Below are 55,951 nucleotides of genomic sequence, written 5' to 3'. Positions count from 1 at the left end.
ACGGACCGGCACGGCAGCCTGTGGCGCCAGGACACCGAGGGCGCCGAGGCCACCCGTTGCGGCTCGGAGGACGCCCCCCGCTGCTGGGGCGTCCAGGCCGGTCCGCTGTCGTACTGGGAGGAGACCGGCGAGGTCTGGTCCCAGTCGGGCCGCGCACTGTTCGCCATGCCGCTGTCGTCGGTCGACAGCGCGCTGGGGTAGCGGACCGGCCCCGGGCGGCCCCTGGGGATCGCGATCGACAGATCGACCACTCGGGTGGTTCCCTGGCCGTCATGACCAACATCCCCGTGACCACCTGGTCCCTGGAGCAGACCTCTCCGACCGACCTCCTCCGGGCCGCCGGCCCGGAGGGCGACGTCCGGATCGTCCGCTCCGAGGTTCCCTCCCCCGAGTTCAGCCGGTTTCTGTACGCGTCCGTGGGCGGGGACATCCTCTGGGTGGACCGGCTGGGCTGGACGTACGCACAGTGGCGGGCGCACCTGGAGCGTCCGGGTATCGAGACGTGGGTCGCCTACGAGCAGGGGACGCCCGCGGGGTACGTGGAGCTGGGCGCCCAGGACGACGGGGTCGTGGAGATCGAGTACTTCGGGCTGATTCCCGCCTTCCGCGGACGCCGCATCGGCGGACACCTGCTCTCGTACGGCGCCGCCCGCGCCTGGGACCTCGCGGACCGGTGGCCGGGGCTGGCGCAGACGAAGCGGGTCTGGCTGCATACGTGCAGCAAGGACGGGGAGCACGCCATGGACAACTATCTGCGTCGCGGCTTCAAGCTCTTCGACACCAAGGTCGAGGAGGAGGCCGTGGTGACCGCGCCCGGTCCGTGGCCCGGGGCTTACCCTGGCTGAGCTGGGGAGAAACGGTCCATTACGGGCCATGTGACCAACACCACCCTTGTCTTGCTCTTCGAGACAAGGGTGTCCGAATATTGGACGAAGCTGGACTGTGTCCAGATCGCCGTGACACGCTTCCGTCATGTCTGGAACTGGAATTGCCTTGGTGAGTCGGCGGCACGTCGACCTCGGCCGCATGTCCAGCGCCATCTGTCCGGTGCGCTGACAGCCCCGCAGCGCCCGACATCTCTCTCCTTTCAGCTTTCACTCCCGCGCAATGACGCGCACATCTACCCATGCGCCCGTATGCGCAGGTCAGAGCCGCATTCCCGCCTGTCCCGAAGGACGTATCAACCATGGCCGCCACCCCGCAGAAACCTGCTGCCGCGACTCCCCGCCGCAAGGTGAGCCGTCACCGCGGTGAGGGTCAGTGGGCGATGGGGCACCACACCCCGCTCAACGGCAACGAACAGTTCAAGAAGGACGACGACGGTCTCAATGTGCGGACACGCATTGAGACGATCTACTCCAAGCGGGGCTTCGACTCGATCGACCCCAACGACCTGCGGGGTCGTATGCGCTGGTGGGGCCTGTACACCCAGCGCAAGCCCGGGATCGACGGCGGCAAGACCGCGATCCTGGAGCCGGAGGAGCTGGACGACAAGTACTTCATGCTGCGGGTGCGGATCGACGGCGGACGCCTCACCACCCAGCAGCTGCGGGTGATCGGCGAGATCTCGCAGGAGTTCGCGCGCGGCAGCGCGGACATCACCGACCGGCAGAACATCCAGCTGCACTGGATCCGCATCGAGGACGTGCCGGAGATCTGGAACCGGCTGGAGGCCGTCGGGCTGTCCACCACCGAGGCCTGCGGCGACTGCCCGCGTGTCGTCATCGGCTCGCCGGTCGCCGGCATCGCCGAGGACGAGATCATCGACGGCACCTGGGCGATCGACGAGATCCACGAGCGGTACATCGGCAGCAAGGAGTTCTCCAACCTGCCGCGCAAGTTCAAGACGGCGATCTCCGGCTCCCCGCTCCTGGACGTGGTCCACGAGATCAACGACGTCGCGTTCGTCGGTGTCGACCACCCCGAGCACGGCCCCGGCTTCGACCTGTGGGTCGGCGGCGGCCTGTCCACCAACCCGAAGATCGGCGTGCGGCTCGGCGCGTGGGTGCCGCTGGAAGAGGTCCCGGACGCCTGGGCGGGCGTGATCGGCATCTTCCGCGACTACGGCTACCGGCGGCTGCGCACGCGGGCCCGCCTGAAGTTCCTGGTCGCGGACTGGGGCCCGGAGAAGTTCCGCCAGATCCTCGAGGACGAGTACCTCAAGCGGAAGCTGGTCGACGGTCCCGCGCCCGCCGAGCCCACCGAGCGCTGGCGCGACCACGTCGGGGTGCACCGGCAGCAGGACGGCCGCTACTACGTCGGTTTCGCGCCGCGTGTCGGCCGGGTCGACGGCGCCACCCTGACGAAGATCGCCGAGGTGGCCGAGGCCCACGGTTCGGGCCGGGTACGGACCACCGTCGAGCAGAAGATGATCGTCCTCGACGTCGAGGAAGCGCAGGTCGAGCCGCTGGTCGAGGCCCTGGAGGCACTGGACCTGACGGCCAAGCCCTCCCCCTTCCGGCGCGGCACCATGGCCTGCACCGGCATCGAGTACTGCAAGCTCGCCATCGTCGAGACGAAGGCGCGCGGCTCCCAGCTGATCGACGAACTCGAGCGCCGCATCCCGGACTTCGACGAGCCGCTGACCATCAACCTCAACGGCTGCCCGAACGCCTGCGCCCGTATCCAGGTGGCGGACATCGGTCTCAAGGGCCAGCTGGTCCTCAACGACCAGGGCGAGCAGGTCGAGGGCTACCAGGTGCACCTCGGTGGCGCGCTCGGCCTGGAGGCCGGCTTCGGCCGCAAGGTGCGTGGCCTGAAGGTCACCTCCGACGAGCTGCCCGACTACGTCGAGCGGGTCCTCAAGCGCTTCCAGGCGGAGCGCGAGGACGGCGAGCGGTTCGCCACCTGGGCCGCGCGCGCCTCCGAGGAGGCACTGTCGTGAGCGTCAGCGAACGACAGCGAAAGGAGGGGCCATGAGCGAGCGGGCCGCCCCCTTCTACTGCCCCTACTGCGGCGACGAGGACCTCCGCCCCAGCGAGCAGGGTCACGGCGCGTGGGAATGCGCGGCGTGCAACCGCGCATTCCAGTTGAAGTTCCTCGGGCTGCTCGCCCAGGGCCTTCGGCACAACGACGCAGGGGGAAAACAGATATGACGACGCTTCAGGAAGAGCGCACGACAGACGATCTGAAGGCGCTCGCCGAGCAGGCGGGCCGTGATCTGGAGGACGCCTCCGCGCTGGAGATCCTCCAGTGGGCGGTCGACACCTTCGGAGAGCGCTTCTGCGTGACCTCGTCGATGGAGGACGCGGTGGTCGCGCACCTCGCGTCCCGCGCGAGGCCCGGCGTGGACGTCGTGTTCCTCGACACCGGCTACCACTTCGAGGAGACCATCGGCACCCGCGACGCGGTCGAGGCCGTGATGGACGTCAACGTCATCACCCTCACCCCGCGCCAGACGGTCGCCGAGCAGGACGCCGAGTACGGCCCCAAGCTGCACGACCGCGACCCCGACCTGTGCTGCAAGCTGCGCAAGGTCGAGCCGCTGGAGCGGGGTCTGAAGGGCTATGTGGCCTGGGCGACCGGACTGCGCCGCGACGAGTCGCCGACCCGGGCGAACACCCCGGTCGTCGGCTGGGACGACAAGCGCCAGAAGGTGAAGATCTCCCCGATCGCCCGCTGGACCCAGGACGACGTGGACGCCTACGTCGCCGAACACGGTGTCCTCACCAACCCGCTGCTGATGGACGGCTACGCCTCCGTCGGCTGCGCCCCCTGCACCCGCCGGGTCCTTCAGGGCGAGGACGCGCGCGCCGGCCGCTGGGCGGGCAGCGCCAAGACCGAGTGCGGGCTGCACGGCTGACCCATGACTGAGCTTTCTACGTTTCCTGCGAATGGGGAGAACCACGTGACGAGCGGAGCCACCGTCTGGCTCACGGGTCTGCCGAGCGCCGGCAAGACCACCATCGCCTACGAACTGGCCGCCCGGCTCCGCGAGGAGGGCCGCCGCGTCGAGGTGCTCGACGGCGACGAGATCCGCGAGTTCATCTCGGCGGGCCTCGGCTTCAGCCGCGAGGACCGGCACACCAACGTGCAGCGCATCGGCTTCCTCGCCGAACTGCTCGCCCGTAACGGCGTGACGGCCCTCGTCCCGGTGATCGCACCCTACGCCGACAGCCGCGACGCGGTGCGCAAGCGCCACCAGGAGAGCGGGGCCCCCTACGTCGAGGTGCACGTGGCCACTCCGGTCGAGGTGTGCTCCGTACGCGATGTGAAGGGGCTCTACGCCAAGCAGGCCGCGGGCGAGCTGAGCGGCCTGACCGGGGTCGACGACCCGTACGAGGCGCCCGAGTCGCCCGACCTGCGTATCGAGTCCCAGAACCAGACCGTCCAGGAATCCGCGGGCGCGGTCCACGCGCTGCTCACCGAGAGGGGACTGGCATGACGACGACCGTAGCCACGGTCAAGGGGGGCGAGGACGGTACGGACTCCCCGTACGCCCTCTCCCATCTGGACTCGCTGGAGTCCGAGGCCGTCCACATCTTCCGTGAGGTGGCGGGCGAGTTCGAGCGGCCGGTGATCCTGTTCTCCGGCGGCAAGGACTCCATCGTCATGCTGCACCTAGCGCTGAAGGCCTTCGCGCCGGCGCCGGTGCCCTTCACGCTGCTGCACGTCGACACCGGGCACAACTTCCCCGAGGTCATCGAGTACCGCGACCGTACGGTCGAGAAGCACAACCTGCGGCTGCACGTCGCCTCGGTGCAGGACTACATCGACCGGGGTGTCCTCAAGGAGCGCCCGGACGGTACGCGCAACCCGCTGCAGACGGTGCCGCTGACGGAGAAGATCCAGAGCGAGAAGTTCGACGCGGTGTTCGGCGGCGGGCGGCGCGACGAGGAGAAGGCGCGGGCCAAGGAGCGCGTCTTCTCGCTGCGGGACGAGTTCTCGCAGTGGGACCCGCGCCGCCAGCGGCCCGAGCTGTGGAACCTGTACAACGGCCGCCACGCGCCCGGCGAGCACGTCCGGGTGTTCCCGCTGTCCAACTGGACCGAGCTGGACGTCTGGCAGTACATCGCCCGCGAGGGCATCGAGCTCCCGCAGATCTACTTCGCGCACGAGCGTGACGTGTTCGCCCGCAGCGGCATGTGGCTGACCGCGGGCGAGTGGGGCGGGCCCAAGGACGGCGAGACCGTGGAGAAGCGGCTCATCCGCTACCGGACCGTCGGCGACATGTCCTGCACCGGTGCCGTCGACTCCGACGCGGTGACCCTGGAGCAGGTGATCGCCGAGATCGCCGCCTCCCGGCTCACCGAGCGCGGCGCCACCCGCGCCGACGACAAGCTCTCCGAGGCCGCGATGGAAGACCGTAAGCGCGAGGGGTACTTCTAAGCATGAGCACGATCACGACCGAGGAGCTCTCGGCCACCACCCTGCTGCGGTTCGCCACCGCGGGCTCCGTCGACGACGGCAAGTCCACCCTGGTCGGCCGGCTGCTGCACGACTCCAAGTCGGTCCTCGCCGACCAGCTGGAGGCCGTGGAGCACGCCTCCCGCAACCGCGGCCAGGAGGCGCCCGACCTGGCGCTGCTGACCGACGGTCTGCGGGCCGAGCGCGAGCAGGGCATCACCATCGACGTGGCGTACCGCTACTTCGCCACGCCCCGGCGCCGGTTCATCCTCGCCGACACCCCCGGCCATGTGCAGTACACCCGCAACATGGTCACCGGCGCGTCGACGGCCGAACTGACGGTGATCCTGGTCGACGCCCGCAACGGCGTCGTCGAGCAGACCCGCCGGCACGCCGCCATCGCGGCCCTGCTGCGGGTGCCGCACGTCGTGCTCGCCGTGAACAAGATGGACCTGGTCGACTACCAGGAGCCCGTCTTCGCCGCGATCGCCGAGGAGTTCACGGCGTACGCGCTCGAACTGGGCGTCCCGGAGATCACCGCGATCCCGATCTCCGCGCTGGCCGGCGACAACGTGGTGGACCCGTCCGCGAACATGGACTGGTACGGCGGGCCGACCTTCCTGGAGCACCTGGAGACGGTCCCGGTCACCCACGACCTGAGCCACTGCCACGCCCGGCTGCCCGTGCAGGTCGTGATCCGGCCGCAGAGCGCCGAACTCCCCGACTACCGGGGCTACGCCGGTCAGATCGCCGCCGGTTCCTTCCGGGTCGGCGAATCGGTGACCGTGCTGCCGTCGGGCCGTACGTCGAAGATCACCGGCATCGACCTGCTGGGCGAGCCGGTCGACATCGCGTGGACCACCCAGTCGGTGACCCTCCTGCTGGAGGACGACATCGACATCTCGCGCGGCGACCTGATCGTGCCCACCAAGGACGCGCCCGCGACCACCCAGGACATCGAGGCCACCGTCTGCCATGTCGCCGACGCCCCGCTGACGGTCGGGCACCGGGTGCTGCTCAAGCACGGCACCCGCACGGTCAAGGCGATCGTCAAGGACATCCCGTCGCGGCTCACGCTCGACGACCTGTCCCTGCACCCGCACCCCGGACAGCTCGTCGCCAACGACATCGGCCGGGTCAAGGTCCGCACCGCCGAGCCGCTGCCGGTCGACTCCTACGCCGACTCGCGCCGGACAGGATCGTTCATCCTGATCGACCCGAACGACGGCACCACGCTCACCGCGGGCATGGTCGGCGAGTCCTTCGCCTCGCCGGAGCCGGTCAAGGACGAGGCCGAGGACGACGGGTGGGACTTCTGAGCGCGAGGTGTGCGCCGACCCGCGCGCACCGTCCGCGCACCGCCCCGCACGAACCTGCCGACCACCCGGCCACGACCTGACACGGGCGTAGCGCCGGGCCACCGAGAGGAACACCTCCCGTGCCTGCCACCCCCGCCCTGCGACGGACGTTCGCCGTCCTGGCCGCGCTGCCGCTGCTGGCCCTCGCGGCCTGCGGCTACGGCTCGCAGGCCAAGGAGAACACGGAGCACGCCGTTGCCGGGGCGGCCAAGGTCGACGGCCTGGACTCGGTGAAGATCGGCTACTTCGGGAACCTCACCCACGCCACGGCGCTGGTCGGCCGGCACGAGGGACTGTTCCAGAAGGAGCTGGGCGGCACGACGGCGCAGTACGCCACGTTCAACGCCGGTCCCTCGGAGATCGAGGCGCTGAACTCCGAGTCCATCGACATCGGCTGGATCGGCCCCTCCCCCGCCATCAACGGCTACCTCAAGTCGGACGGCACGAACCTGCGGATCATCTCCGGTTCGGCCTCGGGTGGAGTGAAGCTCGTCGTCGATCCGGAGAAGATCAAGTCCCTGAAGGACGTCAGGGGCAAGAAGATCGCCACGCCGCAGCTCGGCAACACCCAGGACGTGGCGTTCCTCAACTGGATCTCCGAGCAGGGCTGGAAGGTCGACGCGGAGAGCGGCAAGGGTGACGTCTCCGTGGTCCGTACCGACAACAAGATCACGCCGGACGCCTACAAGTCCGGTTCGATCGACGGCGCGTGGGTGCCCGAGCCGACCGCCTCCAAGCTGGTCGCGGAGGGCGGCAAGGTGCTGCTGGACGAGGCGGACCTGTGGCCGGACAAGAAGTTCGTGATCACGAACGTCATCGTGCGGCAGGACTTCCTCAAGAAGCACCCCGAGGCCGTCGAGGCCGTACTGCGTGCCTCGGTGCGGACCAACCGGTGGATCGACGCCAACCCTGAGAAGGCGAAGGCCGCGGCGAACGCGCAGCTGAAGACCGACACCGGGAAGGCGCTGCCGGCCGACGTGCTCGCCCCGGCATGGCGGTCCATCCGCGTCACCGACGACCCGCTGGCAGCCACGCTGAACACCGAGGCCGAGCACGCGGTCGAGGCGGGGTTGCTGCAGAAGCCCGACCTGACCGGCATCTATGACCTGACGCCGCTGAACAAGGTGCTCAAGGCCGAGGGCGAACCCGAGGTCGACGACGCCGGGCTCGGCGTCGAGTAAGCCCCGTTTTCCGCCAGCCCGTTTTCCGGATTCCGCGAGTTCCCAGGAGGTGACGACCATGGCAACCGCCCTCGCCAAGGCCGCCGACACGGCTGCGTCCGTGGAGCACGCCGCGCGCATCGACCATGTCTCGAAGTCGTTCGCCGGCCCGGCCGGGCAGCAGCTCGTCCTCGACGACATCACGCTCGATGTCGCTCCCGGCGAGTTCGTCACCCTCCTCGGAGCGTCCGGCTGCGGCAAGTCGACGCTGCTGAACCTGGTGGCCGGGCTGGACAGGCCCAGCGCGGGCAGCATCACGACCGACGGCCGCCCGGCGCTGATGTTCCAGGAGCACGCCCTGTTTCCGTGGCTGACCGCGGGCAAGAACATCGAGCTCGCCCTGAAGCTCAGGGGCGTTCCCAAGACCGAACGGCGCGAGCGGGCCGATGAGCTCCTCGAACTGGTCCGGCTGAAGGGCGCGTACGGCAAGCGGGTGCACGAGCTGTCCGGCGGGATGCGGCAGCGGGTCGCCATGGCCCGGGCGCTCGCCCAGGACAGCCGGCTGCTGCTGATGGACGAGCCGTTCGCGGCGCTGGACGCGATCACGCGGGACGTGCTGCACGACGAACTGACCCGGATCTGGCGGGAGACGGGGCTGTCGGTGCTGTTCGTGACGCACAACGTGCGCGAGGCGGTCCGGCTGGCCCAGCGCGTCGTGCTGCTGTCCTCCCGCCCGGGCCGGGTCGCCCGCCAGTGGACGGTCGGCATCCCGCAGCCGCGCCGCATCGAGGACGCCGAGGTGGCGGAGCTGTCCCGGGAGATCACCGAAGAACTGCGTGGGGAGATCCGCCGCCATGGCCAGCACTGAGACGACCTCCGCGACCGCCGCCAAGGACGGCGGCGATCTCGCCGGACTCGAAGCGGGCCTGGACGCTTTGGACACGGTCCAGACGGGCCGTACGCCGTTTCGGCGGACCCTGACCCAGAAGGTCCTGCCGCCGGTGGTCGCGGTCGCGCTGGTGCTGGCGGTCTGGCAGGTCCTGGTGTGGGCCGAGGTCGCGCCCGACTACAAGCTGCCGTCGCCGTCCGACGTGTGGGGCGAGGTGCGCCAGTCCTGGCTGCAGGGCACGCTCCTCGACTACATCTGGACGTCCGTCTCGCGCGGTCTGATGGGCTTCCTGCTGGCGCTGGCGATCGGTACGCCGCTGGGCCTGCTGGTGGCGCGGGTGAGGTTCGTGCGGGCGGCGATCGGGCCGATCCTGTCGGGTCTGCAGTCGCTGCCGTCGGTGGCCTGGGTGCCGCCCGCCGTGATCTGGCTGGGCCTCAACGACTCGATGATGTACGCGGTGATCCTGCTCGGCGCGGTCCCCTCCATCGCCAACGGCCTCGTGTCGGGCGTCGACCAGGTGCCGCCGCTGTTCCTGCGGGCGGGCCGCACGCTGGGCGCGACGGGCCTGAAGGGCACCTGGCACATCGTGATGCCGGCCGCGCTGCCCGGCTATCTGGCGGGCCTGAAGCAGGGCTGGGCCTTCTCCTGGCGCTCGCTGATGGCCGCCGAGATCATCGCCACCTCGCCCGATCTGGGCATCGGGCTGGGTCAGCTGCTGGAGCAGGGCCGCACCAACAGCAGCATGTCCCAGGTGTTCCTGGCCATCTTCCTGATCCTCATCGTCGGCATCGCCATCGACCTGCTGATCTTCAGCCCGCTGGAGCGGTGGGTGCTGCGCAGCCGCGGTCTGCTGGCAAGGAGCTGAGGTCCCGTGTTCCAGAAGCCGGTTCTTCTCGTCATCGCCCACGGCAGCCGCGACCCGCGCCATGCCGCGACCGTGCATGCCCTGGTCCGCCGGGTGCGCTCGCTGCGCCCTGACGTACGGGTGGAGACCGGCTTCCTGGAGTTCAACATCCCGTCGGTGCAGGGGGTGCTGGAGTCGCTGGCCGCGGAGGGCGTCCGTGACGTGGTGGCCCTCCCCCTGCTGCTGACGCGCGCGTTCCACGCGAAGGCGGACATCCCGGCGGTCCTGCGGGACGCGCCGCCGCAGCTCCGCATCCGCCAGGCGGAGGTGCTGGGCCCGTCGCCGCTGCTCCTCGCCGCCCTGGAACGGCGTCTGTACGAGGCGGGTCTGACCCCCGCCGACAAGTCCTCGACCGGGGTCGTGCTGGCCTCGGCGGGGTCCTCCGACCCGGAGGCGATCGCAGTGATCGCAGAAATCGCGCGGGAGTGGCGGCACACCGGTTGGTGCGCCGTGCGGCCTGCGTTCGCCTCCGCATCCCTTCCCCGCACCGAGGACGCGGTGCGCGAGCTGCGGGCCCTCGGCTGCGAGCGCGTGGCCGTCGCCCCTTACGTCCTCGCCCCCGGCTTCCTTCCGGACCGCATCGCGCGGGGCGCGGCCGGGGCGGACGTCCTGGCGGACGTGCTCGGCGCCGCGCCGGAGGTGGCGCGGGTGTTGGTGGAGCGGTACGAGGCGGCGCGGGTGCCGTTGCTGGCGGCGGTCGGGGCCTGAGCCTGCGGCGGCCGTTGCGGTGGGTGGGGGTTCGCGCCTGTGCGGCTTCGGTGGGGGCTCGTGTAGCGCGGGGGCGTGAGGTTGTGGGTCGGGGCCGCGCGAAGCTCTGAAGATGCTCAATCCTCCAGGCCGACGCGCACCGGAAGGTGATGTTCGTGTTTTGATCCTCGCACCACGTGGATCCAGGGGGACTCCACGGTTCGACGCGAGTCCGATGCCGTGCGGCTGGCCGGCTCGCCAGAAAGGTGCGGACATGATTCGACGCATCGCCGTAACTGCCTTGCTTCTGCTGTCTGTCACAGCCTGTTCGACGGCTGAGTCCGGGAGGAGTACGGGGACTCCCGCACCGTCCTCCACTCCGGATTGGATTCAAGAGCAGATCAAGGGCCAGGAGAGGGACCTGCTGGGGCCTGTCGCTTCCGGCACCGGAGAACGGACGTTGCCTCCCTTCTCTCCGACCGCGGCCGCGTACACGGTGTTCGCGCAGTGTGAGGGCAAGGGGTCGGTGTACGTCGCGACAGAGGCGGCGGAGAGGGGGCAGAAGGTCCGGTGCGGGGTGCCCACGAGCGGTCTGGTCTACAGCGGCACGGATGAGGCCCAATCCGTCACGATCACGCCGTCTGACGACGTCAAGGAGTGGACGATCGCCATCCTCGACGGCGATCACAACGCCTGATTGCCTCTCGCGGGGCTTCAGGGCTGCCAGGCCGGAGCACGGCCCCGTGGCCGTGAAGAGGGGGACTCCGGCCCGCTCGGTACCGGCAGAATCCGCCCGCCGACCCGCACCGCAAAGGCGTGCAAGCGCTCCGCGAAGCCCGATACCGGACCACTGAGAGCGGAGAGGCCCATGAAAGATGGGTTCTGACTGTCAGTGCGCGGCCCGCGTCTCCTCCTCGGCCAGTCGCACCAGCTCCCCCACCGGCATCGATCCCGCCGCCCGTCGTTCGCGCGCGAAGGTGTTGGCCAGGCGCTGGAGGAGGTCGTTCAGCGGGGTCGGCACGCCGTGCAGGCGGCCCAGGAGGGCGATCTCGCCGTTGAGGTAGTCGGCCTCGATGGTGCCGGTGCCGCGGGTGAGGGACTGCCAGGAGGAGCCGCCGCCGCGCGGGGTGCCGTCGAGGGGGACGAGGGTGACCTTGTCGCCGCGTACCGCCTGCTGTTCCTCGGTGCCGGCGTACGCGATCCCGGCGGCGTCCAGCACGGCGGCGCCCTCGGCCCGCACGCGCCGGAGCAGCGCCGCGGCCTCCTCGCTGTCGACGGGACCGGTCACCGCCTCCAGGGCGTTGCCGAGGTTGGCCAGCAGCTTGGCGTACTGCCAGCGCGCCACGTCGGGCACGACCGGCGCCTCGAAGTGCGACTTCTCCAGGTCGGCGGCGATGAGACGGGCGGTCTCGTCGGTGCCGTGCGGGTGGCGGCCGAGGTGGAGGATGCCGGTGAGGGGGCTGCCGGCCGCGGAGACGACGCCGGGTTCGACGAAGGTCGACGGAAGCCAGACGCAGACGCCGTACACCCGGCGGAACAGCCGCAGGGCGAGGCGCTGGCTCTCGACGCCGTTCTGCGCGCAGAGCAGCGGCAGGCGCTCGGCGGCCGTTCCGCCGCCCGTGACCGGGGCTGTGGCCCACGTCTGCAGGGCGGCCTCGCTGTCCTGCGTCTTCACGGCGAGGACGAGGACGTCGTCGGGGCGGAGCTCCCCGAGCGCGGCCGGCCCGTCGACGGCCGGCAGCCGGTGGGTCAGCTCGCCCTCCGGCACCCTGAGCCGCAGCCCGCCATCCCGTAGGGCCTCGACGTGCGCGCCCCGCGCGACCAGAACGACCTCGTGCCCCGAGCCCGCGAGTCGTCCGCCGATGACACCGCCGACCGCCCCTGCCCCGATGATGATGTAGCGCATACGACGAGCCTCGCACACCCGTCCACCGGGTTGACCTTGCCCCTGGGTCAGGCTTCAGGGTCCCCGGCATGGACGACTTCTCTCTGAGGCAGACGCCGTACAGCGATCCGGGGAGCCTGGACATCAGCCGGCTGCCGCGTGATCCGGGCGAACTCGCCCGTGTCGTACGTGATGTGATGATTCATCAGGGAGAAGGGGAGCGCCTGGGCTACGCCATTCCCATGCCCCGCCTGCACGAGGACGCCGAGTCGCGCTACGTCAGCGAGATCCTGCGGATCCTGCGCGAGCGCGGGGGCACCGCGCTGACCGAGGCACGGGAGCCGCAGGCCCGGTTCGTGGGCACGTGCCGGGACTTCGCCCTGCTGCACGTGTCCCTGCTGCGCGCGACGGGTACGCCGGCCCGGGTCCGCGGCGGCTTCGGCACCTACTTCGTCGACGGGTTCCACGAGGACCACTGGATCACCGAGTACCGCCTGCCGGACGGGAGTTGGCGGCTGGCGGACCCGCAGGTGCTGCATCCGTCGTACGACCGCCTGGACTTCGATCCGCTGGACGTGCCGCGCGACCGGTTCCTGGTGGCGGGCGAGGCATGGCGGGCGTGCCGGGCCGGGGAGGCGGATCCGGGGACGTTCGGGCTCTGGACCGACGAGGCCCTGCGCGGGATGTGGTTCGTCCGGGGCAGCCTCGTCCTCGACCTCGCCTGCCGGGGCGGCGTCGAGACACTGCCCTGGGACGGCTGGGAGCCCCTGGCGGGCTTCGGCGACGTGTCGCTCCGCGCCGCCGACCTCGCTCTCCTGGACGCCGTGGCCGCCGCGCACACCGACGACGACGTCCGGCGCCTTCGCGCCGAGCCGCGGCTGGCGCCACCCCGCGAGATCCTGTCCTTGTCGCCCCACTTCGGGCTGCGCGGCGTCACGCTCGCTCAGGGCTGAACGGCGTCCCCTGGTGGAAGTACATCTGCCAGCCGTTGTCGGTCCGCCGCCACAAGGAGCTGCGATGGGCCCGGCGGCCGTTGTTCTCCGTGTCGAAGGTGAGGTGGACGACATCGGGCGCGAGCTGGACGGCCTCCATCCGCGAGACGACGACGGGCCGGGGGCCGGGGTCCTCGCCCGCTACCAGGGACTCGATGATCGACGTTCGGTCCCAGTACCGCCCTGACGCGCCGAACTCCCGGAACCCGGGATGCAACAGCTCTCCGAGCAGTTCCGGCGACGACCGTACATCCGGCTCCAGAAGGCGCAGCTCGCCGTCGAGGGCGGCTTGCACGGCCGGGGTGCGGGGGTCAGTCACCTGTCATCTCCACGAGCTTCACGACGGTGTTCCAGTTGCGGCTGGTGGCGATCAAACCCTTGTTGAGCCGGGGCCGCGACAGAATTTCGCCGAGCTTGGAGCGTCCCAGGCCGTTCGGGGCGTACAGGTACAGCGCGCGGTCGCCGAGGCGGAACTCCTCGGGGAGGTGGGCGGCCTGGTCGATCTCCGCGAAGCGGTCGGCGTCGACCGGGGCGGAGAAGTAGGTGACGTGCAGCTGCTTCGCCTCCAACTCGGCAGCCGGGAACGGGCAGTTGTCGGCGATAGCCCTGAGATAGGCGTGGTCGCGCACGATCACGTCCACGGCGAAACCGAACCGCTTCTCGATCGCCGACGTGAGCTCCGCGGCCAGGGACTCCTCGTCGCCGTGGTCGGCGACGAACACGGCCTGGCCGCTCTGGAGGTAGGTGCGTACGCCCTCGTGGCCGAGGCCGGTCAGCAGGGTGCGCAGGTCGGCCATCGGGACTTTTCTGCTGCCGCCCACGTTGATCCCGCGTAGCAGCGCCGCATACGTCGTCGTCATCCGGCCACCTTAAGGCGACCCTCTGACACCGGGCGCGGCCTGTCACCGGTGCGGCCGTCGTGCCCCGTGGGGGTGGGCACGACGGCCTGGAGCCGTAAGTTACTTACCGGTCAGCTTGAAGCACAACCCGATCGCCATGATCCTTTGCCCTCGCCCCGGTCCACACCCCTGATCTTCGGCCCCGACACGGCCGGATAGATGTAAGGGACCCTCATCCTCCCCAGTGGGGAGGCCCCGGTGGCCGAGGGGATGAGTTCCGGCCGCCGTACTTCACCGGGCAGCACGACGAGATGGCTTTATCCGGCCCATACCTTCGAAACGAAAGGGGGCGGCAGGGGGCCGCCACCGTTATCAAGGGGGCAAGCCCGTCATGGGGAACGGAGACACGCGAGTGCGGGGGCTCGCCGCCCGCGCAGGTGGCTGGAGCGCCCGCCACCGATGGGCCGCCGTCGGCATCTGGGTGCTGTTCGTCGTCCTGGCGATGGGGCTCGGTTCGGCGGCGGGCCGGGTCGACGTCAAGGACAGCGACCAGCTGAAGGGCGAGACGCACACCGCCGCCAAGATCGTCGAGGACGCCGGGATCGACGAGCCGGCCGGTGAGACCGTCCTGATCCAGGCGAAGGACGGCGGCCTCAAGGCCACGGACGCCGAGTTCAGGTCGGCGGTCAGCGCGGTCGTGAAGGCGGTCGAGGGCACCGGCGAGGTCACGGACGTGACGTCGCCGTACGACACGCGGACGATCTCGAAGGACGGCCGCAGCGCGCTCGTGCAGTTCGACATGCGCGGCGAGGCCGACACCGCGGGTGAGCGCGTGGAGCCCGTGCTGAAGGCCGTCGAGGACGTCCAGAAGGACCACGGGTCGCTGCGGATCGAGGAGATCGGCGGCGCGAGCATGATGAAGACGTTCGACGACGCGTTCGGGGACGACTTCCAGAAGGCCGAGTACTCCGCGGTGCCGGTGGCCCTCGGCATTCTGCTCATCGCCTTCGGCGCGCTGGTGGCGGCCCTGCTGCCGGTGCTGCTCGCGGTCACCGCGATCATGGCGACGATGGGCCTGATGGGCATCGTCAGCCATGTCATGCCGATGAGCGACACCGCCAACTCCGTGATGCTGCTGGTCGGCCTGGCCGTGGGCGTCGACTACTGCCTGTTCTATCTGCGCCGTGAGCGTGAGGAGCGCGAGGCCGGGCGGGACGCGCAGACCGCCCTGAAGGTCGCCGCCGCCACCAGCGGCCGCGCGATCATCGTCTCCGGTGTCACGGTGTGCGTGGCGATGGCGGGCATGCTGTTCACCGGGCTCGCCGAGTTCGAGGCGATGGGCCTGGCCTCGCTGATGGTCGTGGCGGTCGCCATGGTCGGGTCGGTGACGGTGCTGCCGGCGCTGCTGTCGCTGCTGGGCGAGCGGGTCGAGAAGGGCAAGATCCCCTTCCTGCACCCGCAGAGCAGGCGGAGTCGGGGCCGGGGGCGCGGCAACCGCGAGAGCCGGTTCTGGACGGCCGTACTGAAAGGCGTGCTCGCCCGGCCGGTCATCTCGGTCGCCGTCGCGGCCGGTGCGCTGCTGGCCATCGCGGCTCCCGCGCTCGGGATGAAGACCGAACAGCTCACCCTGGACAAGGAGTTCGGCGACTCGCTGCCCATCGTGCAGACGTACAACCGGCTCAACGAAGCATTCCCGGGCGGTTCCGAGCCGGCCGAGGTGGTCGTCAGGGCGGACGACATCAACGCCCCCGAGGTGAAGTCCGCGCTCGCCGACTTCCGTGAGCGGGCGATCAGTTCGGGTGCCTCGCGCGGCCCGGTGGAGATCAAGCTGCACGACGAGCAGAACATCGCCTTCGTGTACGTCCCGCTGGTCGGCGGCTCCGACCTGGACAAGGCGGGCGCGAGCCTGGACAAGCTGCGCGACGACGTGCGTCCGGCCACGCTCGGCAAGGTGGACGGTGTCGAGGCGCCGATCACCGGGCAGGTCGCCGGGTCGAAGGACTTCAACGACCAGCTGGCCGGAGCGGTCGTCCCGGTCTTCGCGTTCGTCGTGGTCTTCGCCTTCGGGCTGATGCTGCTGTCGTTCCGCTCGCTGACGATCGCCGTCACGTCGATCGTGCTGAACCTGCTGTCGGTGGGCGCCGCGTACGGCATCCTCGTCGCCGTCTTCCAGCACGGCTGGGGCGCGTCCCTGGTGGGCGCGGAGGGCGTCGGCGCCATCATCACCTGGCTGCCGCTGTTCCTGTTCGTGATCCTGTTCGGCCTGTCGATGGACTACCACGTGTTCGTGGTCTCGCGGATCCGTGAGGCGCGCCTGCGGGGCCGGACGACGAAGGACGCGATCCAGCACGGTGTGGTCACCACGGCCGGTGTCGTCACCAGCGCCGCGGTCATCATGGTCGCCGTGTTCGCGATCTTCGGCACGCTGTCCATGCAGTCCATGAAGCAGATGGGTGTCGGCCTCGCGGCCGCGGTCCTCATCGACGCGACGATCATCCGGGGTGTGCTGCTCCCGGCGGTCATGGCACTGCTGGGCGAGCGCAACTGGTATCTGCCGAAGTGGCTGAACCGGCTGCCGGACCTGACGCACGACGAGGCGCCCGAGGCCGTGACGCGCAAGGCGGCCCGGGACGACGAGGGCGAGCGGGTGCCTGTCTGACCCGGCCGGCCCGCGGCGAAGGGCCCGTCGACTCCGGGGGAGTCGACGGGCCCTTCGCGTGTGCCCTCAGCTGGTGAGACGCCGCACCTCCAGCACGCCCTCGTCGCAGCGCACGATCTCCAACTCCCGGTCCGGACGCGCTCCTTCGAAGGTGAGCGAGACCCGGCCGTCCGGCCCTAGGCGCCAGCGACCGGGTACGGCGTCGGGAGCGTCCCCGCGTCCCAGGGGGTGGTCGACGAACGCGCCGTCGGGTGCGAACTCCATGCCGCGACGCCCTCGGGCCGGCGGGAAGGGGTAGTCGTCGGGCCGGTACACCCGCACGTCGCCGTGGTCCTCCTCGTAGGAGTGGAACCAGGAACGGAACAGGCCCGGCGGAGGCTCGCTCATGACCCCGGCCACCTCGCTCACCGCATCCGTGGAAATTGCCGGTCTTCGACAAAAACTGCCGCTCTTCCCAAATTGCCGCTCTTCTCCAGGAATGTCTACGATTATCAGTGTATGGGTCGAGGGGCAGCGGGCAACCGACCCTTCCGTCCGGCATCGCCCGCCCCCGCAGCGCGTGTCCGACGCGCAGTTCCGCAGCCGTGTGCGCGGCAAGTCCAACACCTTCAGAGGGGCGCAGCCATGTCCGATGCGCAGTCCTATCTCCGCGCGGCTTCAGCCGACTACAGCCGCTGGTGCGGTGCCATGGAAGTGCACCGCCGGCTTCTGACGCTCAATCCCGAGTACGCCGGCAACCGTGCGCAGATCGAGAACACCGCGTTCAGCTACGAGTCACAGCGGCGCGAAGCCACCCGGCAGGGCGTCGTCGATCTTCCCGTCGTCGTGCACGTGGTGCACAACACCCCCGAGCAGAATGTCGACGACGCCCAGATCCACAGTCAGATCGCCGTACTGAACCAGGACTTCCGCGCGGCCAACCCCGACGTCAGCAAGGTGCCGGCGGTGTGGCAGGACCTGGTGGCCGACGCGCGCATCCAGTTCCATCTCGCCCAGACCGACCCGCTGGGGCGGCCGACCGACGGCATCACACGGACCCAGACCCCGAACAGGGACTGGGACACGGACGACCTGGTCAAGTTCAGCCTGAGCGGAGGCCGGGACTCCTGGCCCGCGGACGTCTACCTGAACGTCTGGGTCTGCCAACTACGACGTGGCCTGCTCGGCTACGCCCAGTTCCCGGGCGGCGCCGCCTCCACGGACGGCGTGGTCATCACGCACACCGCCTTCGGTACGACCGGCACCGCCGGCGCGCCGTTCAACGGCGGCCGTACGGCCGTGCACGAGATCGGGCACTGGCTCAACCTGCGGCACATCTGGGGTGACGACGACGAGGGGTGCAGCGGCAGCGACTTCGTGGCCGACACCCCCAACCAGGCGGGGCCCAACCTCGGCGCACCGCGCTTCCCCAGTACGACGTGCGGCAACGCCCCGGACGGGGACATGTTCATGAACTACATGGACTACACGGACGACGCCGCGATGTTCATGTTCACCAAGGGGCAGGCGGCGCGCATGGACGCCACCCTGGACAACGCGCGCCTGTCCCTCAGCCGCCAGGCCGTCACGGTGTGACGGCCCCGGCTATCCGCGCCGAGCCGGCAGCGCGGCCTCGATGAGATCGGCGGCCCGGCGCGTCCCGCCCTCCCGGCCCATCTCCGCCTGAATGTCCTTCAGGCGCCCGGCGACCTCGGGGTCGTCCACCAGGGCGAGGGCCGTCTCCCGCAGCGTCTCGGCGGTGGCTTCCTCCGTCGGGACGTGGCGGGCGACGCCGAGCGCCTGGAGCATGTCGGCGTTGCCGAACTGGTCCACGGCCTGCGGCACGGCGATCATCGGGGTGGCCGTGGCCAGACCCTCCTGGCTGCCGCCGGCGCCGGCGTGCGTGACGAACAGGTCGGCCTGCTTCAGAATCGCCAACTGCGGTACCCAGGAGCGCACTTCGACGTTCGGCGGTACGTCCCCCAGGTCGGCCGGGTCGACGTGCCGGCCGACCTGCAGCACCAGGTGCCAGCCCGGCAGGTCACCGAAGGCCCGCACACACTCCCGATAGAAGGCCGGCTGCTTGGTGAAGGCCGACCCGAGGGAGACGAGCACGACCTTCTCGGCGCCGGCCGGCCGCCGCCAGTCGCCCTCGGCGGTGCGGTCGGCCTGGCAGGCGCCGACGAAGGAGTAGACGGCTTCGTCGACCCGGTCGGCGTTCGGCTGCAGCGCCTTCGGGATGAGGACCAGGGAACGGTCGGGCCGGCCCGCGAACGGATCGGGGTGCCGGTCGATGCCGTTCTCCTCCAACCACGCCTGGAAGCGCTCGTAGTAGGCGCGGCCGCGTTCGGTCTTCTTCGGCTCCTCCCACATCGGCTCGGAGACCTCCTGCTCGTACCCCTCCCAGGCGACGAGGCACGGCGACAGCGAGATCGCGGGCACGCCCCAGCGGTGGGCGAGGACACGGGCCGGGTACGAGGCGATGTCGTGCAGGACGAGATCGGGCGCGTCCCCCTCGTACGCCTCGACCAGCTGCGGGAGCGCCTGGATCGCGTCGGTCAGGAACGGCTCGACGTTGTCCAGCAGGGTGCTCCCCCAGGCCTCCGGGTCGGCGTCCGGACCGGGCAGCGTGGAGTTCCACGGCTTGGGCTCGGCGCCGGTGCCGGCGACCTTCTCGGCGAAGGCCGGGGGAATCGCGTACGTGACCCGGTGCCCGCGCGCCACGAGCTCGCGGATCACCTCAAGGCTGGGGTTCACGTGACCGTGGGCGGCGATGGAGAACATGGCGATGTGAGCGGGACTGGTCATGGGCCCGACCTTAAGCGAGACGATACGTCTCGTGCAACCCGGTTTCATGAGGCCCCTGCCGCCAGCGCGTGGTGCAGCCTCAGCCACGTCTCCGGCGGCACCTCTCCGACGAGGACCCTCGCGTCGAGACTTGCCGCGCGGAACGCCGCGTCGACCCGTCGCCTCGGGTGGGCCCGGCACAACGACGCGTGCAGCGAGCCGCCCACCCCGGAGAAGCCCAGTTCGACCAGGTGCCGCCAGCCCGCGTGGGCGGCGGCGTCGAGCAGCGGGGTGCGGCGCCGCTCGATCCGTACGATCCCCGCGTCCACCCGGGGCACGGGACGGAAGCTGTGCCGCCCGACGCGGCCGCACAGTCGCCATTCGTAGCGGGGCCAGGTCAGGACCGTCAGACGGCTCCAGCTGCCGTAGTCACCCGTGCGTTTGCGGGCGTATTCAAGCTGGGTGAGGAGGGTGGCCTCGGTGAGGGCGGGCGCCCGCAGACACCAGTCGACGATGGCGGCCGTGCGGGAGAAGGGCACGTTCCCGGCGACGGAGAACGGCGTGCGCGGGGGCCGTGCGGCGAGGAAGTCCTCGCCGATTACACGGACTTGGGGTGTGTGCGAGAAGCGTGTGCGCAGCGCGGGAACGAGCCGCGGGTCGATCTCGTAGGCGAAAAGGCGCCGACAGCGCGGGGCGAGAAGTTCGGTCAACGCGCCTTTGCCCGCGCCGACTTCGAGCAGCAGGCATGCCTGGCGCCCGTGCGGTACGGCGTGTCGGGCGAGCTGTCCGGCGGCTGCGCGGTCGGCGAGGAAGTTCTGGGAGAGCGCGCGGGATACGCGGGTGGGGCGGGCCATGGCCTGCGGTCCTTGTCTTCCGTGGAGAGGGAAAGGGCAGACGAAGGCCCTGACCGGAAGACAGGAGGAAGAACGAGGAGCAGCGGACCGCGACGGATCAGCGGATCAACGCATCAGCGGGCGTGGCTCCCCGGGCCGGTCAGGGCTCCGGGGCCGCGGCGCATCCGTACGGAGTGCGCGTAGCCCCGGCCGAGACCGGTGATGGTGATCGAGTTGTTCGCTGCCACGGACGGCACGTTAGGCGTGCCGGGGTGACGCGGACAACCGAATTACGTCGGCGCTGGTGGCGGCCGGGTGGTGCCGGTGGCGGAGGGCGTCAGCGCTGGTAGCGCGCCAGTACCAGGTTCCCTTCGTCCTCCAGGCGCTCACGCAGTTCGCCGAGTCCGATGGCTCCGCTGTAGTACTCCTGGAAGGCGGGCGTGGCGACCTTGTCCTTCCACTCGGGATAGCCCCGCACCGACTGCGCGGGCGCCGGCCGCAGGTGTGCGGCGAGGGCCGTGCCGGTGGCCCAGTCGTTCTCGGTCGTGTGCAGGGCCGGGTCCTTCAGCGCCTGGGTCCCGGTCGGCAGCATCCAGTCGCCCAGCGCCAGCCGGACCATGTTCGCGGGCCGCAGCAGGAAGTCGACGAACGCGGCGGCCTCCCGCTGGTGCGGACTGTCCGCGGCGATGGACAGGGTCTGCGGACTGACGCCCTGGGCGAGCCCGTCGGCGCCCGCCGGGGCGGGCAGCACCTGCCAGTCGAAGCCCTTCGGCGCCTGCTGCACGATCTGCTGGCGGTACGAGAAGCCGAGCGGGACCATCGCGTAACGGCCGCCGAAGAAGCCGGGCAGCGTGTCCGAGCCGCCGCTGCCCAGGGTCGTGGGCGACGCGCTGCGGTCGGTGTTGACCTGGTCGTGGACGGTGCTCGGCATCACCGCGTCGGCCGTCCCGAAGCGGACGGTGACCTTGCCGTCGGCGCCGCGGTGGAAGAGCTGTCCGCCCGCCGAGAGCGACAGGTTGAGGGAGGCGGAGACGGGCTCCTTGAGCGGCCAGGCGACGCCGTACCTGCCGTCCCCGCTCAGCTGCTCGGTGACCTTCCGGAACTCCGCCCAGCTCCAGGGCTGTTCGGGGGTGGGGACGCGTACGCCCGCCTGCTTCAGCCACTTCGCGTTGGCGATGAGCACCCGTGGCTCCTGGAGGAACGGCACACCGTAGATCCGGCCGTCGAAGGTCGCCGTGTCCCAACTGTGCCGCGGGATGTCGGACTTGAGCCGCCGGGGCAGCAGGTCGGTCAGATCGGCGAGGTAGCCGCCGTACGCGAAGTCGGCGAGGTCGTCCGAGGCGTCGTGGATGATGTCGGGGGCCTCACCGCCCTCGAAGGAGGTGAGCAGCTGGTCGTGGACGCTGTCCCAGCTTCCCTGGACGTACTCGACCTTGACGTCCGGATGGGCCGCGTTCCACTCCTTCACCAGCTCCTTGTTGACCTCGACGGACTCCTCCTGCCAGGCCAGGGACTGGAAGCGCAGGGTGATCGGACCGCCGGACCCGCCGCCGTCGTCGCCGCTGCATCCGGCGAGCAGCAGGGCCATCGGCAGGACCAGGGCCCAGAGCAGTCTCGTACGCATCAGTTCTTCACCGCCCCGGCGAGCATGCCGCCTGTGATCCGCCGCTGGATGACCGCGAACACCACCAGCGAGGGCAGCGTCGCGAGGAACGCGGCGGCGGCCAGCGGGCCGAGGTCCGCGACCCCTTCCGCGCCGATGAAGTGGGTGAGGACGACCGGCAGGGTCTGCTTCTCCGGTGTCTTCAGCAGTACGAGCGCGAAGAAGAACTCGTTCCACGCCGTGACGAACGCGAACAGCGCCGTCGCGACGATCCCCGGCACCAGCAGGGGCGCGGTCACCGACACCAGCGTCCGGACCCGCCCCGCCCCGTCGACCGCCGCCGCCTCCTCCAGCTCGGGCGGCACGGCACGGACGTACCCGACGAGCATCCACAGCGCGAACGGCAGCGCCCACACGACGTACACCATGATCAGCCCCGGCACCGAGTTGATCAGCCGCAGGTTCTTCAGGACCAGGAACAGCGGGATGATCACCAGCACCAGCGGGAACGCCTGGCTGACGACCACCCAGCCGGTCGCCGCGCGGGCGAGCAGGGTGCGGCGGCGGGCCATGACGTAGGCCATCGGGGTCGCGAGCAGTACGGCGATCAGGGCGGCGCCGAGCGCGGCGATCAGCGAGTTGAGGGCCGCGTGCAGCAGGGGCTGTTCGTCGAAGGCCTGGCGGAAGTTGGCGAGGGTGGGGTCCTTCGGGATCCAGGTGGGATGCAGACTGCCCAGCTCGCGCGGGGGTTTGAAGGCGGTGGAGACCAGCCAGAGGAAGGGGAGGGCGAGGAAGAGGAGGTAGGCGAGCAGGGCGATGTACTGGCCGATACGGCCGGTTCGGCTCGTCCTCATGGCGCCGCTCGCCCTGGTGGCTCCGCTCATGCGTCGTCACCTCCCCTGAGCCGTCCGACAAGGAGGACGGCGAGGCAGACCGAGATGACCGCGACCATCACGCATCCCATCGCCGCCGCGTAGCCGAACTGCCCGTAGCGGAAGGCCTCTTCGTAGGCGAAGAGCATGGGCAGCCGGGTGCGGCCGCCGGGGCCGCCGCTGGTCAGCACGTAGACCAGGGCGAAGGAGTTGAAGTTCCAGATCAGGTTGAGTGCCGTGATGGCGAGGGCGACCGGCCTGAGGGCGGGCCAGGTGACCGTGCGGAAGCGGCGCCAGGCGCCGGCGCCGTCCACGGCCGCCGCCTCGTGCAGTTCGCGCGGGGTGTTCTGCAGTCCGGCGAGCAGGGCGACCGTCGTGGTCGGCATGCCCGCCCAGACGCCCACGACGATGACGGCGGGCAGGGCGGTGCCGAGCCCGCTGAGCCAGTCGCGGCCGTCGCCGAGGCCCAGGTCGCGGATCGTCTCGTTGAGGATGCCGGCGTCGGGGTTGTAGACCAGCCGCCACATGACGCCGACGACGACCTCGGGCATGGCCCACGGGACGATCGCTAGGGCCCGGGCCAGCCAGCGCAGCTTGAGGTCCTGGTTGAGGAGCAGGGCGAGGCCGAGCGCCAGCAGGAACTGCGGCACGGTGACGCCGACGGCCCAGACCAGACCGATCCGGAACGACTCCCAGAACAGCGTGTCGTGCAGCAGGTCCCGGAAGTTGAGGCCGCCGATCCACTGGGTGGGCTGGGTCCGTCCGGACTGGGCGTCGGTGAAGGACAGCAGGATGCCGTAGAGCAGCGGTCCGACGCTCAGGACCAGGATGGGGATCAGCGCGGGGAGCACGAGGAACCAGGCACCGTGATCCGTGACGCGCCACCGTCTCCTCGGGTCGGGCGCAGGTCTCACCGACCTCTCCGCCTCGGTCACCGATGTCACGGAATCAGCCCCTTTGCACGGCGCGGGTGGGCCCCGTCATGGTCGTGAAGGCGCCGTACCCCGTCAAGGCCGCGCGCACGCGGTCCGACCTGTGGAAATGCGAGACTGACCGGCGGGTGGCGAGAACTGGACACCCTCGGTACGGATCATTACGTGTCGATGTGGGACAGGCCGGGCGGGATGCGGAGGCAGGCGATGGACGAGGCACGGGCGCGGGACGTACTGGCCGAGGCGGCGGTACTGCCCGCTTCGACGCGGGACGCGCGGCTGCTCGCCCTGGGCGAGAACGCGGTGTTCGCCGCCGGTGACCTGGTCGTCAAGGTGGGCCGTGACGCCGAACTCCTGGGCCGGGCGCGGCGCGAACTGGACATCGCGGGGTGGCTGGCCGAGGCGGGCGTGCCGGCGGTGCGGGCGGCCGAGCCCAAGGCGCTGCTGGTGGCGGGGCACCCGGTGACCGTGTGGCACCGGCTGCCCGATCCCGTACGGCCCGCCGAGCCACGGGATTTGGCCGAACTGCTACGGGTCGTGCACGCCCTGCCCGCGCCCTCGTTCGAGCTGCCGCCCCGTGAGTTGCTGGGGGGCGTGGAGCGGTGGCTGCGGCTGGCGGGGGACGCGATCGACCCGGCGGACGCGGCGTATCTGCGGGAGCGGAGGGACGGGTTCGCGTCCGCCGCGGCGGGGCTGACGCCTCGTCTGCCACCGGGGCCGATCCATGGGGACGCGCTGCCTCGCAACGTGCATGTCGGCCCGGACGGACCGGTGCTGGTGGATCTGGAGACCTTCTCGGCCGACCTGCGCGAGCACGATCTGGTGGTCATGGCGCTCTCGCGTGACCGGTACGGGTTGCCCGCGGCGGCCTACCGGTCGTTCGTCGAGACGTACGGCTGGGACGTGCGGGAATGGGAAGGGTGCGCGGTGCTGCGCGGGGCGCGGGAGACGGCGAGTTGCGCGTGGGTGGCTCAGCACGCGCCGAGCAGTCCGAAGGCGCTGGCGGAGTTCGAGCGGCGGGTGGCGTCCTTGCGCGAGGGCGACGAGACGGTGCGGTGGTATCCGTTCTGAGCGCGACGGCTCCCGCGGCTGCCCGGCCCGTTCGCACGCGACGCAGACCGCCGGCTCAGCGGCACCGGCTCAGCGGCATCGGCTCACACCCGTCGCCAGCGGGCCATGGCGAAGGAGAACACGCCGAACAGCACCAGCCCGGCCGCGACGCAGACCAGCAGCCAGGGGCCGAGCGGGGTGTCGGCGAAGGTGCGCAGGGTGTCGTCCAGCCCCTTGGCCCGGTCGGGTTCGTAGGCGATGGCCGCGCGGACCGCGAAGACACCGGCCACGGCGAACACCAGCCCCCGGGCAGCGCCGCCGGCCACGCCGGTGACATCCACCAGCTGCCGCGTCCGGTGGCCCATCTGCCCGAGCCGGAGCTCGTCGTGGTACTTGCGCAGGACGGCCCTCACGCCGATCCAGCCGCCGGCCACGACGACGGCGACCCCGGCCGCGCCGACCAGCCACTGGCCGCCGGGAAGCTCCAGTGCCCGGGCGGTGGCGTCCCGGGACTGCTGGTCGCTGGATCCGCCGCCGCTCCGGTCCCCGCTCGCCGCGAACGACAGCACGGAACCGGCGACGAAGACGTAGAACCCGAAGCGGACGGTCGCCAGCAGCCGCTTGGGCGCGCTGCGGCCGTTCTGCCCGACGGAGCCGAAGATCGCCTCGGACAGCCGCCACAGCGCCATGCCGACCAGTCCGATGCCCAGCGCCCACAGCAGCACCGAGCCGAACGGCCGCTGCGACAGTTCCGCCAGGGCCCCGCCGCGGTCCGCCTGTTCGCTCGTGTCGCCGAAGGCGACCTGTAGCGCCAGCGCGCCGACGAGCAGATAGATCACGCCCCGGGCGGCCAGTCCGGCCCGCGCCGCTCCCTCGGTGACCGAACCCCGCGCCGCCCGCCGGGCCCGAAGACGTCCGGCCCCTGCCCGCACACTCATGTCCATGCAGACCTCCCGGCAGTCCGGATGCCCCGGCTGGGCCGTCACACACTCGGCACGCACGGTCCTGCCGTCGGTCAGGGAGTCACACCCCCGTCACGCACCGCTCTGTCGGCGCACCATCTCGGTGATCCAGACGGGCGCGAACGGCGATGTGCAGCCCGGGGACGTCGGATAGTCCTTGAGCACCTCCAGGCGCTCACCGATGGCGAGGGCACGGGTGCGGTGCTCGGCGTGCTCGATACCGATCCGCGCCAGGCAGTGGTTCATCGCCCACTGGAGGCGATCCGGGGCGTCCTTCATCTCCGCCTCGATGAGGTCGAGCAGTCCGGGGAGGTCGAGGCCGTCCGGTTTCCTCGCGACGCGTTCGGTGGTCAGCGCCCAGCCGGCACTCGCGACCACGGGATCCGGATCGGCGAACCAGGCCGACCGCAGCTCTTCGGCGTGCGGGCTCTTCTTCACCACGTAGTTCACGAGCCAGTCGTGCACCTTGGGTGTGCGCGCCTCGCGCACCATCGCGTCCAGCTCATCCCGCGTGAACGCCTTCGGACGGCAGATCAGCAGCGCCAGCAGCCGCGCCGCGGTGTCATCCGTCGCCCAGAGCCGGCGCGCGAGGTCCTGCTGCGTCTTCAGCCGCTTGGCGAGCGCGCGCAGTTTGCCGAGGTTCACACCGTGGTCGTCACCGTGCTTCTCGTTCACCGCACGGATCCTGGGGTCGTCGAGCCCGGCCAGTTCGGCCATCACCTCGGCCACCGTCGTCCCGGTCAGCGCCGCCTCGGCCACCTCGGTCTCCTGTCCCTCACGTGCGGGATGTCAGCCTACGAGGCCACGGCGAAATCCGGCCACCGATCCTGGCCCTCACGCCCGCACGCCCTCACGGCCCTGCGTTCTGGATGCCCCGCGCGGCACGGCGCAGCTCGGTGAGGACGGTGCGGACCGCTGTGCGGGCCGTGCGTTCGGGACGGTAGAGCGCGTCGATGTGGCGCCTCGCCTGGACTCCGCTCAGTGGCTTCAGGACCAGCGCCGGATGCGGGCGGACCGTCCAGCGGGGCATCAGGGCGATACCGCCGCCGGCCGCCACGACCTCGGCCGCCACCGCGAACTCGTTGATGCGGTGAGCGAGGTGCAGGCGGCGGCCGGCCGCGGCGGCGACCGCCTCGATGACCGCCAGGACCGGGAAACCGTCGTGCACCGTGATCCACGGCTCGTCGGCCACGTCGCGCGGGGTGACCCGGCGCTTGGCGGCCAGCGGGTGATCGGCGGGCACGGCCACGTCGAGCGGCTCACGCAGCAGCGTCGTCATGGCCACCGTGTCCGGCCAGGGCGGCGCGTGGTCCAGCCGGTGGGCGAGGACGACGTCGTACTCCCGGGTGAGGCGCGGGAAGTCCTCCTGCGGTACGTCCTCGTCGGCGAGCCTGACCACCGGACGGCCCGGCCCGGCGAGCGCGCGGAGCAGCAACGGGAAGAACGCGGCGCCCGCGCTGTGGAACGCCGCCACCGACACCTCCCCGTCCGGCTGCCCGACGAACTCCTCGACGGTGTGCCGTGCCCGCGCGAGCGCCGTCTCCACCTCCACGGCCGCGGCGGCCAGTGCCTGTCCGGCGTCGGTGAGCACCAGCCGGCGCCCCTGACGCTCGGTGAGCGGTACCGGGATCGCGCGCTGGAGCAGCCGTAGCTGCTGGGAGATCGCCGACGGCGTCACGAGCAGGGCCTCGGCGACCGCCGTGACACTGCCCAGTTCGCCGAGCTCCCGCAGGATCCGCAGTTGCCGTTCGTCCATCGCCTCAGTGTAGGGACGATGTAGTGCCGCTAAATGATCGTTTTAGAAGGTGGTACTGGGCTTCATGGACGCTTCCGGTGCATCGTGGGCCGGTGTCCGACGTCCGCCGTACCGATGCGGTACTCCTCCTTGTCGCGCTCGTCTGGGGTTCCAGCTATCTGTCCGCCCAGACCGCCACCGCCGCGCTCCCCGTCCTGCTGGTGCTGTTCGCCCGCTACGCCCTCTCCGCGTTCGCCTGTCTCGGCGTGGTCGCCTCCCGGCGGCGCGGGCAGCGCCGGTGGACGCGTGAGGAGTTGCGGGCCGGTGTGCCCCTGGGCGTGACCCAGGCGGCGGTCCTGGTCGTGGAGACGTATGGCGTCGCCCACACCAGCGCCGCCAACGCCGGTCTCATCATCAGCCTGACCATCGTCCTCACTCCGCTCCTCGACCGCGGCGGCCGTCGCGGCGCGCTGCCCGGGTCCTTCTTCGCCGCGACCGGCGTGTGCGTCCTGGCCGTCGGGCTGCTGATGTCCGGCAACGGCTTCCACGCGCCGCGCCTGGGCGATCTGCTGATGCTCGGCGCCGCGTTGATCCGGGCCGTGCATGTCGCACTGGTCGGCCGCTTCACCACGGGACGGACGATCCGCCCGCTGCACCTGACAACCGTGCAGACCCTCGTCGGCACGGCCCTGTTCCTGCCGGTCGCGGCCCTCGACCTGCCGACGCTCGTCCACGCCGACCCGGCGACCTGGACCCAGCTCGTCTATCTCGCCCTGTTCTGCAGCGTGTTCGCCTTCCTGGCCCAGACCTGGGCCGTGCAGCGCACCTCCGCCAGCCGGGCCAGCCTGCTACTGGGCACCGAGCCGGTGTGGGCCGTCGCGGTGGGAGTGGCCCTCGGCGGCGACCACCTCGGCCCGCTCACCGGCCTCGGGGCGGCCCTGCTGGTCGCCGGCACGTACTGGGGGCAGGCGGTGGAAAGGGCGCACCGCGGCGCACCCGAACCGCGGCGCCCCTCGCCCCCCACCTCGCCCGACACCCCGCCCCGCCCCCTCGACAAGGACTCCGCATGCCCGACCGCAGCCACGACGGCAGCGCCCACCACGACACTTACGAGCACCTGATCTCGCTGCTCGACTCCTCCTCCGTCGCCTACCGCCTCATCGACCACCAGCCCGAAGGCGCCACCGAAGCCGTCTGCGCGCTGCGCGGCCACCCCGCCTCCGAAGCGGCGAAATGCATCGTGCTGCGGGTCAAGGTGGACCGGCGCACGACACGTCACGTCCTCGCGGTCGTCCTCGGGGACCGCCGGGTGGACCTGGACGCCGTCCGGGCGCTGTTCGACGCGCGCTACGTCGGCTTCAGCGACCCGGGGACCGCCGAGCGGCTGGCGCGCGCCGTCCCCGGCACGGTCCTGCCGTTCAGCTTCGATCCGGACCTCGAACTGGTCGCCGACCCGGACGTCGTGGCCCAGCCGAAGCTGTACTTCAACGCGGCCCGCCTCGATCGCTCACTGCTCATCTCGGGCGCGGACTACGAACGGCTGGCCGAGCCCCGCGTCGAGCGCATCGCGGCGCCGTCGGCACAGGCGGTCGCGTCGCCACAGCTGTGACGGCAGGGGCCGCGGAAGCTCAGGGCAGCAGGACGCCGCTCGTCGGTGCCCTGCTCTCAGAATCGGTGCCCTGTTCTCATACGGTCTCCCCCGCCGGCTCCCTCAGCGGCCACGTCCCGTCGACCACAGCCGTCGCGTCGCCCTTGCTGCGCAGGAAGCTCTGGAAGTCCGCCGCCCACTGCGCGTACCACTCGATCTGGCGGCGGTGCAGCTCCGCCGGGCCGAGGGACGCGATCTTGGGGTGGCGGTCGCCTATCGCACCGGCCAGCCGGGCCGCGGCGAGGGCGTCGGCGGAGGCGTCGTGGGCGGCGTCGAGAGCGACGCCGTACTCCCGGCAGACCGCTTCGAGGTTGCGCTTGCCACGGCGGTACCGGTCGGCCCAGCGGTCGATGGTGTACGGGTCGATGACGGGCGCGGGGTCCAAGCCGCCCAGACGGTCGCGCAGGGACGGCAGTCCGTACCGCCGCAGTTCGGCCGAGAGCAGGCTCAGGTCGAAGGCGGCGTTGTAGGCGACCACCGGCACGCCCGTCTTCCAGTACGTCACGAGGACGTCCGCGACGGCGTCCGCCACCTGGTCGGCCGGGCGGCCCTCGGCTGCCGCGCGCTCGTTGCTGATGCCGTGGACCGCGACCGCGTCCGCCGGGATCTCCACGCCCGGATCGGCCAGCCACTCCTTGTGCCCTATGGGCTGCCCGTCCCTGACCTCGATCACGGCGGCGGTGACGATGCGCGCCTCGCGCGGATCGGTCCCGGTCGTCTCCAGGTCGAAGCCGATCAGCAGCTCACGGTGCCAGCCCATGGGCGGTCCCCCTTCTTGGTGGTGCGTTCCCCCAGTGGTCTCCACCTTCCCATGGGCCACTGACAATCAGAGGACCGCGCTCCGCTTAGCCCACGGAACGGCTGAGGACACGGGTCAGGACACCGGTCGCGAATCCGCCCACATGAGCTCGAACTCCTCGCGATACGTGGGGAAAAGTCCGCTCTCGTCCACCTCGTCCGACTTGACCAGCCTGCTGCCGTTGCGCAGCACCAGGACCGGCGCCTCCAGCCCGCGCATCCGCCGCAGATAGGTCTGCACGACCGCGATGCCGTCGGAGCCGTCGCCGTCCACGAGGTAGGCCGTGAAGCGGGGCGTCTCGTCGAAGACCTGGATCTCGAACGCGCCCGGGTCACGCAGCCGGGACCGTACCCGGCGCATGTGCAGGATGTTCATCTCGACGGCGCGGCTCAGCTCGCCGCGCTTGATGCCGAGTTCACGCTCGCGCCTCTTGACCGCGCTGGAGGCCGGGTTCAGGAACAGCAGCCGCACCCGGCAGCCGGACTCGGCGAGACGGACCAGGCGGCGGCCGGAGAAGTTCTGCACGAGCAGGTTGAGGCCGATGCCGATGGCGTCGAGCCGGCGCGCGCCGCCGAAGATGTCCTCGGCCGGGAACTGGCGCAGCAGCCGCACCCGGTCGGGGTGCACGGCGACCACGTCGGCGTACCGGTCGCCGACCAGGTCCTCGACGGCGTCGATGGGCAGCCGACGCGCGGACGGTACGTCGCCGCCGGTGCCGAGGATCTCCAGCAGGCGGGCCGAGGCGCGCTCGGCCTGGTTGAGGACCGCCTCGGACAGGGCACGGTTGCGCGAGACGACGTTCCGGGTCACCTCGAGTTCGTCCAGGGCGAGTTCGACGTCCCGGCGGTCGTCGATGTACGGCTCGAAGCAGGGCCAGTGCTGCACCATCAGCTCGCGCAGCTGCGGCAGCGTGAGGAAGCTGAGGACGTTGTCGTCGGCCGGGTCCAGCAAGTAGCCCTTGCGGCGGCTGACTTCGCGTACGGCGACCGCGCGCTGCACCCATTCCTGGCCGGCCGGTCCGGCCGCCGCCACCACCCAGTCGTCGCCGTGGACGGGTTCGTAGATGGGGCGCAGAACAGCGGCCACGACCGCGCGCAGCCGCTGTTCGACGAGGTTCAGCCAGATGTAGGCCCGGCCGGCTCGCTGGGCGCGTGTCCGCACCTCGAGCCAGGCCTCGGTGTCCCAGTCCAGCTCCGGGCCGATGGAGTTGGTCTCCATCGGCCTGGCCAGGGACACCGTGCCGGGCGGGACGTCTGCGGAGTTCCCCTCGTGACCCTCGTCACCAGGGGGCAACTCCAGCCCTCCCGAGCCCACCCGCGCACCGCCTTCCGCTCCCCCGAGCACTCCCCGTCCCAACGATCAAGGAAGGGTACTCCGGGAGCGGTGGGCGGTGCAGCCGGATGGACAGGGTCGTTTCTCAACTGTCCCGGCCGACGTGCCCGTTGATGCCCTTGAGGTCCGCCGGAGTGAGCGGATTCATAGCGGTCACGTCACGCGGGACGATCGAGAACCCCTGCCAGTGGACCGGCATCGGCTGCTGGTCCTCGTCCCGCACGATGTGGTGGAAGCCCACGTTCATCCAGACCACGGGGTGGGTGAGGGACTGCCCGTTGACCCACTTGTCGACGTTCTTGGGGTGGGTCGCACCGCAGGCGCCCAGGTTGCCGCTCGCGTACTGCTCGCACTTGTTGTACTCGGTGAAGTACACGTCGTGGTTGGTGAAGGACCGGCCGGGGAACTTGCTCGTGGCGCCCGGCACGAGCTCGTACGAGCGCGCGTGACCGTCCTTGTTCTTGCCCGTCGCGCTGACCACCCGCCACCAGCGCATGTTCTTGGCGTCGCCCGCGAGTTCCTTGGTGACCTTCGTGAGCGTCGTCTTGTTGGTCGGACCCCGGTCGCCCGCGGCCGGGCTGACCTTCGAGTCGTACTGCTCGACCCGGGTCTTGGAGGAGCCGTCGAGGCCGAAGTCGAGCCGCCAGAAGACGTTGTGGCTGTGGCTGTCGGCGTAGTCCTTGGCGCCCTTGCCGATGGGCCAGCCGCGGCCGTCACCGGCGTCGTAGTCCTCGGGGGCGAGGCTGCCGGTGGCGCCGACGTTCATGGTGAGGGTGCCGTCGTCCTGGAACCGCCACTCGGTGATGTACTCGTACCAGCTCACCTTGTTGATGGTGTAGAGCAGCAGGTCCTTGCCCTGGGCCTGGTAGGTCTTGCCCACGTTCCCGCTCGGCGGCTCGGTCTGCAGGTGGTACGCGTGACCGCGGGAGCGGGTCGTGGTGCACAGACCCTTGACGTCCTGGGAGTTGGAGTACATGGGCTCGCGGACCTTGACGGTCTTGATGGTGCCGCCCGGACACTCGGCCGGCTTCATGTTCAGCAGGCCGTTGCCGAAGTTGTACTCCGTCACGTCGTTGTACTCGGCGTTGCCGTCGTCGTACGGCACATGGATCTGGGCCAGCTTGGCGCTGTTGAGGACCTTGATCGGCTTGGCCTCGCCGGGCGGCTGGTAGGAGACGTCCTCCAGGACGACACCGGAGGTGCTGTTGAAGCGCCAGCACATCCGCCAGGTGGTTCCGGTGGCGAGCTTCTGCTCGATGCGGTAGGCCGCGCTGCAGTTGGGGGCCGGGGCGGCGGCCGCCTTCGGCTGGGCGGCGGCCGGTCCCGCTCCGGTCGTCGCGCCGGCGGCCAGCGCGGCCAGGGACAGACCTAGGGCCGCCCGCCTGCGGGCACGGCTGATTCTGTTGACGCGCATGAAGAGGTGACTCCCTTACAGGAGGTGCAGAGTTGGAAAAGTGAACGGAGGTCGGCTCAGCCGAGGCGGATCACCTTGCGGGCGCTCAGGTCGATCACGAAGTCCCGGGTGTCGACCCAGGGGCCGTTCTTGATCTTCGGGAACAGTCGGGTGCAGCGGTGCTCGCCGCACTTCTCGACCGACGCCGACCCACTCGGAGCCGCCCGGTACACCATGCTGCTCAGCTGCAACTGTTCCGGGGAGGTGAGTTCCTTGCCGGTGGCGTCCTTGTAGTCCGCCTTCAGATCCGCGCCCAGCGGGTCGGCGATCAGCAGCTTGGCGGCCTCGGTCTGCTCGGCGAGGCTCAGCGGCGGCTGCACGCCGTGCTGGGTGACTGTCCGCTCGACCTTGCCCGTGTCGAGGTTCACGGTCCTGGTGACGAGGGTGTCGTCCTGGTAGTCGTAGACCGTCACGTCGGCACGCCGGGGCGCGCTCACGTCGTCCACCTCGTCGGCCTCCGGCTCGGCCAGCTGGACGTCGATCCGCTGGGGACCGCGCGCGCCCCTGACGTTCTCGCTGCCGTCGATCAGCTGCCGGTTCACCGCGAGCTTCTCGACCCGCGCGATCTCGTCGTCGGTCAGCGGATCGTTGCCCTTGCCGCGGTCGCCCTCGGCGGGCGCCTCTTCGACCACGCCGGGCTGCACGGCGGCGGCGCCGTCCTGCCCCTGAGCCGACTGCTGGGTGGACTGGCCACCGCTGTCGGTCCCTCCCGTCGTGTCAGCCCCCGCCGTGCCCGGCAGGGTGATTCCGATCATCACGGCGGTTCCGGCCACCGCGATGGCCGCACCGGCCACCACCTTGCCCAGGTGGCGGTGCACTATCTCGCGCACATCTTCCCCCTACTCCCCCAACGTCCACGGGAGTACGTGTCTGCCCCATCGGTACGCCCTTGCCGGCCGCACCCGCGTCTGCACTGGTCGACCGGTAAGAGGGACGTAAGTCAGGGGTGGTTCCATCACTTTCGGGGAGACTCGACAGCAAGGCGCCCCCGACGGCGCGCTCCAGCTGAAAGAGTCGTGTCCATGCAGGTCTGGCCTGGAGAGGCATACCCACTCGGTGCCACCTACGACGGCGCCGGCACCAACTTCGCGGTCTTCACGGAGGCCGCGGACCGAGTAGAGCTGTGTCTGCTGCACGACGACGGCTCGGAGACGGCGGTGGAACTGCGGGAGAGCGACGCCTTCGTACGGCACGCGTACGTGCCGGGCGTCATGCCGGGGCAGCGGTACGGCCTGCGGGTGCACGGCCCGTACGCCCCGGAGCGCGGGCAGCGCTGCAATTCCGCGAAGTTGCTGCTCGACCCCTACGCCAAGGCGATCAGTGGCTCGATCGGCTGGGGCGAGGAGGTGTACGGCTACCACTTCGACAAACCCGACAAGCGCAACGACCTGGACTCCGCGCCGCACACGATGTCGTCGGTCGTGGTGAACCCGTACTTCGACTGGGGCGACGACCGGCGGCCGCGCACCGAGTACCACCACACGGTCATCTACGAGGCCCATGTGAAGGGCCTCACGATGCGGCACCCGGGGCTGCCCGAGGAGCTGCGCGGCACCTACGCCGCCCTCGCGCACCCGGCGGTGATCGAGCACCTCACCGAGCTGGGCGTGACGGCGCTGGAGCTGATGCCCGTCCACCAGTTCGTGAACGACCACCGCCTGGTCGACATGGGCCTGAACAACTACTGGGGCTACAACACGATCGGCTTCTTCGCCCCGCACAACGCGTACGCCTCCTGGGGCGACCGCGGCCAGCAGGTCCTGGAGTTCAAGTCGGCGGTGCGGGCGCTGCACGAGGCCGGTATCGAGGTCATCCTCGACGTGGTCTACAACCACACCGCCGAGGGCAACCATCTCGGCCCCACCCTGTCCTTCCGGGGCCTGGACAACGCGCAGTACTACCGGCTGACGGACGACCCGCGCTACTACATGGATACCACCGGGACCGGGAACTCCCTGCTCATGCGGTCCCCGCACGTCCTCCAGCTGATCATGGACTCGCTGCGGTACTGGGTCACCGAGATGCATGTCGACGGTTTCCGCTTCGACCTGGCGGCCACCCTGGCCCGGCAGTTCCACGAGGTGGACCGGCTGTCGTCGTTCTTCGACCTGGTGCAGCAGGACCCGGTGGTCTCCCAGGTGAAGCTGATCGCCGAGCCGTGGGACGTGGGCGAGGGCGGCTACCAGGTGGGCAACTTCCCGCCGCTGTGGACCGAGTGGAACGGCAAGTACCGCGACACCGTACGGGACCTGTGGCGCGGGGAGCCGCGCGCGCTGGCGGAGTTCGCGTCCCGGCTGACGGGCTCGTCCGACCTGTACCAGGACGACGGGCGGCGCCCGCTGGCCTCCATCAACTTCGTGACCTGCCACGACGGGTTCACACTGCACGACCTCGTCTCGTACAACGACAAGCACAACCACGCCAACGGCGAGGACAACCGGGACGGCGAGAGCCACAACCGGTCCTGGAACTGCGGGGCGGAGGGCGAGACCGACGACAGGGCCGTCCTGGAGCTGCGCGCCCGCCAGATGCGCAACTTCATCGCCACGCTGATGCTGTCCCAGGGCGTGCCGATGCTCAGCCACGGCGACGAGTTCGCACGCACGCAGCGCGGCAACAACAACGCGTACTGCCAGGACAGCGACCTGGCCTGGGTGCAGTGGTCCGACGCCGGGGAGGCCGCCGGGGAAGGCGACAGCGATCTGCTCGCCTTCACGCGGGCGATGGTGTGGCTGCGGCGGGACCATCCGGTGTTCCGCAGGCGGCGCTTCTTCCACGGACGCCCCGTGGAGGGCACCCACGACGACCTGTCGGACATCGCCTGGTTCACTCCGCAGGGCAAGGAGATGGCGCAGCGGGACTGGGACCGGACGCAGGCGTCGGCGCTGACGGTGTTCCTCAACGGCAACGCGATCTCGGAGCCGGGCGCGCGCGGGGAGCGTATCGGCGACGACTCGTTCCTGCTGATGTTCAACGCTTCCCCGAAGACCCTCGACTTCGTCGTGCCGGTCAACCACGGCCGCCAGTGGCAGGTGGTCGTCGACACCGCCCGCGCGGACGGGGTGCCGCCGGGGACGGGAGCGAAGGTGCAGGCCGGGGAGCGGTTGACGTTGGTGGACCGCAGCATGACGGTGTTGCAGCGGCCGGTGTAGGGCGGTGGATCGGGATCGTCGTCGGAGTGGTGGCGGGAGGCGGGAGGTGGGGACGGTACCGGTTCGTCGTATCGGTGATGTCCGGACGGACCGGTTGCGTCGTGCCGCCGACGTGGGGACGCGACCGGACCGTCGTGCCGCCGACGCGGGGACGGTCCCGCACCGTCGCCCCGCCCGCCTCCCCTCTGCCTCATCCCCCGAAGCCCTCCGCCCGAGGTCCACGTGGCGGCGGCGATGACACGAAAGGCGGCAGGGCGGGTACGTAGGTTTCCATGACACCTGAGCGACCTGACCCGATGGTGCCGACCGCCACCTACCGGTTGCAGTTGCAGCCCTCGTTCCCGTTCGAGGCCGCGGCGGCGGCCGTGCCGTACCTGGCCTCGCTCGGCGTCTCCCATCTGCACCTGTCCCCCGTCCTGGAGGCGGTCCCGGGGTCGGGGCACGGCTATGACGTCGTGGACCACGCGCGCGTGCGCGAGGAGCTCGGTGGCGAGGAGGGGCTGCGCGCACTGGCGCGTACCGCGCGCGAACACGGTCTCGGCCTGGTGATGGACATCGTGCCGAACCACATGGCCATGGCTCCGCGCCACAACCGCGCCCTGTGGGAGGTGCTGCGCGAGGGCCCCGAGTCGCCGTACGCGCGATGGTTCGACATCGACTGGGAGGCACAGGGCGGCCGGATGCTGCTCCCGGTGCTGGGGCGCCCGCTGGGCGAGGAGCTGGGTCACCTGGAGGTGGACGGCGACGTCCTGCGCTACTACGACCATGTGTTCCCGCTGCGCGAGGGCACCGCGGAACTGCCGCTGACGCGGCTTCTGGACGCCCAGTGGTACCGCCCGGCGTGGTGGCGGCTGGCCCGCACGGAACTCAACTACCGCCGGTTCTTCAGCATCTCGGAGCTGATCGGGCTGCGGGTCGAGGACCCGGAGGTGTTCGAGGCCACGCATGCGAAGATCCTCCAGCTCCTCCACGAGGGCGTGGTCGACGGGCTGCGCGTCGACCATCCCGACGGGCTCGCCGACCCCGACGCCTACCTCCGGCGCCTGAACGAGGCGACCGGCGGGCGCTGGACCGTCGTGGAGAAGATCCTCGCGGACGGGGAGCACCTGCCGGCCTCCTGGCCCGTCGCCGGCACCACCGGCTACGACGCCCTTCGGCACGTCGACGGCCTCTTCACCGACCCGGCGGGGTTCGGTGAACTCCTCGGCCAGTACCGGCGGTTCGCGGCCCCGCAGACCGACCGGGGCGGCGACTGGGGGGCGACGGTGCGGCGGGCGGCGTACAAGGTGCTCACGCACGAGCTGGCCACGGAGGTCGACCGGCTGACGCGGGTGGCGAGCCGCCTGTGCGCCAGGTCCCCGGAGCCCGCGCTGCGCGACCGGGCGCCCTGGGCGCTGCGCACCGCGCTTCAGGAACTTCTGGTCCGCCTTGAGGTCTACCGGCCGTACGCCTCCGGTGACGCGGCCCGGGTGGTCACCGAGGAGGCGGCTGCCGAGGCCCGGCTCGCCTTCGTCGTGCCCGAGGAGGCGGGCGCGGTCGACGTGGTGCGCGACCTGGTCCTCGGGCGGGCCGGTGACGGTCCGGAGCAGGTGGAGTTCCGGACGCGGTTCGCTCAGACGGCGTCGGCACTGCGGGCCAAATCCGTGGAGGACACGGCGTTCTACCGCCATGTGCCGCTGCTGTCGGCGACCGAAGTGGGCGGGAACCCGGGGAGCCCCGCCATCTCGCCCGACGAGTTCCACGCGTACTGCGCGCGCGTGCAGCGCGACTGGCCCGGGACCGGGACGGTCGCGTCGACGCACGACACCAAACGCAGCGCCGACGTACGGGCCGCGCTGGCCGTGCTCACGGAGTGCCCGCAGCGCTGGGCGGACGTCCTGACGGAAGTGACCCGTGACGGCGAGGGCGTACCGGACGCGCAGCTGGCGTGGGCCGCCTGGCAGACGGTGTTCGGGCTGGGCGAGGCGGACGTCGACCGCGTGCGGGAGGCGCTGCTGAAGCATGTGCGCGAGGCCGGGTTGTTCACCAGCTGGACGGAGCAGGAACCGCCGTACGAGGAGGCGGTGGCGGCGTTCGTCGCCGCGGGGCCGTGCGGTGCGCCCGGCGAGCGCGTGGCCGCCTTCCGGAGCCGCCTCGAGCCGCACATCCGGGCGAACGTGCTGGGCACGGCTCTGGTCCAGCTGACGATGCCGGGCGTTCCGGACGTGTATCAGGGCACGGAGGGCGAGTACCGGGCGCTGGTGGACCCGGACAACCGCCGGGTCGTGCGGTTCCCGCCCGAGGATCCGGGAGACAAGGGCGCGGTGACGGCGGCGGCGCTACGGCTGCGCGGGCGGCGCCCGGAGGTGTTCGGCGACGCCGCGTCGTACGCGCCCCTGCCCGCCCGGGGCCCCGCGGACGCCCACTGCGTGGCCTTCGTGCGCTCCGCGCAGGTGGTCACGGCCGTGACACGGCTGTCGCTGCGGCTGGCGCGGTCGGGCGGCTGGCGCGACACCCTGTTGCCGTTGCCGCCGGGACGGTGGGCCGACGTGCTCGCTCCGGAGCGGGAGTTCACCGGGCACGCGCGTGTGGCGGAGCTGTTCGAGCGGCTGCCGGTGGCGTTGCTCGAACGGGTGGATGGGGATGCGGCAGGGTGAGCCGCGCGCCCGCGCGGCACGTGGGGCATCGGGGCGCGTACGGCTGCGCGGCGCGCCCCGGCATCGTGCCCGCGACCGGCTCGGGCCCGCTTACGCTCCCGGGGCTCGGGAACGACGGCCGGCGCCTGGTGCCGAGCGTCGGGGCCCGCTTCACGCCCGGGCTCCCGATGCGCGTCGTCGCAGGCGAAGGGGGTGCGGCACCCCGGCGGGACGGTCCCGGCACGCCCGGAAACGGCGGCGGCCCGTACCTGCGGGCGGTCAATGCAACTGGGCGCCCCCGGGAGCCTCCCCCGCGAACTCCTTGACAGCTAAACCAGACCATGGGGTACTGCGGATTGCGAAGCCGGGCGGAAGTGACGGGGGTGAGTCTCCTGCCGGAGCTGCGCTACCCCACCCTGACCGAGCTGGTCCTGTCCGCCCGCGCGCTGGCCGCTCACCGTCCCGGCCTGTGCACGCTGAGACAGGTGGGTACCTCCCGGGCGGGCAGGCCCCTCCACCTGCTGTCCATCGGTCACGCCCGACGCGCCGTCCTGGTGGTCGCCGGCGCGCATTCCAACGAGCCCACGGGCGGCCCCACACTCCTCACGGTCGCGGAACGGGTGCTGCACGAGCGGGAGTTGCGGGCCGACATCTCCTGGCACTTCCTGCTGTGCGCGGATCCCGACGGGGCGAGTCTGCACGTCACGCCGGCGCCCCGCAGCCTGTTCGACTACCACCGCGGCTTCTTCCGGCCCGCGGCCGCGGAGCAGCCGGAGTGGGCGCCGGCCACGCTGCCGTCCGACCGGCTGCCGCCCGAGACGCGCGCGCTGACCCGGGTCATCGACGAACTGCGCCCCTACCTCCAGGTCACCCTGCACGGGACCGATCTGGGCGGCAGCTGGGTGCAGTTGACGAAGGACGTTCCCGGACTCGCCGAGCCGTTCGCGAAGTCCGCGGCGCAGCTGCACATCCCGGTGGAGACCGGCGCCTCGGACGCGGCGGGCTGGCCCGCCTCCGGACCCGGGGTGCACGTCATGCCGGCGCCGGGCGCCGGCGCGGCCTATCCGAGCATGCCGGACGACGCGCGCAGCAGCACCTGGTACCACGTGCACCGGTACGGCGGCCTGACCGCGGTCGTCGAGGTGCCGATGTGGGCGAGCGACCTGGTGGACGACCCGGCGCCGCATCCGGCCCCGGCCAGGGCGATACGGCGGCTGGCGGCCCGGCTGCTGCGGGACACCCTGGAGGTGGAGCGGGTGCTCACCGAGGCGCTCCCCCGTCTGGACGGCGTCGACGGGCCCTTGCTGCGGGCCGCGAAGTGGGCGCTGGAGGTGGTGCCGGGGCTGGCCGCCGACTGGACGCACACGCCGCCCGCCGACAACACCATGGCGTACGTCGGGAGTGTGGACGCCTTCGGGCGGCGGCTGCCGCTGCGGGCGGCGGCCATGCTGCTGCGCGTCCTGCACGAGACCGAGGACCGCGGGGCACCGCGCCTCGAACACCTCGTGGCCACCTGGAGCGACGCCTTCGCCGAACGGTTCCGCGCCCGCTGGGTGCCCCTGGAGCACCAGGTCGAGCACCAGTCCCGCACGGTCGTCGCGGCGGCGCTGCACGCGCGCGAGGGGGCGGCGTGAGCCCTGCCGCCGCACCTGCCCGGGCGGTGTGGGCCCGTGCCGCCGCACGCGCGCGTGCGTCCGCCTCACGGCGTCAGCCGTCCAGCGCGAACACCGACCCGGTCCGGGCGCCCATCGCACACCCGTTGGCGAAGGTCTCGCGGTACTCGACCGGCTGTCCGTTCCACTCGCCGCGCGCGTGGACGGTGACCGGCGCATAGATCATCGGGCAGAAGGAGTCCATCGTGCGCAGTCGGCTGATGTCACCGCCCACCCTCTCGAGGTCCGCGCATGCCTCGGCGGCCTTCACGTGGCCCCGCGGCGGGTCGCACAGCAGCAGCGTGCCGTGCGGGTCACCGTGGCGGGAGTCGCCACGGGCGACCGTCAGGTAGAGCCAGCTTCCCGGTTCCGGTTCCTGGGCCGCCGCCCGCGCCGGGGTCGCGCCGAGGACGAGCAGGGCGGCGGTCGCCAGCAGGCCGCCCCGTACCGCTTTCGCCGTGATTGATTGCGTCATTCCCGATGCATCGGCACGGCGGCCCCGGCATTCCAGCCCGACTCACCCGAACGGGAGCACGCGGGCGCGTGCCGCCCGGCGAGTTCGAACGCGGCGAGCACGACCCGCGCCTGGTACTCCACCTGGCGCGCGACCGGTATCCAGCGTGCCCCGCAGCCGTCGCGGTAGTCCTCGCACCATTCCTCGATGAGCGGGTCCAGTTCCGGCAGTACCCCGGCCGGATCGTGTCCGGCGCCCGTCACGAGCTGGTGCAGCAGCCCGGCGGTGCGCAGGGCGAGGCGCCGCCCGGCGATGCGCAGGGCGGCCAGGTGGGCGGTGCTGAGCGGGGGAAGGGGGTGGACGCCGACGGGGTCCCTGACGTCGGGGTCCCAGGTGTCGGCGAGCCCGGGGCAGACCAGTAAATAGTCGTCGACCGGGGCGAGCAGCCGGGCCGTCTCGGATCCGACGGGAAGGTGCGGCCGCAGGCGCTCCAGCAGCCCGTTCAGGACGCGGGTGTCGTGGCGCAGCGTGTGGCTCACCCTGCGCAGGACCGTTTCCTCATCTGCGTGCGGAGCCCCGTCCTCCACGCCGGCCACCCCCCACATGGGGGCCTCGACGACCGCCGTGACCGTGCCGTGCCGGTACGGGTGGAACCACGTCGACTCGACGGCCGCCTCGGTGATGGCGGCGGCCAGGTCGCCTCGGCGTGGCCTGGGGATCCGGTAGACGGCGGGTCCCAGTTCCGGCCAGTACAGGGTGTCGTAGGGGCCTAGCTCGCGCGGGATGCCGAGGCGGGCCGCGGTGTGCGCGACGCGCTGGGCGAGGCCGGGCAGGTCGTGGGTCAGCTCGACGAAGCCGCCGCCGACGTCGACGCCGTGCAGGGAGCACTGGAGAAAGGGCCGCAGTTCGTCCTGGAGTTCGAGCAGGGCGCGCGTCTCGGGCAGCGCGGCCCGGTCCGCGCCGTCCGGCAGCCATTCGGGCTGCTCCAGGAAGCCGGGCCGGAAGAAGTGCCGGAAGTAGCCGGAGAGGGCGTACGGGCCGTGCAGCCAGCCCTCGTTGCGGCGCAGGCCGTCGGGGTCGAGGCACAGCAGCAGGTTCCAGGTGGCGTCGGCGCCCTCGTGCAGACGGGGGTCGGCGAGTACCCGTTCGGCCAGTCGCAGTACGGTGGCGCCGCCGACCGGCTCGTTGGCGTGCGGACCGGCCACGACGAGGGCCTGCCGGCTTCCGTGGCCGACGGACAACAGCCACAGGGGCGTGCCCGCGCGGGACGTTCCGACGCGGCGCAGACGCGCGTCGCGGGGACGGCGGGCGACGAGCGCGGCCGCACGGACGCCCAGCTCGTCGACGGTCGGATAGCGGAGGAGTGGCGGCAGGGCACACCTCCACAAATGTGGTGCCGTCGGTTCACCTGATGTGCATGGTGTACGCACAGTCAGTCACGAGTTGACGACTACGTCAACACCGCAAAGGGCAAAGGGACTTGGGTCGACGCTTCAACCAGGGGCAGGGCCACAGCCGAGGTCCGGCTCAGTTCGCGGAGAGCCGGAACGACATCCGGCCGAAGCCGATCTGGTCGCCCTCGCGGACCACGACGGCGCCGATGACGCGCCGGCCGTTCACCGTGGTGCCGTTGGTGGAGCCGAGGTCACGCAGGACCCACATGCCGCCCTGGTGACTCAGTTCGGCGTGCACCCGGGACACGGTCTCGTGGGTCAGCCGCAGCCCGTTGACGGGGTCGCGGCCGATGCGCAGCGGATGCCCGGCCCCGGGGTGGGGCAGCAGCAGCTTGGGCAGCCGTTCGGCCTGCCATGCCCTGCGCAGCCGTACGGTGAAGCCGGAGACCGCCTCCACGGTGCCGAACACCAGACGCGACAGACGGCTCTCGCGGGGCAGGTCGGCGGTGAGCGCCGCGAGCTCGTCCGCGCGGCGGGCGGAGAGGGCGAGTTCCATGCGCCGCACGAACGTGTCGTGCGACAGCCGGCCCATGGCGACGCCGTCACGGAGCACCTTCAGCGCCTTGTCGCGCTCCACGTCGGAAAGCCGCGCGGGGTACGTGTTGAACTCGAAAGACGACGTCACGTCGCTGATTGTCGGTCAGCGAACCCCCGGTGTCCAGAAAACCGGGAAACGGCCACGACACGCGCGTGATCGACGAGACCGGCCGCGACACCCTGCCGCAAAAGGGAGGATTCAAAAGCGGATTGATCCCGTTTGAAGCACCATGGACGGGCTACATCACGGTGAGCAGACGAAGGGGAACCGTCCGTGCAGTTCGAGGTGTGGGCACCGCAGGCCGACCGTGTGACGCTCCATTGCGAGGGCGCCACGCGCGCGTTGGAGCACGATACCGATCGCGCGGGATGGTGGTGGGGCGAGGCGGAGGCGCGGGACGGGACGCGGTACGGCTTCGCGCTCGACGACGGCCCCGTACTGCCCGATCCGCGCTCGCGCCGGCAGCCGGACGGCCCGGACGGGCTGAGCGCGGTCGTCGACCACGGCCGGTTCGAGTGGCGTACCGAGTGGGCGGGGCGGCCCCTGCCCGGTGCGGTGCTGTACGAGCTGCATGTGGGTACGTACACGCCCGAGGGCACGCTGGACGCGGCCGCCGAACGGCTCGGGCATCTCGTCGAACTGGGCATCACCCACGTCGAGTTGATGCCACTGTGCCCCTTCCCCGGGCGGCACGGCTGGGGGTACGAGGGCGTCTCGCTGTGGGCCGTGCACGAGCCGTACGGCGGGCCCGAGGCACTGAAGCGCTTTGTCGACCGGGCGCATGAACGGGGCCTGGGCGTGATCCTCGACGTGGTGCACAACCACTTCGGCCCGTCCGGGAACCACCTGCCCGCTGTCGGTCCGTACCTCACCGACAAGCACCACACCCCCTGGGGCTCCGCCGTCAACCTGGACGCCCCCGGCTCCGACGAGGTGCGCGCCTATCTCGTCGAGAGCTCGCTGGCCTGGCTGCGGGACTACCGGCTCGACGGGCTGCGCCTCGACGCGGTGCACGCGCTGAAGGACACGCGCGCGTGCCACTTCCTGGAGGAGTTGTCGACGGCCGTCGACGCGCTCTGCGCCGACCTGGGCCGGCCGCTGTCCCTGATCGCCGAGTCGGACCTGAACGACCCCCGGCTGATCACCGCGCGCGAGGAGGGCGGCCTGGGGCTCCACGCCCAGTGGAACGACGACTTCCACCACACCCTGCACACCTCGCTGACCGGCGAGTCCCAGGGCTACTACGCCGACTTCGCGCGTGCCCCGATGGCGGGCCTCGCGAAGACCCTCACCGGCGGCTACTTCCACGACGGCACGTACTCCAGCTTCCGGGACCGGCGCCACGGGCGCCCCCTGGACCGCACGCGCGTCGGGGCGCACCGCCTGCTCGGCTACAGCCAGACCCACGACCAGGTCGGCAACCGGGCCCAGGGCGACCGGCTCGCGGCTTCCCTCTCCCCCGGCCTGCTGGCCTGCGCGGCCACGCTGACGCTGACCGCGCCGTTCACACCGATGCTGTTCATGGGCGAGGAGTGGGCCGCCGGCACCCCCTGGCAGTTCTTCACCGACCACACCGACCCGGAGCTCGCGCAGGCCGTACGGCGGGGCAGACGGCGGGAGTTCGCGGCGCACGGCTGGGCCGAGGAGGACGTGCCCGACCCGCAGGACCCGGCGACCCGGGACCGCTCCTGCCTCGACTGGACCGAGCTCGACGGCGAGCCCCACGCGCGCGTGCTGGCCTGGTACCGCCGTCTGATCACCCTGCGCCACGAGCAGCCCGACCTCACGGATCCCGACCTTTCCGACACCAAGGTGGCCTACGACGAGCAGGGGCGCTGGCTCGCCTTCCGCCGTGGCGACGTACGCGTGGCGGTCAACCTCGCCAAGGCACCGGCGGCCATCCCTCTGGGGCCGCGCCGGGCCACCGTGCTGGCCGCGTGGGAGCCGGTGGAGGCACCGGGCGCCGACGGAGTGCTGCACGTGCCCGGGGAGTCGGGCGTGGTGCTGTTGCAGGGGTGAGCGGCGGGGCGGGGAGCCTCGGCCGTCGCACTTCCCGCCGAGCTACAGCTCCTCCTCCTCCCCGTCGTCCTCCCTGAGCTCCGTCACCCGCTCCAGGAGAATCGCCTCCCAGGCGTGCCGCAGCTGCTTCCTCAGCAGCGGCTGGGGCATGTCGCCCTTGCCGTCGAGGCGGTCCGCGAGGCGGACGACCGCGTCGCAGCGGGCCAGCCAGAGGCCGCGCAGACAGGGGCGGGCCCCGTAGCCGGCGAGGGTGGCGGCGCGGACGGCCGCCGGGGAGCCGACGGCGAGGGCGAGGCCGGCGATGTCCTCGGCGGGGTCGCCGAGGACGGTGTCGGCCCAGCCGAGGACGCCGCGCACCCGGCCGTCGACGCTGACGACGAGGTGGTCGCCGGTCAGGGCGTGGTGGACGAGGACGGCGGTGCCGGGCTGGGCGGCGAGCTGGACGGCGGCCGGCTGGGTGAGCTGACGCAGCCGGGCGGCGTCGAACTCGTCGGCGTCGGCGAGCCGTGCGGCGGGGCGTTCGGCGGCGCGGCGCAGGGCCTCCAGGGAACGCGGCGCGGCGCGCGGCACACCGAGCGTCTCGGCCTGCCGTGCCGGGACCTCGCGCAGCCCGGTGAGCAGCCCGGCCAGGTCGGCCTCGCCGACGGCGGACACGTCGTGCTCCCCGCCCGCCCCGCCGGGCACCTTGGTGTCCAGGGTGTAGGTCAGCCCGGGCGCCCACTCCCCGTGGGCGACGCTCGTCGGCACCGTGACCGGGACGTGCGGGCGGACGAGGTCGCGCAGCCGCAGTTCGCGGCGCTGCCGCAGAGCGGCCGCACGGTCGGGGGCGAGGCGCAGCACATGGCGGGTGCCGATCCACCAGGTGGCGGGTTCGGCGCCCGGGGCGGCAGGGCGGACCTCGGGTCCGGCCGAGTCGTCCACGCCGTCCTTGAGCAGGGAACGGACCAGTCGACGGACGGTGTCCGCGGTGGGTGTCGGTGCCTGGGTCATGGTCGCGCCGTTGTCGCTCGGGGGTCTACGGGGGCTCCTCGCTCCGGGATCGGTCACCGGGTCAGTCCACTATGACCATCTCGCGGGTCGTGTCGTTGAGGCGCCGGCCGCCGGCCTCGGTGACCGTCACGATGTCCTCGATGCGCACGCCGAAGCGGCCGGGCAGATAGACGCCGGGCTCCACGGAGAAGCACATGCCGGGCACGAGGGGCTGCTCCTCGCCCTCGATCATGTACGGCGGCTCGTGCGTGGTGACGCCGATGCCGTGCCCGGTGCGGTGGATGAAGTACTCGCCGTACCCGGCGTCCGCGATGACCGCGCGGGCGGCCCGGTCGACCTCCTGGCAGGCGACGCCCGGCCGCACCGCCCGGTAGCCGGCCTCCTGGGCCTCGCGCACCAGGTCGTGGACCCGGCGCTCCTCGTCGGTGGGTTCGCCCACGTGGACCGTGCGGGAGGTGTCGGAGCCGTAGCCGTCCTTCAGACCGCCGAAGTCGAGGACGACCATGTCGCCGCGTTCGATGAGGCGGTCGCCCACCTCGTGGTGCGGGTTGGCGCCGTTGGGACCGGAGGCGACGATGGTGAAGTCGACCTGGGAGTGACCGAAGTCGCGGAGCAGGTCGGCGAGGTCGCCCGCGACGTCGGACTCGTGGCGTCCGCCGAAGGGAACCTTGCGGATCTCCTCGAACGTCGCGTCCGCGGCCGCGCCCGCGGCCGCCAACAGCTCCAGCTCCGCCGCGTCCTTGACCGCGCGCAGCATCGGCAGGGCGTCGGTGAGTGAGGCGTAGGAGGTGTCGGGCAGCGCGTGCTGGAGGGCCAGCAGGTGCATCGCCCAGGCGTTGTCGCTGATGCCGAACCGGCCGCTCGCGTCTAGCAGGGTGGCGGTGGCGGCGTAGGGGTCCTTGCCGTCGGTCCAGTCGCGCAGGGTCAGGCCCGGCGCGCCGGCGGCCTTCGCGGCGTCCGGGGCCTCCAGGGCCGGGACGACCAGGACGGGGTCCCGGCCGGGGACGAGGACCAGCAGGGTGAGCCGCTCGGTCTCCGCGGTGGGCGCGTAGCCGGTGAGCCACACCAGGTCCGGGCCGGGTGCCACCAGCAGCCCGGCCAGCCCTGCGTCGGCGGCCGTCCGTGCGGCACGTTCCCTGCGGGCCCGGTAGTCGTCGGCGGTGAAGGGCGCGGGTGCGGTGCCGGTCATCCGGGCCTCCCTGGGCGCGTGAAAGGACTACGGGCAGCATCCTGCCCGGACGGAGGGGGCGGCGCGAGCCGGTCGACGGGTCTGGTCGGTGGGGATTTTCGCGCGCGGCCCGGCACGCGGTCGGCTGTCCTGCGTCGGCTGTCATGCGTCGGCGGTCCTGTGTCAGTCGTCCTGAGTCAGCCGCTGCACGTCAGCCGTTGCGCGTCAGCCGTTGCGCGTCAGCCGTTGCGCGTCAGCCGTTGCGCGTCAGCCGTTGCGCGTCAGCTGTCGAGTGCCATGCGGACGCCGAGGAGCAGCAGCACGCCTCCGGAGACCTGTTCCAGGCGCCGGCGCACGCCCGCGCGGGACAGCACGGTCCTCATCCGGCCGACGAACCACACGTACAGGCTGTAGTAGCCGACCTCGTAGACGGCCCAGAGCGCGGCGAGGCCCACCATGGTCGGCAGATGCGGGGCGCCCTCCGGCACGAACTGCGGGAGGAAGGACAGCGCGAAGACGGCCGCCTTGGGGTTGGCGAGGTTGAGCAGCAGCCCGCCGCGGTAGGAGGCCCAGCCGCTCTTGCGGGTGCCCTCCCACACGGTGTCGTCCGCCCCCTTCGCGCGGCGCGCCTGCCACAGCGTCTGGACGCCGAAGCCGACGAGCACGACCGCCCCGACGATCCGCGTCACGTCGTACGCCACCTCGGAGGCGGTCAGCAGCGCGGTCAGGCCGAACGCGGCGACCACGCCCCAGACGAAGACGCCGGTCTCGTTGCCGAGCACGGTCAGGAAGCCGGAGCGCCTGCTGTGCAGCGACTGCTTGATGATCAGAACGGTGCTGGGCCCCGGCGAGGCGGCGACGAGGGTGCAGGCGCCCAGGAAGGCGATGAGGGTGGTCGGCATGGGGCTCATCGTGGCCTTGCCGACAGAACCTGACCAGTGGTTTTCGCATGCTCCCGCAACGACGGGGAGCGGTCATGTGACGACGCCCGGGATCGCCGTCAGCCGCTGGTGGCCGCCGCCGCGGTGGCGCACCGTCAGGGTGACCTCGCCACCCGGGCGGGCCGCGGCCACCGCTCGCGCGAGGTCGGCGGCCGAGTCGACGCGGACCTTGCCGAACGCGAGAATCACGTCGCGCCTGACCAGACCGGCCGTGTACCCCGGTCCGGGGACGTGGACGCCGACCACGAGGGCGCCCGACGCCTCGGCGTCCACGGCCTCCACACCGAGGGTGGCGACGGCGGCGGGTGCCGGCCCGGATGTCGGCGTCGGGGGCGCCGGGGGCGCCGGGGCCGAGGAACCGGGAGCGGCCGACTCGGCCGGGCCCGCGGGGGCACGCCGGCCCTCCTGCCACTGCAGTTCGGCGATCTCGCCCATGCCGATCACCGTGGCACCGAGCGTGCCGAGTCCGACCCCGGACAGGACCAGGACCGTCCCGGCCAACAGGGCGCACAGCAGGGTGGTGAGCCGTCGGCCGCACCGGCGGGGCGCGGCGTGCGGGCGACGTGCGCCGGGGTCGGGCCCGCCGTCGTCGCCGGGGCTCTGACCTGGCATGGGCTTGGGTCGCAACGCAGTCTGTTCCATCGGATCGCCTCCGGCTGGTGACTACCCTGCGCACCGGCGCACAACGAGCCACGATCGAGTGAGACTGGCCCGGAGTGACCAGACCTGACCCGGTCGCCCTTCAGGACCGTTCACGCAACGCCTCGGCGACCGCCGCCGCCGCTCCCCTGGGCGCACCCGCCCCCGAGCACACCAGTTCCGTCCGGTGTACGACACGCGGTTCGACGACCGGTACGGCGACCGTGCGGGGCACGCCGACGGCCGCCGAGCTCGGGAGCAGGGTCAGGCCGTGGCCCGCCGCGGCCAGCGCGGTCAGGGCGCGGACGTCGGTGCCCTCGTAGCGCAGGGCGCAGCGGAAGCCGTGGCCGCCGTTCGCGCCACGGAGGTGGGCGAGCGGCAGGCCCGCGTCGGGCGCGTCGAGCCACCGGGCGTCGGCGAGGTCACCGAGACGCAGGCCGGTGCGCCCGGCTAGCGGGTGGGTGTCGGGCAGGAGGACGCAGACCGGCTCCTCCCCCACGCCGTACGTGGTCAGCGGGGCCACGTCGGGCAGGCGCAGCGGGTCACTGGGGGCGGCGAGGCCGTCGAGGAGACCGAGGTCCGCCGTGCCGGTGGCGACGGCCGCGGGCACCTCGTCGCGGGGCAGCACGCGCACCGTCACTCCGGAGGCCGGGAGCGCGGCGAGGACGCGGGGTCCGAGCGCGGTCGACGCGGTCGCGAGCGTCAGCTCGTGGCCGGGCGCGGCCGCCATCCGTACGACGTCCGCGCGGGCCGCCTCCAGCCTCAGCAGCAGCGGCCCCGCGTGTTCGAGGAGCCGGCCGCCGGCCACCGTGGGCGCGACGGGGCGGCGGGTGAGCAGGGGTGCGCCGAGGTCCTGTTCGAGCGCGGCGATGTGCTGGGACACCGCCGACTGGGTGTATCCCAGTTCGCGGGCGGCCTCGGAGAACGAGGCGAGGCGTGCGACGGTGACGTACGTACGCAGCAGGTGCGGATCCATGCGGCACAGGATCCCGCATGCCATCAGTACTGCTTATCGGAGGTCCAGCAATCATCGTTGGACGTGAAGTGCGGGCCGCGCCCAGGATGAGGCCATGACGAACACCGTTGCCCGTACGGCAAAGACGGCGAGGCTCGCCCTGGTCGGGGATCGCTCCCCCAACGTCGCCTCGCACTCGCGTGTGCCGCTCCTGCTGGACGCCCTCGCCGAACGCGACCGGCTCGTCCTCGACGCCTACTGGATCCCGTCCGAGGACGCGGCGGCCGACGGCGCGGTGCGCGGCTTCGACGCCGTGTGGGTGCTGCCGGGCAGCCCGTACCGCAGCGAGGCGGGCGTGCTGTCCGCGATCCGCACCGCGCGCGAGGAGGGAATCCCGTTCCTCGGCACCTGCGGCGGCTTCCAGCACGCACTCCTGGAGTACGCGCGGCAGGTGTGCGGACTGACCCGGGTCGCCCACGCCGAGAACGACCCCGGCGCGGACGACTTGCTCATCGAACCCCTGGCGTGCTCCCTGGCCGGTCACGAGGCAGTGGTCCGGATCGAGCCGGGCACGCTCGCCCAGTCGGTGATCGGCTCGGAGCGGACCGTCGAACGGTACTTCTGCGCGTACGGCCCCTCCCGTCACCTCGACACCCTGCGCGCACATGGACTGCGCTTCTCCGGGCACGACGAGGACGGTCACGTCCGGATCGCCGAACTGCCCGGCCATCCCTTCTTCCTGGCCACGCTGTTCCAGCCGGAGCTGTCCGGCGACGGCTCGCGCCCGCACCCCGTCGTTGGGGCGCTGGCGCGAGCCGCGGTCGAACACGCGGCCGGGAAGGGCGCTGCCCGCGCGTGACGCGTCGCTCTCCTGAACCACGCCACACGCGCGTGCGTCAGCCCGTGTGCCCCTCCCCGTGGCCGCCGTGCCCGCCGCCGTGGTCGAACTTCAGCGCCTCCGCGGGCATGACGACGAAGGGCCGCATCATGCCCATGTCCTCGTGCTCCAGGAGGTGGCAGTGGTACATGAACCTGCCGTACGCGCCGTCGAATGTGCCCATGACGCGCAGTATCTGGTTGCCGGGCACCCGGAAGACGTCCTTGTAGCCGCGCTCGTTGGGCGCCAGCGGGATGGAGGTGCCGGCGTCGTACCTGATCGGGCTGCGGGTGCCGCCGACCGCCGGGTCGAAGCCCGAGACGTCGTAGGCGTCCCGGCCCAGCAGTTGGAAGTCGGCCAGGTGGATGTGCATGGGGTGGACGATCGGGGCGAGGTTGAGGAAGCTCCACTGTTCATGACTGCCCTCGGCGATGGTGAAGCCGAGGCCGTCGTTGAACGTCCGGGCGGTGCGCCGGTAGGTCTTGGTCTTCCCGTCCGGGCCGGTGACCTGGATGACGCCGTCGGTGGGGACCTGGATGTCGCCCGCGTCCTGGACCTCCGCCATCTCCCACATCTCCGGGTGGCCGCCCGCGCCCTTGGTGGCGGGCGGGGTGAGCACGATCAGCCGGTGGCCGTGCTCGATGTCGTGGGTGAGCCGGCGGAAGGAGCCGGACAGCACCTCGGGCAGTTCGAAGGTGTCCCTCTCATGGCTCTCCCCGACCCGGAACTCCATGACCGCCGGATAGCGCACGTCGCCCGCCGGGTCGGGCACGCCCGGCGGCTGGTTACGGCCCTTGTTGACCAGGCGGAGCCTGCGGCCCGCGAGCCCGCGGAAGTCGACGAGCAGGTCGAAGCGCTCGGCCGGCGCCGCGGTCAGCGTGGGCAGCGCGTCGTCGAAGTCGACCGGCACCGGGCGCGGCAGCAGTCCGCCGTCGCTGCCGATCTGGTGGACGATGCCCGGCACCGGGTTGTCGTCCTCGTCGACCAGGACGAGGCTGTAGATGCGCGCGTTGGACGCGTTGACCAGCCGGAAGCGGTACCAGGCGTCGTCCACCTCGGTGTACGGCCAGATGCGGCCGTTGACGGTGGTGTACGGGCCGCTGAACGGGATCGAGACGGGCTTGCCCGTCTCCGGGTTCTTCTCCTGGACGATCACCGTCTTGTGCAGCAGCCGGCCGTTGAGACGGCCGTCCTCGTCGGTGTCGAGGTTGCGGTCGGCGAGCAGCAGCGGGATCTCCCGCACGCCGCAGGGGAGTTGGAGGGCGTCCTCCTCGTCGTCCCGGACGAGGTACGTACCGTACAGGCCCGTCATCACGTTCCACCGCGTGATGTTCATGGCGTGGTCGTGGTACCACCATTGGACCGCCTGGTGGTCGTTCGGATACTCGGACAGCTGGGCGTCGCCGAAGCCGACGGCGTTGTCCGCCCAGCCGTCGTTGCCGCCGCCCGTCTGGGCGCCGTGCAGATGGGTCACCGACCAGGCGGGCAGGGCGGCGACGTCCTTGTTGGGCTCGACGCCCTCGCGGCCGGGCTCGGTGGTGGCGGGTGGACGGCCGTCCGTGCGCAGCGGCACCTCCACCGAAGTGACCGGGTACTCGCTGCCCCCGGGGATGCGGTTGGTCCAGGCGATGCGGACGCGCTGTCCGCGCCGCACCTCGATGGTCGGGCCCGGCACCTGGCCGTCGTATCCCCACATCAGGGTCGGCGGCAGCTGCGGGTGCAGGCGCACCCAGGCCGGGCGCACGGCGATCTCTGTCTCGCGTAAGACGTCCCCCGACGCCGGTCGCAGGACGGTGGGTACGGGCAGCGGGGCCGCGTACGGCGTGAGTTCGCCGCCCTCGGCCTTGGTGTCGCTGTGCGTGAACCTCTCGATGATGTCGGTCAAGGTCGAACACCCCCGTGTGTTCTCGTTGTCTGTTCCCCTCACCCCAAAAGACTCGCAGCGCATCGCCCAAGTTCCCTGAATATCCCGTTCCGCACGAAAAGTTTCGGAAACCGCATCCGGAGGCCGAAAGTCCGTTGTCAGTGGCGGCTGTTACGTTCTGTGACATGACCGATCACGCGCTGCGGCTGCTCCGGGCTGACACCCGCCTGGCCGAACTGGCCGCCCTTGCCCTCGACTTCGACATCGACCGTGCGGCCCACGGCCACGTCGAAGAGGTCCGCCTCGCCTCGGGCGGCCCGCTCGACATAGTCGCGGGGGACGCCGGCGGCGGTACGTACTTCGTGTGCGCGGACGGTTCGATGCTGTACGCCGACTCGGAGGGCTCGGCCGGGATCATCGGATCCAGCGTCGACGAGGCGCTGGAGATCATGATCGGTCTGGCGGAGGCCGACGAGGAGGAGGACGACGAAGACGACGAGGACTACGAGGAGCCCCATCGCCGTGGCCTTGAGGAGGCACGGGCCGAGCTGCGCGCCGCGCTGGGCTTCTGCGAGCGCCCTCCCACCGAGCTCGAAGCCCTGCTGCGGGCCGCGCTCCTGCGCACCGAGCCCGACTTCGTGCTGTTGAACGCGACGGAGCACAACGCCTACCAGCTGCTCGACTCCTGTCCTCGCCCACCCCTGTGGGAGCCGGTGCTCGCGGGCGGCCACGCCGATCTCGCCCTGCTGCGGGCGGGTGACCGTGCGGCCTGGGGCGCGGTGGCCGAGGATCCCGTGCGGCGCCGGCTCACCCTGCGGGCCGCGCAGTTCGACCGCGCCGAGGGCGACTTGGAAGCGCTGCGCCATCTGCTGCGGCACGAGGCGTCGGCGTCGATGACGGACGAACTGCGGCTCGCGGCCGTGCTGGTGGGGCTGCGCGGAGACACCGGGGACCTGCCGCTGCTGCACGAGGTGCGCGAGACGGACTTCGACACGGCGTGCGGCCTCAGCGGCATGCCGGAACCCGGTGCGAGCGCAGACGAGTTGTGCGAGTGGGCCCAGGAGCTCGACGACTCGCTCTTCGGTGCGGATCCGGCGGACGAACCCTTGAGCACGTGGACGGACCTGGCCCGCGACCAGGGCATGACCGAGCTCGCCCGGGTCGCCCTGATCCGCGACCTCGACGAGATCGTCATGGACCAGAGCAGACTGCGCCGCCCCGACGCGCCGCGGGCACTGTCCACGGCCCCGTTGCGCGCGCTCGCCCGCGACTTCGAGGAGCTCGGCGACCGCACCCAGGCACTGCGCGCCCAGCGTCTGAACACCGCGTTGCAGGAGAAGGCCTGGGACCGGGTCTCGGCCCTTCTCGACCAGGCCCGCCTGGAGCGTGCGGACGGTCAACTGGCGCAGGCGGTGCGGAGCCTGGCGAACCTGCGGGCCACCCTGACGGCGCCCGGGGACGACTCCCTGCGTCACTGGCAGGGGGTCTACTTCGGCCGTTTCATCGCCGAGGAGCACTACCGGCTCACCCATGCCCTGGCCGACGCCGACCTCGCCGAGGAGGCCCGGACGCTCCTCGGGTCCGCCGACGCCATACTCGGCGAGCTCTCGGGGAACGCCGCGAACGGCATACGAGAGCTCGCCGAGGGGACCGGCGCGCGGGTGCGGGAGATCAGCTGAGGGCGGGCATGGCCGGCGCGCGGTCCGGCAGGAAGCCGTGCGAGCGGCGGGCCAGGTAGTCCGCCTTGTAGCGGTCGACCTCCCGGTGCCAGTTCAGGATGCCGGCCATCCAGTTCTGGAGGTCGACCACATAGTTCCGCATGATCTCCCGGGCCTCTTCCGAGAGCTCGAAGTCCTCGTACACGACGGGCAGTTCGTGTGCGGCCACATGCTCGAACTGCTGCATGCGCTGGGTCATCAGATCGTGCACGACGGCGAGCGCGCTCGGGTAGTCGATGCCGAAGAAGTTCTGCACGACGAGGATCGCGTTGTGGATCTCGCCCTCGTACTCGATCTCCTTCTGGTACGAGAAGACGTCGTTGAGGAGGCAGGCGTAGTCGATGGCGGCGTTCTCCAGCGAGCGGACGGGTCCGCTGCGGTACACCTCCGGCGGGACGGCGGGGCCGTGGCCCATCCGGCACAGGCTGAGGGTGAGGTCGGAGCCGAAGGTGGCCCTGCGCATCTCCAGATAGTCGACCGGGTCGGGGATGCGGTTCTGGAGCTGGTTGGACAGCTCCCACACCCAGCTCTCGGTCATGACGTCGACCGCGTCCCTGAGGAAGCGCCGTTGGCCGGGAGTCATGTCCGCGGTCGTACGCGCCCACAGGTCGATCAGGCCGCGCTCCATGGCGTTGAGCGGGAGGGTGGCCGGCTCGCCGTCGACGGGCATGCACGCCGAGAGGCGCTGGGTGGTGAGCCGGGCGGCGGCGAGGTCGCGGCGGTTACCGAAGACGAGGGGGTAGTAGTCGTCACCGTAGGTGCCCCAGGCGAGCCACTGCGAGCTGAGGTCGAGGGCCTCGGGCGTGGCGTCCGGGTCCAGGCCGGCCGCGCACAGCGGAAGGTCGCAGGCGGCGAGCTTGTCCTCGTCCCAGACGCCCTCCTGGAGGATGCCCATACGGTGCGCCCACTCGGTCAGGCGGTGGCGGGCGGCGGCGAGATGCGGGCTGAGCTCCAGCTGGAAGGGCATGTAGAAGTCGGGGAGCCGGGAGGGGCCGACCTTCTGGTAGGGCATGTGCGTGTAGGCACGCAGGCGTTCGGCGCCGGCCGCCGCGAGCAGCGCGCCGACGTCGGCGGCGGAGGTGCCGGGACCGGACGGAGCCCGCCAGGGCGCGGTCGGCTCGGCGCGCTGGTTCATGTACCTGCTGGAGCGCATGTGCCATTCGTGGCCGCCGGACTGCCAGTCCTGAAGCCCCTGGGTGTACGCGGCCACCGCGGCGACCTCCTGGGGCGTGAGCCCCTTCTCCAGCGCCACGGCCGGGACCTCGGTGAGGGCGGTGTGCTCGAACTGGTGGAGCCGGGAGGTGAGGACGTTGTTGACGGTGTCGGCGGCCTCCTGGGTGCTGCAGCCGAAGAAGGTCTCCAGGACCAGGACGCCGTTGCTGAGTTCGCCCTCGTCCTCGACCTCGCGCTGGTAGGAGAACAGGTCGTTGCGCAGGTGCACGGCGTCCGAGAAGGTCTCCATCAGGACCCTGAGCGGCCTCGACCCGGCCACGGACGCGGGCACTTCGGACGTCGCGTACTCCACGAGGCCCGACGACCAGGGGGCGCCGCCCACCTTGCGGCGCATCTCGATGTACTCGACCGGGTTGGAGACCCGGCCCTCGTTGATGTTGGACAGCTCCCAGAGGGACTCGTTCAGGAGGTGTTCGGTGGCCACGGAGAAGCGCCGGCGCCAGTCGGCGGACATGTTGGGCACCGTGCGCGTCCACAGGTCGGCCAGGCCCGCCTCGACCGGGTTCTGCGGCTCGGGCATCGGGGTCGACAGGTCCATCGGCATGAACAGGGGCAGCCGGTCCAGGTACGCCTTGCCGCCGACGCGGTCCTGCGTGCGCTTGAAGATCTCCAGGAAGTGGTCGTCGAAGAAGAAGACCCACACGTACCAGTCGGTGATGAGGGAGAGGGCGGGGCCGTCGCACTCGGGGTGGGTGTAGGCGCAGAGCAGGCCGTAGTCGTGCGCGTCCAGGTCGGCCTGCTCCCAGACCCCGGACCCCTCCAGCATGCCCATCTCGCGTGCCCACTCGGTCGAGTGGGCACGCGCCTCGTCGACGTGCGGGTTCAGCCGCGCGGGGTACGGCATGTAGAAGTGCGGGAGTTCGAAGGGCTGCTGCGTCATGGCCGGGGCCCTACCCCTGGGGCTCAAGTGGCATCCGTGACGCGGCACATGATCACACCATCGCGTGAATCACGGGTGAATCCGGGAGTTCTCGACGG

Annotated in this window: 52 protein-coding genes (1 of these 52 cut by a window edge); 26 read left to right on the top strand and 26 right to left on the bottom strand. The window is 71.4% G+C overall.

Annotated elements, in window-relative coordinates:
• The 14 genes from ACFU95_RS06795 to ACFU95_RS06730 form a co-directional block, all read left to right on the top strand.
• Positions 1-201 carry the end of a hypothetical protein gene (locus ACFU95_RS06795; protein ID WP_383822753.1) on the top strand. It extends 1,089 nt beyond the left edge of the window, so 201 of the gene's 1,290 nt are visible here — the last part of the coding sequence; its start codon lies off the left edge, out of view; it ends in the stop codon at positions 199-201.
• Between the two features lie 71 nt (positions 202-272).
• The gene (locus ACFU95_RS06790; RefSeq protein ID WP_383822751.1) at positions 273-845 is read left to right on the top strand and encodes a GNAT family N-acetyltransferase; all 573 of its coding nucleotides are present in this window, start codon (positions 273-275) and stop codon (positions 843-845) included.
• A gap of 127 nt (positions 846-972) precedes the next feature.
• Entirely contained in the window at positions 973-1,056 is an 84-nt protein-coding gene (locus tag ACFU95_RS06785) for a putative leader peptide (RefSeq protein ID WP_349817346.1), read from the top strand.
• A 130-nt stretch (positions 1,057-1,186) separates the two neighbouring features.
• Positions 1,187-2,884 carry a nitrite/sulfite reductase gene (locus ACFU95_RS06780; protein WP_383822748.1) on the top strand — a complete coding sequence of 566 codons (1,698 nt, stop codon included), beginning with the start codon at positions 1,187-1,189 and terminating at the stop codon, positions 2,882-2,884.
• 31 nt (positions 2,885-2,915) lie between these two features.
• The gene (locus tag ACFU95_RS06775; RefSeq protein WP_383822746.1) at positions 2,916-3,095 is read left to right on the top strand and encodes a hypothetical protein; all 180 of its coding nucleotides are present in this window, start codon (positions 2,916-2,918) and stop codon (positions 3,093-3,095) included.
• A complete protein-coding gene (locus tag ACFU95_RS06770) occupies positions 3,092-3,802 on the top strand; it encodes a phosphoadenylyl-sulfate reductase (protein WP_383822744.1) in 711 nt (236 codons plus the stop codon). Before ACFU95_RS06775 ends, ACFU95_RS06770 begins: the two co-directional genes overlap by 4 nt.
• Before the next feature lie 3 nt (positions 3,803-3,805).
• Positions 3,806-4,384 (top strand): adenylyl-sulfate kinase, encoded by a 579-nt coding sequence (cysC, locus tag ACFU95_RS06765; protein ID WP_383822741.1) that lies wholly within the window; start codon positions 3,806-3,808, stop codon positions 4,382-4,384.
• On the top strand, positions 4,381-5,328 hold the full coding sequence (gene cysD, locus ACFU95_RS06760) for a sulfate adenylyltransferase subunit CysD (RefSeq protein ID WP_062719806.1): 948 nt from the start codon (positions 4,381-4,383) through the stop codon (positions 5,326-5,328). Before cysC ends, cysD begins: the two co-directional genes overlap by 4 nt.
• Before the next feature lie 2 nt (positions 5,329-5,330).
• On the top strand, positions 5,331-6,665 hold the full coding sequence (locus tag ACFU95_RS06755; protein WP_383822738.1) for a sulfate adenylyltransferase subunit 1: 1,335 nt from the start codon (positions 5,331-5,333) through the stop codon (positions 6,663-6,665).
• Positions 6,666-6,784: 119 nt separating this feature from the next.
• Positions 6,785-7,885, top strand: a complete 1,101-nt coding sequence (locus tag ACFU95_RS06750; RefSeq protein WP_383822736.1) for an aliphatic sulfonate ABC transporter substrate-binding protein — start codon at positions 6,785-6,787, stop codon at positions 7,883-7,885.
• Between the two features lie 58 nt (positions 7,886-7,943).
• Entirely contained in the window at positions 7,944-8,732 is a 789-nt protein-coding gene (locus tag ACFU95_RS06745) for an ABC transporter ATP-binding protein (RefSeq protein ID WP_383822734.1), read from the top strand.
• Positions 8,719-9,618 carry an ABC transporter permease gene (locus ACFU95_RS06740; RefSeq protein WP_383822731.1) on the top strand — a complete coding sequence of 300 codons (900 nt, stop codon included), beginning with the start codon at positions 8,719-8,721 and terminating at the stop codon, positions 9,616-9,618. The genes ACFU95_RS06745 and ACFU95_RS06740 overlap by 14 nt, the downstream gene beginning before the upstream one ends.
• 6 nt (positions 9,619-9,624) lie before the next feature.
• Positions 9,625-10,365, top strand: a complete 741-nt coding sequence (locus ACFU95_RS06735) for a sirohydrochlorin chelatase (RefSeq protein WP_383822728.1) — start codon at positions 9,625-9,627, stop codon at positions 10,363-10,365.
• A 253-nt stretch (positions 10,366-10,618) separates the two neighbouring features.
• Positions 10,619-11,041 (top strand): hypothetical protein, encoded by a 423-nt coding sequence (locus tag ACFU95_RS06730; RefSeq protein ID WP_383822726.1) that lies wholly within the window; start codon positions 10,619-10,621, stop codon positions 11,039-11,041.
• Between the two features lie 192 nt (positions 11,042-11,233).
• Here the strand turns inward: ACFU95_RS06730 and ACFU95_RS06725 are convergent, their stop codons facing one another.
• Entirely contained in the window at positions 11,234-12,250 is a 1,017-nt protein-coding gene (locus ACFU95_RS06725; RefSeq protein ID WP_383822723.1) for a ketopantoate reductase family protein, read from the bottom strand.
• Positions 12,251-12,318: 68 nt separating this feature from the next.
• Between ACFU95_RS06725 and ACFU95_RS06720 the strand changes: the two genes are divergently transcribed.
• Positions 12,319-13,182: a transglutaminase-like domain-containing protein gene (locus tag ACFU95_RS06720; RefSeq protein WP_383822720.1), complete on the top strand. Its 864-nt coding sequence runs from the start codon at positions 12,319-12,321 to the stop codon at positions 13,180-13,182.
• Here the strand turns inward: ACFU95_RS06720 and ACFU95_RS06715 are convergent.
• A complete protein-coding gene (locus tag ACFU95_RS06715; protein WP_383822717.1) occupies positions 13,163-13,540 on the bottom strand; it encodes a DUF4440 domain-containing protein in 378 nt (125 codons plus the stop codon). The two genes, ACFU95_RS06720 and ACFU95_RS06715, sit on opposite strands and share 20 nt — an antisense overlap.
• Positions 13,533-14,081: a DUF1697 domain-containing protein gene (locus tag ACFU95_RS06710; protein WP_383822714.1), complete on the bottom strand. Its 549-nt coding sequence runs from the start codon at positions 14,079-14,081 to the stop codon at positions 13,533-13,535. The genes ACFU95_RS06715 and ACFU95_RS06710 overlap by 8 nt, the downstream gene beginning before the upstream one ends.
• Positions 14,082-14,451: 370 nt before the next feature.
• On the opposite strand from ACFU95_RS06710, the gene ACFU95_RS06705 reads away from it, so the two are divergent.
• A complete protein-coding gene (locus ACFU95_RS06705; RefSeq protein ID WP_383822711.1) occupies positions 14,452-16,719 on the top strand; it encodes an MMPL family transporter in 2,268 nt (755 codons plus the stop codon).
• 66 nt (positions 16,720-16,785) lie between these two features.
• Here the strand turns inward: ACFU95_RS06705 and ACFU95_RS06700 are convergent, their stop codons facing one another.
• Positions 16,786-17,106 (bottom strand): hypothetical protein, encoded by a 321-nt coding sequence (locus ACFU95_RS06700; protein WP_383822709.1) that lies wholly within the window; start codon positions 17,104-17,106, stop codon positions 16,786-16,788.
• A 237-nt stretch (positions 17,107-17,343) separates the two neighbouring features.
• Between ACFU95_RS06700 and ACFU95_RS06695 the strand changes: the two genes are divergently transcribed.
• A complete protein-coding gene (locus ACFU95_RS06695; RefSeq protein ID WP_383822706.1) occupies positions 17,344-18,294 on the top strand; it encodes a zinc metalloprotease in 951 nt (316 codons plus the stop codon).
• A gap of 9 nt (positions 18,295-18,303) precedes the next feature.
• Here the strand turns inward: ACFU95_RS06695 and ACFU95_RS06690 are convergent, their stop codons facing one another.
• The 5 genes from ACFU95_RS06690 to ACFU95_RS06670 form a co-directional block, all read right to left on the bottom strand.
• On the bottom strand, positions 18,304-19,554 hold the full coding sequence (locus ACFU95_RS06690; protein ID WP_383822703.1) for a glycosyltransferase: 1,251 nt from the start codon (positions 19,552-19,554) through the stop codon (positions 18,304-18,306).
• The gene (gene erm / locus ACFU95_RS06685; protein WP_383822701.1) at positions 19,551-20,339 is read right to left on the bottom strand and encodes an ErmE/ErmH/ErmO/ErmR family 23S rRNA (adenine(2058)-N(6))-methyltransferase; all 789 of its coding nucleotides are present in this window, start codon (positions 20,337-20,339) and stop codon (positions 19,551-19,553) included. Before erm ends, ACFU95_RS06690 begins: the two co-directional genes overlap by 4 nt.
• Before the next feature lie 316 nt (positions 20,340-20,655).
• Entirely contained in the window at positions 20,656-21,942 is a 1,287-nt protein-coding gene (locus ACFU95_RS06680; protein WP_383822698.1) for an ABC transporter substrate-binding protein, read from the bottom strand.
• Positions 21,942-22,775: a carbohydrate ABC transporter permease gene (locus tag ACFU95_RS06675; RefSeq protein ID WP_383822953.1), complete on the bottom strand. Its 834-nt coding sequence runs from the start codon at positions 22,773-22,775 to the stop codon at positions 21,942-21,944. Before ACFU95_RS06675 ends, ACFU95_RS06680 begins: the two co-directional genes overlap by 1 nt.
• A gap of 26 nt (positions 22,776-22,801) precedes the next feature.
• The gene (locus tag ACFU95_RS06670; protein WP_383822695.1) at positions 22,802-23,737 is read right to left on the bottom strand and encodes a carbohydrate ABC transporter permease; all 936 of its coding nucleotides are present in this window, start codon (positions 23,735-23,737) and stop codon (positions 22,802-22,804) included.
• A 195-nt stretch (positions 23,738-23,932) separates the two neighbouring features.
• On the opposite strand from ACFU95_RS06670, the gene ACFU95_RS06665 reads away from it, so the two are divergent.
• Entirely contained in the window at positions 23,933-24,796 is an 864-nt protein-coding gene (locus ACFU95_RS06665; protein WP_383822693.1) for a phosphotransferase enzyme family protein, read from the top strand.
• 83 nt (positions 24,797-24,879) lie between these two features.
• Here the strand turns inward: ACFU95_RS06665 and ACFU95_RS06660 are convergent, their stop codons facing one another.
• The 3 genes from ACFU95_RS06660 to ACFU95_RS06650 form a co-directional block, all read right to left on the bottom strand.
• Entirely contained in the window at positions 24,880-25,719 is an 840-nt protein-coding gene (locus ACFU95_RS06660; protein ID WP_383822690.1) for a DUF1206 domain-containing protein, read from the bottom strand.
• 90 nt (positions 25,720-25,809) lie between these two features.
• Positions 25,810-26,454, bottom strand: coding sequence for a DNA alkylation repair protein (locus tag ACFU95_RS06655; protein ID WP_383822950.1), 645 nt, complete (start codon positions 26,452-26,454; stop codon positions 25,810-25,812).
• A 133-nt stretch (positions 26,455-26,587) separates the two neighbouring features.
• Positions 26,588-27,493 carry a LysR family transcriptional regulator gene (locus tag ACFU95_RS06650; RefSeq protein ID WP_383822687.1) on the bottom strand — a complete coding sequence of 302 codons (906 nt, stop codon included), beginning with the start codon at positions 27,491-27,493 and terminating at the stop codon, positions 26,588-26,590.
• Positions 27,494-27,585: 92 nt separating this feature from the next.
• On the opposite strand from ACFU95_RS06650, the gene ACFU95_RS06645 reads away from it, so the two are divergent.
• Positions 27,586-28,593 (top strand): DMT family transporter, encoded by a 1,008-nt coding sequence (locus ACFU95_RS06645; protein WP_383822684.1) that lies wholly within the window; start codon positions 27,586-27,588, stop codon positions 28,591-28,593.
• Positions 28,539-29,081, top strand: a complete 543-nt coding sequence (locus ACFU95_RS06640; RefSeq protein ID WP_383822682.1) for a YbaK/EbsC family protein — start codon at positions 28,539-28,541, stop codon at positions 29,079-29,081. The genes ACFU95_RS06645 and ACFU95_RS06640 overlap by 55 nt, the downstream gene beginning before the upstream one ends.
• A 76-nt stretch (positions 29,082-29,157) precedes the next feature.
• On the opposite strand, the gene ACFU95_RS06635 is transcribed toward ACFU95_RS06640, so the two are convergent.
• The 4 genes from ACFU95_RS06635 to ACFU95_RS06620 all read right to left on the bottom strand — a co-directional run bounded on the left by ACFU95_RS06635 (position 29,158) and on the right by ACFU95_RS06620 (position 33,534).
• Positions 29,158-29,880, bottom strand: a complete 723-nt coding sequence (locus ACFU95_RS06635) for a 3'-5' exonuclease (RefSeq protein ID WP_383822679.1) — start codon at positions 29,878-29,880, stop codon at positions 29,158-29,160.
• A gap of 114 nt (positions 29,881-29,994) precedes the next feature.
• On the bottom strand, positions 29,995-31,233 hold the full coding sequence (locus ACFU95_RS06630; protein ID WP_383822948.1) for an SAV2148 family HEPN domain-containing protein: 1,239 nt from the start codon (positions 31,231-31,233) through the stop codon (positions 29,995-29,997).
• Between the two features lie 103 nt (positions 31,234-31,336).
• Positions 31,337-32,665 carry a copper amine oxidase gene (locus tag ACFU95_RS06625; protein ID WP_383822677.1) on the bottom strand — a complete coding sequence of 443 codons (1,329 nt, stop codon included), beginning with the start codon at positions 32,663-32,665 and terminating at the stop codon, positions 31,337-31,339.
• Positions 32,666-32,721: 56 nt separating this feature from the next.
• Entirely contained in the window at positions 32,722-33,534 is an 813-nt protein-coding gene (locus tag ACFU95_RS06620; RefSeq protein ID WP_383822674.1) for a Tat pathway signal sequence domain protein, read from the bottom strand.
• 192 nt (positions 33,535-33,726) lie between these two features.
• Here ACFU95_RS06620 and glgX point away from each other — a divergent pair, with 192 nt between their 5' ends.
• From glgX to ACFU95_RS06605, 3 genes are all read left to right on the top strand, one after another.
• Positions 33,727-35,856: a glycogen debranching protein GlgX gene (gene glgX / locus ACFU95_RS06615; protein WP_383822671.1), complete on the top strand. Its 2,130-nt coding sequence runs from the start codon at positions 33,727-33,729 to the stop codon at positions 35,854-35,856.
• 272 nt (positions 35,857-36,128) lie between these two features.
• Positions 36,129-38,492: a malto-oligosyltrehalose synthase gene (gene treY, locus ACFU95_RS06610; protein WP_383822668.1), complete on the top strand. Its 2,364-nt coding sequence runs from the start codon at positions 36,129-36,131 to the stop codon at positions 38,490-38,492.
• Positions 38,493-38,854: 362 nt separating this feature from the next.
• Entirely contained in the window at positions 38,855-40,105 is a 1,251-nt protein-coding gene (locus tag ACFU95_RS06605; protein WP_383822666.1) for a M14 family zinc carboxypeptidase, read from the top strand.
• Positions 40,106-40,178: 73 nt separating this feature from the next.
• Here ACFU95_RS06605 and ACFU95_RS06600 read toward each other — a convergent pair whose 3' ends face one another.
• The 3 genes from ACFU95_RS06600 to ACFU95_RS06590 all read right to left on the bottom strand — a co-directional run bounded on the left by ACFU95_RS06600 (position 40,179) and on the right by ACFU95_RS06590 (position 42,656).
• Positions 40,179-40,598: an SSI family serine proteinase inhibitor gene (locus ACFU95_RS06600; protein WP_383822661.1), complete on the bottom strand. Its 420-nt coding sequence runs from the start codon at positions 40,596-40,598 to the stop codon at positions 40,179-40,181.
• Complete coding sequence (locus ACFU95_RS06595) at positions 40,595-41,965, bottom strand: M14 family zinc carboxypeptidase (RefSeq protein ID WP_383822658.1); 1,371 nt, start codon at positions 41,963-41,965, stop codon at positions 40,595-40,597. The genes ACFU95_RS06600 and ACFU95_RS06595 overlap by 4 nt, the downstream gene beginning before the upstream one ends.
• A gap of 139 nt (positions 41,966-42,104) precedes the next feature.
• Positions 42,105-42,656 carry an FHA domain-containing protein gene (locus tag ACFU95_RS06590; RefSeq protein ID WP_383822655.1) on the bottom strand — a complete coding sequence of 184 codons (552 nt, stop codon included), beginning with the start codon at positions 42,654-42,656 and terminating at the stop codon, positions 42,105-42,107.
• Positions 42,657-42,842: 186 nt separating this feature from the next.
• Here ACFU95_RS06590 and treZ point away from each other — a divergent pair, with 186 nt between their 5' ends.
• The gene (gene treZ, locus ACFU95_RS06585) at positions 42,843-44,588 is read left to right on the top strand and encodes a malto-oligosyltrehalose trehalohydrolase (RefSeq protein ID WP_383822652.1); all 1,746 of its coding nucleotides are present in this window, start codon (positions 42,843-42,845) and stop codon (positions 44,586-44,588) included.
• A 42-nt stretch (positions 44,589-44,630) separates the two neighbouring features.
• Here the strand turns inward: treZ and ACFU95_RS06580 are convergent, their stop codons facing one another.
• The 5 genes from ACFU95_RS06580 to ACFU95_RS06560 all read right to left on the bottom strand — a co-directional run bounded on the left by ACFU95_RS06580 (position 44,631) and on the right by ACFU95_RS06560 (position 49,302).
• Positions 44,631-45,578, bottom strand: a complete 948-nt coding sequence (locus tag ACFU95_RS06580) for an aminoglycoside phosphotransferase family protein (protein ID WP_383822649.1) — start codon at positions 45,576-45,578, stop codon at positions 44,631-44,633.
• A gap of 61 nt (positions 45,579-45,639) precedes the next feature.
• A complete protein-coding gene (locus tag ACFU95_RS06575; protein ID WP_383822646.1) occupies positions 45,640-46,767 on the bottom strand; it encodes an aminopeptidase P family protein in 1,128 nt (375 codons plus the stop codon).
• A 260-nt stretch (positions 46,768-47,027) separates the two neighbouring features.
• Positions 47,028-47,648: a LysE family translocator gene (locus ACFU95_RS06570; RefSeq protein WP_383822643.1), complete on the bottom strand. Its 621-nt coding sequence runs from the start codon at positions 47,646-47,648 to the stop codon at positions 47,028-47,030.
• A 72-nt stretch (positions 47,649-47,720) separates the two neighbouring features.
• Positions 47,721-48,329 carry a PDZ domain-containing protein gene (locus ACFU95_RS06565; RefSeq protein ID WP_383822640.1) on the bottom strand — a complete coding sequence of 203 codons (609 nt, stop codon included), beginning with the start codon at positions 48,327-48,329 and terminating at the stop codon, positions 47,721-47,723.
• 100 nt (positions 48,330-48,429) lie between these two features.
• Complete coding sequence (locus ACFU95_RS06560; RefSeq protein ID WP_383822637.1) at positions 48,430-49,302, bottom strand: LysR family transcriptional regulator; 873 nt, start codon at positions 49,300-49,302, stop codon at positions 48,430-48,432.
• 94 nt (positions 49,303-49,396) lie between these two features.
• Here ACFU95_RS06560 and ACFU95_RS06555 point away from each other — a divergent pair, with 94 nt between their 5' ends.
• Complete coding sequence (locus ACFU95_RS06555; RefSeq protein ID WP_383822634.1) at positions 49,397-50,140, top strand: hypothetical protein; 744 nt, start codon at positions 49,397-49,399, stop codon at positions 50,138-50,140.
• 37 nt (positions 50,141-50,177) lie between these two features.
• On the opposite strand, the gene phsA is transcribed toward ACFU95_RS06555, so the two are convergent.
• Complete coding sequence (phsA, locus tag ACFU95_RS06550) at positions 50,178-52,043, bottom strand: O-aminophenol oxidase PhsA (protein ID WP_383822631.1); 1,866 nt, start codon at positions 52,041-52,043, stop codon at positions 50,178-50,180.
• A gap of 164 nt (positions 52,044-52,207) precedes the next feature.
• On the opposite strand from phsA, the gene ACFU95_RS06545 reads away from it, so the two are divergent.
• Positions 52,208-53,701, top strand: coding sequence for a hypothetical protein (locus ACFU95_RS06545; RefSeq protein ID WP_383822629.1), 1,494 nt, complete (start codon positions 52,208-52,210; stop codon positions 53,699-53,701).
• Here ACFU95_RS06545 and cyc2 read toward each other — a convergent pair.
• On the bottom strand, positions 53,694-55,853 hold the full coding sequence (gene cyc2, locus ACFU95_RS06540) for a germacradienol/geosmin synthase Cyc2 (RefSeq protein WP_383822627.1): 2,160 nt from the start codon (positions 55,851-55,853) through the stop codon (positions 53,694-53,696). The two genes, ACFU95_RS06545 and cyc2, sit on opposite strands and share 8 nt — an antisense overlap.
• Between the last annotated feature and the right edge of the window lie 98 nt (positions 55,854-55,951).

The organism is Streptomyces sp. NPDC057623, from assembly GCF_042800355.1.
In the GTDB taxonomy this organism is placed as follows: Bacteria; Actinomycetota; Actinomycetes; order Streptomycetales; family Streptomycetaceae; genus Streptomyces.
The sequence above is the reverse complement of the archived record's forward strand: the minus strand, read 5'-3'. Positions and strand labels throughout refer to the sequence as shown.

Excerpts from the sequence above, each read along its gene's own strand:
- ACFU95_RS06690 (WP_383822703.1), bottom strand. The coding sequence starts at position 19,554 with ATGAAACCGGGTTGCACGAGACGTATCGTCTCGCTTAAGGTCGGGCCC.
- ACFU95_RS06730 (WP_383822726.1), top strand. The coding sequence starts at position 10,619 with ATGATTCGACGCATCGCCGTAACTGCCTTGCTTCTGCTGTCTGTCACA.
- ACFU95_RS06710 (WP_383822714.1), bottom strand. The coding sequence starts at position 14,081 with ATGACGACGACGTATGCGGCGCTGCTACGCGGGATCAACGTGGGCGGC.
- ACFU95_RS06575 (WP_383822646.1), bottom strand. The coding sequence starts at position 46,767 with ATGACCGGCACCGCACCCGCGCCCTTCACCGCCGACGACTACCGGGCC.
- ACFU95_RS06745 (WP_383822734.1), top strand. The coding sequence starts at position 7,944 with ATGGCAACCGCCCTCGCCAAGGCCGCCGACACGGCTGCGTCCGTGGAG.
- ACFU95_RS06770 (WP_383822744.1), top strand. The coding sequence starts at position 3,092 with ATGACGACGCTTCAGGAAGAGCGCACGACAGACGATCTGAAGGCGCTC.
- ACFU95_RS06675 (WP_383822953.1), bottom strand. The coding sequence starts at position 22,775 with ATGAGGACGAGCCGAACCGGCCGTATCGGCCAGTACATCGCCCTGCTC.
- ACFU95_RS06790 (WP_383822751.1), top strand. The coding sequence starts at position 273 with ATGACCAACATCCCCGTGACCACCTGGTCCCTGGAGCAGACCTCTCCG.
- treY (WP_383822668.1), top strand. The coding sequence starts at position 36,129 with ATGACACCTGAGCGACCTGACCCGATGGTGCCGACCGCCACCTACCGG.
- ACFU95_RS06705 (WP_383822711.1), top strand. The coding sequence starts at position 14,452 with ATGGGGAACGGAGACACGCGAGTGCGGGGGCTCGCCGCCCGCGCAGGT.
- ACFU95_RS06695 (WP_383822706.1), top strand. The coding sequence starts at position 17,344 with ATGTCCGATGCGCAGTCCTATCTCCGCGCGGCTTCAGCCGACTACAGC.
- ACFU95_RS06635 (WP_383822679.1), bottom strand. The coding sequence starts at position 29,880 with ATGGGCTGGCACCGTGAGCTGCTGATCGGCTTCGACCTGGAGACGACC.
- ACFU95_RS06740 (WP_383822731.1), top strand. The coding sequence starts at position 8,719 with ATGGCCAGCACTGAGACGACCTCCGCGACCGCCGCCAAGGACGGCGGC.
- cysC (WP_383822741.1), top strand. The coding sequence starts at position 3,806 with ATGACTGAGCTTTCTACGTTTCCTGCGAATGGGGAGAACCACGTGACG.
- ACFU95_RS06660 (WP_383822690.1), bottom strand. The coding sequence starts at position 25,719 with ATGGACATGAGTGTGCGGGCAGGGGCCGGACGTCTTCGGGCCCGGCGG.
- ACFU95_RS06565 (WP_383822640.1), bottom strand. The coding sequence starts at position 48,329 with ATGGAACAGACTGCGTTGCGACCCAAGCCCATGCCAGGTCAGAGCCCC.
- ACFU95_RS06600 (WP_383822661.1), bottom strand. The coding sequence starts at position 40,598 with ATGACGCAATCAATCACGGCGAAAGCGGTACGGGGCGGCCTGCTGGCG.
- ACFU95_RS06555 (WP_383822634.1), top strand. The coding sequence starts at position 49,397 with ATGACGAACACCGTTGCCCGTACGGCAAAGACGGCGAGGCTCGCCCTG.
- ACFU95_RS06570 (WP_383822643.1), bottom strand. The coding sequence starts at position 47,648 with ATGCCGACCACCCTCATCGCCTTCCTGGGCGCCTGCACCCTCGTCGCC.
- ACFU95_RS06755 (WP_383822738.1), top strand. The coding sequence starts at position 5,331 with ATGAGCACGATCACGACCGAGGAGCTCTCGGCCACCACCCTGCTGCGG.
- ACFU95_RS06545 (WP_383822629.1), top strand. The coding sequence starts at position 52,208 with ATGACCGATCACGCGCTGCGGCTGCTCCGGGCTGACACCCGCCTGGCC.
- ACFU95_RS06725 (WP_383822723.1), bottom strand. The coding sequence starts at position 12,250 with ATGCGCTACATCATCATCGGGGCAGGGGCGGTCGGCGGTGTCATCGGC.
- ACFU95_RS06780 (WP_383822748.1), top strand. The coding sequence starts at position 1,187 with ATGGCCGCCACCCCGCAGAAACCTGCTGCCGCGACTCCCCGCCGCAAG.
- erm (WP_383822701.1), bottom strand. The coding sequence starts at position 20,339 with ATGGCCCGCCCCACCCGCGTATCCCGCGCGCTCTCCCAGAACTTCCTC.
- ACFU95_RS06700 (WP_383822709.1), bottom strand. The coding sequence starts at position 17,106 with ATGAGCGAGCCTCCGCCGGGCCTGTTCCGTTCCTGGTTCCACTCCTAC.
- ACFU95_RS06775 (WP_383822746.1), top strand. The coding sequence starts at position 2,916 with ATGAGCGAGCGGGCCGCCCCCTTCTACTGCCCCTACTGCGGCGACGAG.
- cyc2 (WP_383822627.1), bottom strand. The coding sequence starts at position 55,853 with ATGACGCAGCAGCCCTTCGAACTCCCGCACTTCTACATGCCGTACCCC.
- ACFU95_RS06680 (WP_383822698.1), bottom strand. The coding sequence starts at position 21,942 with ATGCGTACGAGACTGCTCTGGGCCCTGGTCCTGCCGATGGCCCTGCTG.
- ACFU95_RS06655 (WP_383822950.1), bottom strand. The coding sequence starts at position 26,454 with ATGGCCGAACTGGCCGGGCTCGACGACCCCAGGATCCGTGCGGTGAAC.
- cysD (WP_062719806.1), top strand. The coding sequence starts at position 4,381 with ATGACGACGACCGTAGCCACGGTCAAGGGGGGCGAGGACGGTACGGAC.
- ACFU95_RS06560 (WP_383822637.1), bottom strand. The coding sequence starts at position 49,302 with ATGGATCCGCACCTGCTGCGTACGTACGTCACCGTCGCACGCCTCGCC.
- ACFU95_RS06650 (WP_383822687.1), bottom strand. The coding sequence starts at position 27,493 with ATGGACGAACGGCAACTGCGGATCCTGCGGGAGCTCGGCGAACTGGGC.
- glgX (WP_383822671.1), top strand. The coding sequence starts at position 33,727 with ATGCAGGTCTGGCCTGGAGAGGCATACCCACTCGGTGCCACCTACGAC.
- ACFU95_RS06785 (WP_349817346.1), top strand. The coding sequence starts at position 973 with ATGTCTGGAACTGGAATTGCCTTGGTGAGTCGGCGGCACGTCGACCTC.
- ACFU95_RS06625 (WP_383822677.1), bottom strand. The coding sequence starts at position 32,665 with ATGCGCGTCAACAGAATCAGCCGTGCCCGCAGGCGGGCGGCCCTAGGT.
- ACFU95_RS06720 (WP_383822720.1), top strand. The coding sequence starts at position 12,319 with ATGGACGACTTCTCTCTGAGGCAGACGCCGTACAGCGATCCGGGGAGC.
- ACFU95_RS06665 (WP_383822693.1), top strand. The coding sequence starts at position 23,933 with ATGGACGAGGCACGGGCGCGGGACGTACTGGCCGAGGCGGCGGTACTG.
- ACFU95_RS06580 (WP_383822649.1), bottom strand. The coding sequence starts at position 45,578 with ATGACCCAGGCACCGACACCCACCGCGGACACCGTCCGTCGACTGGTC.
- ACFU95_RS06640 (WP_383822682.1), top strand. The coding sequence starts at position 28,539 with ATGCCCGACCGCAGCCACGACGGCAGCGCCCACCACGACACTTACGAG.